Source organism: Pseudomonas proteolytica, from assembly GCF_007858275.1.
Classification (GTDB): Bacteria; Pseudomonadota; Gammaproteobacteria; order Pseudomonadales; family Pseudomonadaceae; genus Aquipseudomonas; species Aquipseudomonas proteolytica.
This window is the reverse complement of sequence record NZ_VFEV01000042.1, coordinates 1-57,671: the sequence shown is the minus strand read 5'-3', so window position 1 is coordinate 57,671 and position 57,671 is coordinate 1. Positions and strand designations below refer to the sequence as shown.

The 57,671-nt window shown below is 55.2% G+C and carries 49 protein-coding genes, 1 tRNA gene and 3 pseudogenes (1 of these 53 running past the window's edge); 26 read left to right on the top strand and 27 right to left on the bottom strand.

What is annotated here, in order from left to right:
• Window positions 1-3,651 carry the 5' portion of a DUF4365 domain-containing protein gene (locus FIV38_RS24815; protein ID WP_092234200.1) on the bottom strand. 315 nt of this gene lie to the left of the window's left edge, so the window shows 3,651 of its 3,966 coding nt (coding positions 1-3,651); it begins with the start codon at window positions 3,649-3,651; the stop codon falls past the left edge of the window.
• 277 nt (window positions 3,652-3,928) lie between these two features.
• On the opposite strand from FIV38_RS24815, the gene FIV38_RS24810 reads away from it, so the two are divergent.
• The 3 genes from FIV38_RS24810 to FIV38_RS24795 all read left to right on the top strand — a co-directional run bounded on the left by FIV38_RS24810 (window position 3,929) and on the right by FIV38_RS24795 (window position 11,123).
• Window positions 3,929-6,805: an AAA family ATPase gene (locus FIV38_RS24810; RefSeq protein ID WP_092234203.1), complete on the top strand. Its 2,877-nt coding sequence runs from the start codon at window positions 3,929-3,931 to the stop codon at window positions 6,803-6,805.
• A gap of 1,056 nt (window positions 6,806-7,861) precedes the next feature.
• Window positions 7,862-8,659 (top strand): Hachiman antiphage defense system protein HamA, encoded by a 798-nt coding sequence (locus tag FIV38_RS24800; RefSeq protein WP_092234206.1) that lies wholly within the window; start codon window positions 7,862-7,864, stop codon window positions 8,657-8,659.
• Window position 8,660: 1 nt separating this feature from the next.
• The gene (locus FIV38_RS24795) at window positions 8,661-11,123 is read left to right on the top strand and encodes a DEAD/DEAH box helicase (protein ID WP_092234209.1); all 2,463 of its coding nucleotides are present in this window, start codon (window positions 8,661-8,663) and stop codon (window positions 11,121-11,123) included.
• A 770-nt stretch (window positions 11,124-11,893) separates the two neighbouring features.
• Here FIV38_RS24795 and FIV38_RS24785 read toward each other — a convergent pair.
• Window positions 11,894-12,367 carry a helix-turn-helix domain-containing protein gene (locus FIV38_RS24785; protein ID WP_059764771.1) on the bottom strand — a complete coding sequence of 158 codons (474 nt, stop codon included), beginning with the start codon at window positions 12,365-12,367 and terminating at the stop codon, window positions 11,894-11,896.
• Window positions 12,368-12,575: 208 nt separating this feature from the next.
• On the opposite strand from FIV38_RS24785, the gene FIV38_RS24780 reads away from it, so the two are divergent.
• From FIV38_RS24780 to FIV38_RS24760, 4 genes are all read left to right on the top strand, one after another.
• Window positions 12,576-13,313: a metallophosphoesterase gene (locus FIV38_RS24780; protein ID WP_092234212.1), complete on the top strand. Its 738-nt coding sequence runs from the start codon at window positions 12,576-12,578 to the stop codon at window positions 13,311-13,313.
• Window positions 13,314-13,805: 492 nt separating this feature from the next.
• Window positions 13,806-14,195: a DUF6957 family protein gene (locus FIV38_RS24770; RefSeq protein WP_059764609.1), complete on the top strand. Its 390-nt coding sequence runs from the start codon at window positions 13,806-13,808 to the stop codon at window positions 14,193-14,195.
• A gap of 23 nt (window positions 14,196-14,218) precedes the next feature.
• Window positions 14,219-14,485 carry an antitoxin Xre/MbcA/ParS toxin-binding domain-containing protein gene (locus FIV38_RS24765; RefSeq protein WP_082706826.1) on the top strand — a complete coding sequence of 89 codons (267 nt, stop codon included), beginning with the start codon at window positions 14,219-14,221 and terminating at the stop codon, window positions 14,483-14,485.
• 192 nt (window positions 14,486-14,677) lie between these two features.
• The gene (locus tag FIV38_RS24760; RefSeq protein WP_016980395.1) at window positions 14,678-15,547 is read left to right on the top strand and encodes a restriction endonuclease; all 870 of its coding nucleotides are present in this window, start codon (window positions 14,678-14,680) and stop codon (window positions 15,545-15,547) included.
• Between the two features lie 307 nt (window positions 15,548-15,854).
• Here FIV38_RS24760 and FIV38_RS24755 read toward each other — a convergent pair whose 3' ends face one another.
• Both FIV38_RS24755 and FIV38_RS24750 read right to left on the bottom strand, forming a co-directional pair.
• Entirely contained in the window at window positions 15,855-17,273 is a 1,419-nt protein-coding gene (locus FIV38_RS24755) for a UvrD-helicase domain-containing protein (protein ID WP_092234215.1), read from the bottom strand.
• Window positions 17,263-18,993 carry an ATP-dependent nuclease gene (locus tag FIV38_RS24750; RefSeq protein WP_059764612.1) on the bottom strand — a complete coding sequence of 577 codons (1,731 nt, stop codon included), beginning with the start codon at window positions 18,991-18,993 and terminating at the stop codon, window positions 17,263-17,265. Before FIV38_RS24750 ends, FIV38_RS24755 begins: the two co-directional genes overlap by 11 nt.
• Window positions 18,994-19,387: 394 nt before the next feature.
• On the opposite strand from FIV38_RS24750, the gene FIV38_RS24745 reads away from it, so the two are divergent.
• Window positions 19,388-19,702, top strand: coding sequence for a hypothetical protein (locus FIV38_RS24745; RefSeq protein WP_059764775.1), 315 nt, complete (start codon window positions 19,388-19,390; stop codon window positions 19,700-19,702).
• Between the two features lie 91 nt (window positions 19,703-19,793).
• Here the strand turns inward: FIV38_RS24745 and FIV38_RS24740 are convergent, their stop codons facing one another.
• The 7 genes from FIV38_RS24740 to FIV38_RS24710 all read right to left on the bottom strand — a co-directional run bounded on the left by FIV38_RS24740 (window position 19,794) and on the right by FIV38_RS24710 (window position 29,487).
• Window positions 19,794-20,438 (bottom strand): HAD family hydrolase, encoded by a 645-nt coding sequence (locus FIV38_RS24740; RefSeq protein WP_059764614.1) that lies wholly within the window; start codon window positions 20,436-20,438, stop codon window positions 19,794-19,796.
• A 115-nt stretch (window positions 20,439-20,553) separates the two neighbouring features.
• On the bottom strand, window positions 20,554-21,570 hold the full coding sequence (locus tag FIV38_RS24735; RefSeq protein ID WP_059764615.1) for a hypothetical protein: 1,017 nt from the start codon (window positions 21,568-21,570) through the stop codon (window positions 20,554-20,556).
• A gap of 141 nt (window positions 21,571-21,711) precedes the next feature.
• Window positions 21,712-23,613, bottom strand: a complete 1,902-nt coding sequence (locus FIV38_RS24730; RefSeq protein WP_092234218.1) for a hypothetical protein — start codon at window positions 23,611-23,613, stop codon at window positions 21,712-21,714.
• A complete protein-coding gene (locus tag FIV38_RS24725) occupies window positions 23,610-23,915 on the bottom strand; it encodes a hypothetical protein (protein WP_249043021.1) in 306 nt (101 codons plus the stop codon). Before FIV38_RS24725 ends, FIV38_RS24730 begins: the two co-directional genes overlap by 4 nt.
• Before the next feature lie 19 nt (window positions 23,916-23,934).
• A complete protein-coding gene (locus FIV38_RS24720) occupies window positions 23,935-24,612 on the bottom strand; it encodes a hypothetical protein (RefSeq protein WP_235860992.1) in 678 nt (225 codons plus the stop codon).
• Entirely contained in the window at window positions 24,605-27,838 is a 3,234-nt protein-coding gene (locus tag FIV38_RS24715) for a site-specific integrase (RefSeq protein WP_235860993.1), read from the bottom strand. The genes FIV38_RS24720 and FIV38_RS24715 overlap by 8 nt, the downstream gene beginning before the upstream one ends.
• A 188-nt stretch (window positions 27,839-28,026) precedes the next feature.
• Entirely contained in the window at window positions 28,027-29,487 is a 1,461-nt protein-coding gene (locus tag FIV38_RS24710) for a tyrosine-type recombinase/integrase (RefSeq protein ID WP_059764622.1), read from the bottom strand.
• A 206-nt stretch (window positions 29,488-29,693) separates the two neighbouring features.
• Here FIV38_RS24710 and FIV38_RS24705 point away from each other — a divergent pair.
• The 3 genes and pseudogenes from FIV38_RS24705 (at window position 29,694) to FIV38_RS24695 (ending at window position 32,405) form a co-directional block, all read left to right on the top strand.
• Window positions 29,694-30,513 (top strand): annotated as a pseudogene (locus tag FIV38_RS24705) (IS5 family transposase).
• Window positions 30,514-30,607: 94 nt separating this feature from the next.
• Complete coding sequence (locus tag FIV38_RS24700) at window positions 30,608-31,102, top strand: hypothetical protein (RefSeq protein ID WP_059764624.1); 495 nt, start codon at window positions 30,608-30,610, stop codon at window positions 31,100-31,102.
• A gap of 34 nt (window positions 31,103-31,136) precedes the next feature.
• Complete coding sequence (locus tag FIV38_RS24695; protein ID WP_059764626.1) at window positions 31,137-32,405, top strand: hypothetical protein; 1,269 nt, start codon at window positions 31,137-31,139, stop codon at window positions 32,403-32,405.
• A 471-nt stretch (window positions 32,406-32,876) separates the two neighbouring features.
• On the opposite strand, the gene FIV38_RS24685 is transcribed toward FIV38_RS24695, so the two are convergent.
• Window positions 32,877-33,407, bottom strand: a complete 531-nt coding sequence (locus FIV38_RS24685; protein WP_092234229.1) for a hypothetical protein — start codon at window positions 33,405-33,407, stop codon at window positions 32,877-32,879.
• A gap of 618 nt (window positions 33,408-34,025) precedes the next feature.
• Complete coding sequence (locus FIV38_RS24675; protein WP_249043020.1) at window positions 34,026-35,108, bottom strand: ImmA/IrrE family metallo-endopeptidase; 1,083 nt, start codon at window positions 35,106-35,108, stop codon at window positions 34,026-34,028.
• A gap of 421 nt (window positions 35,109-35,529) precedes the next feature.
• Between FIV38_RS24675 and FIV38_RS30050 the strand changes: the two genes are divergently transcribed.
• A complete protein-coding gene (locus tag FIV38_RS30050; RefSeq protein WP_159439623.1) occupies window positions 35,530-35,667 on the top strand; it encodes a hypothetical protein in 138 nt (45 codons plus the stop codon).
• Window positions 35,655-35,876 (top strand): SDR family oxidoreductase, encoded by a 222-nt coding sequence (locus FIV38_RS31020; protein ID WP_080946570.1) that lies wholly within the window; start codon window positions 35,655-35,657, stop codon window positions 35,874-35,876. The genes FIV38_RS30050 and FIV38_RS31020 overlap by 13 nt, the downstream gene beginning before the upstream one ends.
• A gap of 482 nt (window positions 35,877-36,358) precedes the next feature.
• Here FIV38_RS31020 and FIV38_RS24665 read toward each other — a convergent pair.
• The 4 genes from FIV38_RS24665 to FIV38_RS24650 form a co-directional block, all read right to left on the bottom strand.
• A tRNA-Gly gene (locus FIV38_RS24665) sits at window positions 36,359-36,432 on the bottom strand.
• A gap of 240 nt (window positions 36,433-36,672) precedes the next feature.
• Window positions 36,673-37,557 (bottom strand): alpha/beta fold hydrolase, encoded by an 885-nt coding sequence (locus FIV38_RS24660; protein WP_029299099.1) that lies wholly within the window; start codon window positions 37,555-37,557, stop codon window positions 36,673-36,675.
• Between the two features lie 299 nt (window positions 37,558-37,856).
• Window positions 37,857-38,549 (bottom strand): pseudouridine synthase, encoded by a 693-nt coding sequence (locus FIV38_RS24655; protein ID WP_092234235.1) that lies wholly within the window; start codon window positions 38,547-38,549, stop codon window positions 37,857-37,859.
• Window positions 38,549-38,761, bottom strand: coding sequence for a cysteine-rich CWC family protein (locus tag FIV38_RS24650; protein ID WP_092234238.1), 213 nt, complete (start codon window positions 38,759-38,761; stop codon window positions 38,549-38,551). Before FIV38_RS24650 ends, FIV38_RS24655 begins: the two co-directional genes overlap by 1 nt.
• A gap of 218 nt (window positions 38,762-38,979) precedes the next feature.
• Here FIV38_RS24650 and FIV38_RS30540 point away from each other — a divergent pair, with 218 nt between their 5' ends.
• A complete protein-coding gene (locus FIV38_RS30540) occupies window positions 38,980-39,339 on the top strand; it encodes a hypothetical protein (protein WP_029299096.1) in 360 nt (119 codons plus the stop codon).
• Between the two features lie 143 nt (window positions 39,340-39,482).
• The gene (locus FIV38_RS24640; RefSeq protein ID WP_092234241.1) at window positions 39,483-39,911 is read left to right on the top strand and encodes a DUF3757 domain-containing protein; all 429 of its coding nucleotides are present in this window, start codon (window positions 39,483-39,485) and stop codon (window positions 39,909-39,911) included.
• A 22-nt stretch (window positions 39,912-39,933) separates the two neighbouring features.
• Here FIV38_RS24640 and FIV38_RS24635 read toward each other — a convergent pair whose 3' ends face one another.
• Window positions 39,934-41,046: an enoyl-CoA hydratase/isomerase family protein gene (locus FIV38_RS24635; RefSeq protein WP_092234244.1), complete on the bottom strand. Its 1,113-nt coding sequence runs from the start codon at window positions 41,044-41,046 to the stop codon at window positions 39,934-39,936.
• Between the two features lie 131 nt (window positions 41,047-41,177).
• Between FIV38_RS24635 and ung the strand changes: the two genes are divergently transcribed.
• A complete protein-coding gene (gene ung / locus FIV38_RS24630; RefSeq protein WP_166647838.1) occupies window positions 41,178-41,873 on the top strand; it encodes a uracil-DNA glycosylase in 696 nt (231 codons plus the stop codon).
• Window positions 41,874-42,013: 140 nt separating this feature from the next.
• Here the strand turns inward: ung and FIV38_RS24625 are convergent, their stop codons facing one another.
• From FIV38_RS24625 to FIV38_RS24605, 5 genes are all read right to left on the bottom strand, one after another.
• Window positions 42,014-43,051 (bottom strand): AbrB family transcriptional regulator, encoded by a 1,038-nt coding sequence (locus FIV38_RS24625; RefSeq protein ID WP_092234247.1) that lies wholly within the window; start codon window positions 43,049-43,051, stop codon window positions 42,014-42,016.
• The gene (locus FIV38_RS24620; RefSeq protein WP_029299091.1) at window positions 43,044-44,558 is read right to left on the bottom strand and encodes a tripartite tricarboxylate transporter permease; all 1,515 of its coding nucleotides are present in this window, start codon (window positions 44,556-44,558) and stop codon (window positions 43,044-43,046) included. Before FIV38_RS24620 ends, FIV38_RS24625 begins: the two co-directional genes overlap by 8 nt.
• Before the next feature lies 1 nt (window position 44,559).
• On the bottom strand, window positions 44,560-45,018 hold the full coding sequence (locus FIV38_RS24615; protein ID WP_092234250.1) for a tripartite tricarboxylate transporter TctB family protein: 459 nt from the start codon (window positions 45,016-45,018) through the stop codon (window positions 44,560-44,562).
• A gap of 144 nt (window positions 45,019-45,162) precedes the next feature.
• Window positions 45,163-46,146, bottom strand: a complete 984-nt coding sequence (locus FIV38_RS24610; protein WP_029299089.1) for a Bug family tripartite tricarboxylate transporter substrate binding protein — start codon at window positions 46,144-46,146, stop codon at window positions 45,163-45,165.
• A 44-nt stretch (window positions 46,147-46,190) separates the two neighbouring features.
• Window positions 46,191-47,483, bottom strand: a complete 1,293-nt coding sequence (locus tag FIV38_RS24605; protein ID WP_029299088.1) for an OprD family porin — start codon at window positions 47,481-47,483, stop codon at window positions 46,191-46,193.
• A gap of 246 nt (window positions 47,484-47,729) precedes the next feature.
• Between FIV38_RS24605 and FIV38_RS24600 the strand changes: the two genes are divergently transcribed.
• Window positions 47,730-48,401 (top strand): response regulator, encoded by a 672-nt coding sequence (locus FIV38_RS24600; protein ID WP_029299087.1) that lies wholly within the window; start codon window positions 47,730-47,732, stop codon window positions 48,399-48,401.
• Entirely contained in the window at window positions 48,394-49,779 is a 1,386-nt protein-coding gene (locus tag FIV38_RS24595; RefSeq protein ID WP_065943869.1) for a sensor histidine kinase, read from the top strand. Before FIV38_RS24600 ends, FIV38_RS24595 begins: the two co-directional genes overlap by 8 nt.
• 131 nt (window positions 49,780-49,910) lie before the next feature.
• Here the strand turns inward: FIV38_RS24595 and FIV38_RS24590 are convergent, their stop codons facing one another.
• Window positions 49,911-50,732, bottom strand: coding sequence for an HDOD domain-containing protein (locus FIV38_RS24590; RefSeq protein ID WP_029299085.1), 822 nt, complete (start codon window positions 50,730-50,732; stop codon window positions 49,911-49,913).
• Between the two features lie 36 nt (window positions 50,733-50,768).
• Window positions 50,769-51,710, bottom strand: a complete 942-nt coding sequence (gene ygfZ / locus FIV38_RS24585; RefSeq protein ID WP_092234253.1) for a CAF17-like 4Fe-4S cluster assembly/insertion protein YgfZ — start codon at window positions 51,708-51,710, stop codon at window positions 50,769-50,771.
• A gap of 137 nt (window positions 51,711-51,847) precedes the next feature.
• On the opposite strand from ygfZ, the gene FIV38_RS24580 reads away from it, so the two are divergent.
• The gene (locus FIV38_RS24580) at window positions 51,848-52,102 is read left to right on the top strand and encodes an FAD assembly factor SdhE (RefSeq protein WP_017736358.1); all 255 of its coding nucleotides are present in this window, start codon (window positions 51,848-51,850) and stop codon (window positions 52,100-52,102) included.
• Window positions 52,086-52,538, top strand: a complete 453-nt coding sequence (locus FIV38_RS24575; protein WP_092234256.1) for a hypothetical protein — start codon at window positions 52,086-52,088, stop codon at window positions 52,536-52,538. The genes FIV38_RS24580 and FIV38_RS24575 overlap by 17 nt, the downstream gene beginning before the upstream one ends.
• Here FIV38_RS24575 and FIV38_RS24570 read toward each other — a convergent pair.
• Window positions 52,507-52,698, bottom strand: a pseudogene (locus FIV38_RS24570) (L-aspartate oxidase); the annotation flags it as partial. The gene FIV38_RS24575 and the pseudogene FIV38_RS24570 sit on opposite strands and share 32 nt — an antisense overlap.
• 43 nt (window positions 52,699-52,741) lie before the next feature.
• Here FIV38_RS24570 and FIV38_RS24565 point away from each other — a divergent pair.
• Both FIV38_RS24565 and FIV38_RS24560 read left to right on the top strand, forming a co-directional pair.
• Window positions 52,742-54,190 (top strand): tyrosine-type recombinase/integrase, encoded by a 1,449-nt coding sequence (locus FIV38_RS24565; protein ID WP_092234258.1) that lies wholly within the window; start codon window positions 52,742-52,744, stop codon window positions 54,188-54,190.
• An 11-nt stretch (window positions 54,191-54,201) separates the two neighbouring features.
• Window positions 54,202-54,495, top strand: coding sequence for a hypothetical protein (locus FIV38_RS24560; protein WP_124525845.1), 294 nt, complete (start codon window positions 54,202-54,204; stop codon window positions 54,493-54,495).
• On the opposite strand, the gene FIV38_RS30045 is transcribed toward FIV38_RS24560, so the two are convergent.
• Window positions 54,479-54,622, bottom strand: coding sequence for a hypothetical protein (locus FIV38_RS30045; protein ID WP_159439624.1), 144 nt, complete (start codon window positions 54,620-54,622; stop codon window positions 54,479-54,481). The two genes, FIV38_RS24560 and FIV38_RS30045, sit on opposite strands and share 17 nt — an antisense overlap.
• 111 nt (window positions 54,623-54,733) lie before the next feature.
• Here FIV38_RS30045 and FIV38_RS31015 point away from each other — a divergent pair.
• From FIV38_RS31015 to FIV38_RS24540, 4 genes and pseudogenes are all read left to right on the top strand, one after another.
• Window positions 54,734-54,883 (top strand): annotated as a pseudogene (locus tag FIV38_RS31015) (BRO family protein); the annotation flags it as partial.
• 992 nt (window positions 54,884-55,875) lie between these two features.
• A complete protein-coding gene (locus FIV38_RS24550) occupies window positions 55,876-56,409 on the top strand; it encodes a KilA-N domain-containing protein (protein WP_092234267.1) in 534 nt (177 codons plus the stop codon).
• Window positions 56,406-56,723, top strand: coding sequence for a hypothetical protein (locus tag FIV38_RS24545; RefSeq protein WP_092234271.1), 318 nt, complete (start codon window positions 56,406-56,408; stop codon window positions 56,721-56,723). The genes FIV38_RS24550 and FIV38_RS24545 overlap by 4 nt, the downstream gene beginning before the upstream one ends.
• A 313-nt stretch (window positions 56,724-57,036) precedes the next feature.
• Window positions 57,037-57,429, top strand: a complete 393-nt coding sequence (locus tag FIV38_RS24540) for a hypothetical protein (RefSeq protein WP_092234274.1) — start codon at window positions 57,037-57,039, stop codon at window positions 57,427-57,429.
• Window positions 57,430-57,671 lie beyond the last annotated feature (242 nt).

Sequence of the window (57,671 nt, the reverse complement as noted above, 5' to 3'; positions counted from 1 at the left end):
GGTCTCAAGGGCCTGATCAGGGGCATCATTTTTCATAGCTGCTTTGACATGCCAGTGTCGCATCAGCGCAGCTAGTCCAGTCTCAGGAAGCTGAGCCTGCTCCACTAGTGCATGCAACGCCGATGCTGCATGCCCCAGCGATTTTTCAAAGGGTACTCGATAATCCCAGAGCGCCGAGATCACTGAAATGAGCCTAGGTTCAGCGTCGAGGATTTCTACGGCTTGACGTACGGTTCGTGCAGTATAGGCAGCCGGGGGGAGCAGCCGGACAATTTCGGATAGCTGTACGATTACCCCGACCCGCCATTCGCACAGCTGCGCAATTTTGCCGGCTTTTTCAATAGGGGAGAGCTGCCCAACCTCTGTCATTGCGGTCAGGACATCAAGCGTGCAGAAACCGTCGACCTCGGAACCTGCAGCACAAAATATCCGCAGCGATTCGTCATCAGAATAGAGCCGGTACCGTTCCGGCTCTTTGCCAAGTATCTCCACGATTTCACTGTTGCTGCGCCCAATGACTCTGGCGGGCGATGCCTCGCTTGCCACCTCTGGAGGGGAGGGCTGAAGGATCGAGGCGAGATGGGGTTTCAAAGCGTTCTGTAGCTCCAAGCATTTGCTTCGCTTTGGGCTTCCAAACACGGGGTTCGTGAACTCGGCAAGCTCCTCCATCGTGGCCTTGGCCACCGCAATTTGACCGAAGAAAGTAATGACGGCGTCGATCAGCCCCAAGTCGTTAAGGACTAACAGTGCTGTCCAATCCAGCAAAGGCACTCGCTTGCGCAGGTCATCGGCACCGGTCGGCTGCCAACCTGTATCGTTGACCATTGCCAAGTGATACTGGCGATCATCCCGGCTGGACACCTTGGCAATTTCCCACAGGTGCACGATATCGCAAACGTAAGACAGCACCAGTCGTGGGCGCCACGAGAAAGGAACGGTATTCAATCCCTGCTGTAGGGAGCGCTCTAGCCGCTTCTGGAAGGCCTCTCTGTCGGGCGTCATTCCAGTCAGTGCTTTCAGGCTTTCCACCAACTCCGTGCCAGAGGCGCCCTCTCGGATTTCGCCTCTCCAGAGCATCCGGGAATTCGGGAAATTCCTGAAGAATGCATCAGCGCGTGTGCGGAACTGCTCTCTATCCCTGGCAAGGTCGATGTCACTGCGTCCACCCAGAGTGCCGCTCAGGTGCATCATCAAGTAGGTGCCTTCCTGGCTCTCTACACTCTGATCCACCAGCTCGCCCGCTCGCAGGGCCAGCTCCAGTAGCCGTTCGCTCGTTGGGTCGGAAAACTGAATGAGAAAGAACAGTAACTTAACGAACTCCAATTGTTCCCCTTTGGATCTCGCAGTTTCGAGCGCTCTTTCCGCTGCCTCCACGGCGTCATCGACGTAGCCGCAACGCGTGGCAATCGTCGCATAGGTGTTCAGTGCCAGTGGATCGTCAGATCCTGTGGCTACAATTTTCAACAACCGATCGCGGGCCTTTTCCGTTTCGCCCAGGTGATCAAGTGCCAATGCCTCGAAGGCTCCCATTCGATCGCCAGGCTCAACGCGAACTCGATTGCTTTGACACAGCTCTACGATGCCTTGCCAATCTCTCAAGGTCACCAAGGCCAGCCCAAGCCGCACAGCCACCGCAGGCGAGAGGACATAGTGCTCAGTGATCCTTTCGGAGAGTCGAACACACGCCTGCGCGCTCTGCGGGTCGGTAGGGTCAAGCTCGTGGATGAGGGTGAGTGCAATACTGACGGGCCGATCCAGTTCTTCATACCTGGCCTGCAGCGTCCTCAACGCCTCATCCTTGGCCAACCTGCTCATCTCCAACTGGAGATAAAATTGTGCGAGGGCGGCTTCGGGGGCCAGAGCAGGATCTGCTTCGAGCAGCCCCATCCACTGGTTCACGAGGCCGGTCTGAACTGATTTGTGCGCCGAAATAGACGCTGCGGTGACAGCCGCCCCAAACAGGGGGTGGCTGCGATCCACGTCACCGACGTATGCGCCAAAGCCTTGATAGCACGCCCGAAATTTACGGGTTTCATAGAGCAGAAGCGTGCCCCAGAACTGCTTGTCAGGTGAGTCGGGCAACTGATCATTTGCCGACAATGCGAGGGTGAAGTCCGCCAATTGACCCGCAATGCCCCGCAAGACCTCATGGATATGGGGCAAGTCAGGGCGCTTCTGCGCTGCATCCTTCAGGTCTGCAAGTATCGACTCTGCCTTGCCAAGGGCCGACGCTGTGGCCCCCCAGATGTCGACGAGCTGCTCTATGTTGGAGCCCCAGCCAGATGCCTTTATGGACAGGACAGCATCGTTAATCGCAACCCAAGCTTCCTCAAGCTTTTGAAGGTCTACACCCGGAAGACCTGCGGGTGGGATAGATTCACGTCGCGGCGTAGTGGCGGTGGCCACTGCGAGGGAAAATTTGGCTCGGGCCCTAAGCAACAGCAACAGTTCACGAATGTCATCGGACGCGTCACAGGCTTCAAGGCCCGCCTCGCAGTCCGTCAGGGCATTTGCCGGTTCTTCAGACAGCCAATGTGCAAACGCTCTGGCGAAAGACCGTTGAGGTTCCGCAAGCAAATTCGCCTGCTCAACGGCCAACTCGTAATGCCCTTGCACGGCATGCAGCCGGGAGCGAATGGCAATGATGGCTGGATCTGCACCCTCCAGTAAATCATGTAGCTCTGCAAGTGAGTCGCTATCGTTCTCGAATCGGATGCGGATCTCCGCTTCCACCTGGGCTGCTCGGAACTTGGGGAGCGGCGTTACCTCATACGCGTTCTGGTAGGAAGAGACTGCCGCTCTGTTATCTCCCGTTTGAACCTGCCAGTTGCCACGTAGGCGCCAATATTCTGCGCGCTCAAGGGTGGCCGACCCTTCGAGTTTTGGCTCTGCCTCATCTAGCTGGATCTTCGCTCGATCCAGCGCGGTGACCTGTAGATCTGCCTTGGCCTGAGTCAAGTTCCAGGCAAGCGTGCCGCGAGCTGGGTTGACCCAGTAGTCTTCCGTTGGGCCTGCCAAGGCGTTCATCAGTGCGGAGCCTCGTGCAGCCACGCCTTTTACCACGCCCTGAACCAGGGTTAAGCGGTCATCTGCTTGCATCCCTGGGTGTGTTTGCTCTGCGCGCTCACTCAGGATATGCCCCATGCGAGACAGTTCGTTCTGGTGGCGAATGTCCTCCGAGAGATCCGTAGCTATTTTTAGTACGTTCTTTGTGGGCGCACGAAGGGTGACGGATTTGCGTTCAGCGGACAGATCGTCGACCGAGATGCGATTCAGCTCATCCCTGAGCCAAACATAGTAAAGGGGGCAGTCGACAGGATCTTCGTTCACCGATAGGTCGCAGATCACCAGAAGTACCGGTTCTACGGCTCGGGCGTAATAGCGGACAGTGGTGGCTTTCAGAGACACCGAAATGTATTCGCCATCCGCCGTCAGGTTCGGAGAGCGGGTGCCCTTAAGCTGGATACGGAAAATATCCGTCGCTTGTTGATTCGGCGTGGTCTGCACTTGGAAGTCATAGCCATAGTCGTCAGTCCCTTCCAGGCTTTGCACTCGCCAATTCTTGGGATGTCGAGCCATCAGGCAACGTGTTGCATCGGCATTGATGTCGTGCTGATCACCCGTCCCAGGTAGAGGCCCGTCAACTGGCATGGTGCTTCCTCGGTATTATCAAAAATGGGTGCTGGAGGCTTGAACGGCGTTTTGATGCAGCACTATTTGTCCTGAGTATACCGGGCGTCAAACCGGGTTTGGGATCAGACTATGGGATCAATATCTCTGTAACTGGGGCTGCGAGTCAGGTTGGGTGCATCCCCCATGTTGTATGAAACCGCCCAAGTTTTTCCGGACAGCGGCCCATCCACAACGCTCGGTAATGGCTTCCTGATGCCAGTCCGGTTACGCTGATGCGTACCAGGGAGGAGGCGCAATGAGTCAGTACCTTTTAAGTTTTGCCAGGCAGAACCTTGAGGGGCGTACTGATGCGTACCTGGTGCTTCTCTGGTGTATGTACCAGGCCAACCAAAGCAAGGGCCGCTACTCCGACCACATCAAGTCACACATCACCACTGCGTCGGATCAGTTGCTGGGTCGTAACTACCAGCGCGTCGCTGCTCGCTTCAAGAAAGTGCTCGATAAAAGGCCTGAACTGGATCGGATACCACCCTCGGGCTTGGGGGCGTTAGATCACCTGCGCGTCAGGAATTTCCGGGGCTTTGGCGAGTTTGGTGCCGACGACAAAGGCACGTTCATTCGATTCAGTAAGCTGAAAAACATTTTCTACGCGCCCAATGGCGGCGGCAAATCATCGCTCTGTGAAGCCATCGAAATTTGCACCACTGGGGACATCAAGGAAGCCGCCAGGCGCAAGACCAAGGTCAAGCAGTACATTGCACGAGGAGAAACCAAGCCCCAGCTCGCTCTCCTGGGAGCGAATAAGCTCAAAATTGCGCCCAGTATCAGTTGGTCGAGTTGCTTCATTGATCGCAATCGCCTTCAGGAGTTTTCGCTGCTGGGCTCGAAGGACACTGGTAGTGGCGAAAGTGATGTCTTGGCGACCTTGTTCGGCCTGGAAGAGCTTCAGGAAGTCATTTCCCGATTCGTGCGCCCTGACAGCTTTACGCTCAAGGCATTCATGCGTGCCGACCAGGCCGAGGCCCTGGCGAACCTTGAACGCGCACGAACAGAGCTTGGCCAAGTGCGGAGCAAGCACAGGGCAGACATCTACGCTGCGATTTCGCAAACCTGTCAGCTCTTGGGGCTGCGGGCCGATCAGGATTTCGAAATTCGTCCAAAGGTACAGCGGCTGCGCAAGACGATAGACATGCACATCCGTGGGGCCGAGCGACTGCGAGCGGCCAAAGCACCGGTGGTCATTCCCATCAAGCATGTTGCGCGTACGTCTGCCATCGCCAAGCGGTTGCTCAGCCGCAAAACGCAGATCGAGACACTGTTTCTGCAAAGGGCCAGTGACGTTAACTATCGCGCTGTTTTTGAAGCCTTGGAAGCTTTGGAAGCCACCGAACAGCCGTCTGAGCAGACCTGTCCCGCCTGTTTGACGCCCCTTGACCAAGTCACGGTGAACCCGTTTGAAAGGGCGCGTGATCAGATCAAGGCGCTCGGGGCTCTGGAGGCCCTGAAGCAATCCAAACAGAAAAATGATACTCAAGTTGTCCTCTGGGCTTCAAGGATCGCGACCGGGGTCAGTTCCGTGAAGGCCAATGCCTATGCCGATGTACCCTGCCCAGTGGCGATGGACGTATTGGAAGCGGTGCTCACAGAGTTCCATACGGCCACTGACCGCTCGACGGTGGCGGCGTCTGTCCTCAATGCTTTCATCGCGCTCTGTGCTGACAGTACAGCCCAGATCGAGGCCTATCTGCGTGCCTGCGAGCGCAGGCAACGGGAGGTTGATCAGGCGGAGGTTCAAGCGGCTCGTCTGGATGCGCTCATCGAACACCTCAAGCAGGTCGATGAGTCGCTGAAACGACAGTTTGACCTCAAAACCCAGGCGCTAACCGGGTTCACAGACGCCAATGACAGGATGTTTGCGCTGATAGGGCAGAGAACGGCTTTGCTCAACGACTCGGTGGATAACAGCCACTTCAACCAGTTGCTCAAGGATCTTGAGGCTGAATACCGAACGCTTTACGGCGACCTGTTGGACTACAAGCTGGAGCTTGAAAAAGCGCGCATTACAGGGATCGAAGCCAAGGCTGCCGAGTACTACCGAGCGATCAATAACCACGACGATGACCATGAGCAGATTGAGACGCTGGCCTTTGAAAAGCTTACGGAGAGCTACCGGATCAAGATCACCAACGTTGACGGCTCCCTGTTGGATGCGTTTGCTGTGCTCAGCGAAGGGCATCTGAGGGCACTGGGCTTGTCGATTCTCTTGGCGATGGCTGAGAAAAACAATTTTCCGCTCATCGTTTTTGATGACGTCGTCAACGCGATCGATACGGATCACCGATCCAACATCATCGACTTGTTTTTCAATGATGACTACCTGCGCCGGATCCAGATGGTGGTGACGACCCACGATCGCCTCTTCTGGGAGCGCTTCTGCATCATCGCTGATCGCCATCCTCAATCCGACCAGCACGCAAACCATGTGCTCAGCTATACGAACAAAGGCATCGTGGTCATTGATCACGCGGGTGGTTTTCAGAAAAAGGTGCACGTGGCGCTGTCGGTTTTCGACGTTCGACAGGCGTTGCTGTATTGCCGGATCTGGTTCGAGTCCATGGTGCTGGAGTTCTGCATTGAGAACGGCGTGCAGGTCACTGCGAACTTCAACAAGTCGCAGCTCAAGAAGAGCGTGTACCTGCAGGTTAGCCTGGAGCACACCTTCAAGCTGGTGGAGCCGTTCATTGACTACGACTTGTCGCACTTCAATTTCATCAAGAACGATCTGGTCAACTGGGGCGGCCAAAACCAGGAGCACCACGCCTTTGATGAAGGCAGCCTGAACTTCGTGCACTCCAAGACCAGTGGGGAGGTCTTGAAAATCTACGATGCCATCCGCTTCTTGGAATGCCAGCTTTTCACGGACAAAAAGAAGGAGTCCGGTGAGAGATACCTTGCTGAGGTCAATGAAAAGATCGAGAAGGCCCGCAGGAAGCTAGCAGGCCTCGCCAGAGCTCCTGAAGAGGTGCAAAAGGAACACCGGGCCGGGTTGAATGCGCTGGAAAAACGCGCCACTGAACTCACCCAAGAGCTTGAGTTTATTGAGCGCTGTATAGTGAGCGTGGCGGATCGTGAGCAAGCAGGGGAATTGTCAGCTCAGTTGCCGGCAACTTAGCGCCACATGTGGCAAGCCTCCGCTTGGATGAGCCCACCTAATCGACCTCAAGCCGATGTACCAGGGTAGGTGGATCACTATTCAGGGGTACTGCCTAGCTAATCGAAACAACAGCAGTGACCATCATCTATCCATAGAAGGTGCATCCGGGGCTCGGAACTGGGTTTGCAACTCAACTGAGTGCTATCGCCAGGGGGGGAACGGGTGGGGAGCGGTAACCTGATCGAATATCGCCTTGGCGACGTCGTACTTGATGAGGTGCTTGCCGTGTGGCGTTGAGCGGACAAACGCCCGAATCTCCGCAGGCCCAAAAGTAAAATGCCTAGGGAGTTTCAGGTGCCTTTTAGCTGAACCGTCAGCACTGTTGCACTGTTCACAAATTGTTATCGGTGCAAAGCTGCTGATTCGGCAGACCTCACCCGGCTGAGGCTTGATCCCGTATGGATCAGCGCCATGATCATGATGGGTATGAACCCCAACGGCCCAACCTTCCCGCTTGTCTGGTCTACTGGGAAAAAGCATTGTCCAGCGGAGTAACTCAAATTTCGTCCGGTCGCAGCACGGGCACTTCCATTGGTCACTCAAATTTGCGTACAAGTGTCTGCAGTGCGCCCCCTCAAAGGCGAGGTAGTCATTCCATCCAGGAATTCGCCTAGCATGGTTGCTCCTCAGCGTCTTTTCTCGGTTGAGGTTTCTGACCCGGGTATCGTCGCACGACAAGCATTGGCCATCGGCCAAGAACTCGGGTTTGCAGGCGCAAGTTCCAAGTGTCAAGGATAAGCCCTCGTAGTACCACATATGATCCAGATGGGACGGCGGGTGATAGCCGCCAAGCGATCATCGCTTGGCGCGGGTGCATCGGCAAGCCATGCATTGGAATAGTACGATCGTCTTGTCGCTCCCAAGCTCCTACGTAACGATATCTGGCAAATTTCACAGGGACGCAATTACCTGTTTACCTCTGCCTTAAAATCAGGATAGTTTGCATCGATGGGTGGCGTTTTGCCGCTATCGTCATGCAAAGGAATTACCAGAGATGACCCTCATGGATAGGTTATGGATGGTGTAAGTTTCAAGCAGGTTGATCAGTATGCGTTGTGCTGTGTCGAGCGTTTATCTGATGAGCTCAAGGATGCCCTTCGGGAAAATCTGACGCGGATATGCCATGGCGTTGACCAGGCGAGCCGTGACAGAGCTTTGTACAAGTACCCGGCAACCTTGCGTGCGTTTTGGGATCGATACTCCGGTAAAACACGCAAGACTCAGGTAGGGATGCTTGGAGAGCTCCTGTCCCACGTTGTGATCCTGAAGCTTTTCCCTGGCTTTGACGTTGTCTCTCCATTTTTCAACATGGAAGAGAAAAGCATACGCAAGGGCTTCGATCTGCTGCTCTATGAATCGTCAAGCAATGAGGTCTGGATCACTGAGGTGAAATCCGGTGGGATTAGGGTGGGCAAGACCCCATGTACTGCCACTCGTGATCTGCTCGCTAAGGCCCGCGATGATCTAAAGGGACGACTCGCGGAGCAGGAGATGAATCATTGGCAGAACGCGATCAACGCGGCCCGCAACTCCATCCACGCCAAGGCTGACTTCAGGGACTCCGTGCTGGAGATTCTAGAGCTTGAGGCTGACATGGCCGTGGGTCAATCGGCGACTGCAGCTGACAATAACGTCTTTCTGATATCGGCCCTGTTCAGTGACGTCTCCCAGCGCGTTGCAGAAAAAACCATCTCCAAGTTCACAACTGACCTAGCAAGCGAGTCTGCCTTCAAAACGCTGGTGGTGCTGTCGCTGCACAAGGGCACGCTGACGCGGTTGGAAGAATTTTTGAAAGCGGAATCGGGACACTGACATGAAAGAGCTGACAATCAGGAAGTTAGCCAACACGAAATTCAAAGACCTGTACTTCCGCCTCCTCAGCAAGGATGAGATGGAAGACTCGGAGGTCGTTAAGCTGCTGGCTATCGCAGTGCTGTTGCTTAACCATCAGACGCCGGAGATCAAGCGTCTGGGCTATCGGATCATCCTGTTTTACGGAAACCTCACTGGCCGATACGAAGCCCTCTACGATGTCGCGCTCCACCACGGCTTACATCCTGTATCTGCCGTGATCGGTAACGACTTTCCAGAGGACGACCACCGCAGCGACTCTTTCATCCGACAGATTGTAGGAAGCTACGTTGACACATTCCGCGATCAGGGCATTGTACTGACCGAGCAGCAGGAGGCACTGCGCACGTTCGTCCAGTCCGAATACGAGCACTCTTCCGTGGTAGTGGCCCCGACGTCGTATGGAAAGTCCGAGCTGATCATCAAGTCAGTGAACGATAACCCTCACAGTAAGATCCTGATCCTGGTGCCTTCCAAAGCGCTCCTAGCACAGACCAAGAAGCGCCTCATTTATGCCGATATTGAAGGTTTGGGGAAGGTGATCTCTCATCCTGAGATGTATGTTGAAGGCCGAAACGATCGAGCATTTGTGCTGACCCAGGAGCGCTTGAGCCGGCTGCTGAACGATCACCCCTTGCTAAGTTTCGACATGGTGTTTGTCGATGAGGCGCACAACCTTCTTCAGAATGACCGACGAAGCGAACTGCTGGCTACCATGCTGTGCATTCTGGGAGCGCGCAACCAAAAGACCTCGTTCAAGTTCCTCACTCCCTTTCTCTGTGACGAGCTCAACGTCAGGGTACGCTTTCTGGACATGATCCCTACGGGATTCAGGATTGATGAGTACATCAAGTCAGAGCGCTTTTACCTTCGAGATTTCAGGCCAAACAAGGGGGATGGAAAACTCAAACTGTACGACCATTTCCTCAATGTCTGGCTTGATATTGACGGCAAATACCAGAATTGCTTCGAGCTGATCCGACGCGAGTCGCTCAACAAGAACATCATCTATGGAAACAAGAAGAAGAGTATTGAGGCATTCGCTGTGGGGTTGGCTGCGACACTGAAGCCTGTTGATTGTCCCTTCATCGCGCGTGCATGCGACGAGCTGGAGGATGCTTTTGATAAGCGCTATCGCTTGATCTCGTGTCTCAGGAAAGGCGTCATGTATCACCATGGCTCTATCCCGGACACCATCCGCCTGTATCTTGAAAGTCTCTTCAGCGCTTCAAAGAAAATGAAATACCTGGTGTGTAATTCAACGTTACTGGAGGGCGTGAATCTACCCATCGAGCGGTTGTTTATCTTTGATTACACAAAAGGGCAAAGCAATCTCACGTCGTCCCAGTTCAAAAACCTGATTGGGCGGGTCAATCGTTTTAGCGAAGTATTTGCGCCTGAGGCGCAGGCTTCACTGAAGAAGCTGGAGTCCAGTATTTATCTGCTCGGAGTCGAGGGGTTCACCAGCAAGCGGGCAAATCTCCAAAGCTTTTACCAAAAGGCGGTGAACGTCTCGCAGGTTGACCAGGATAGCGTCGGTAATGTCATGCTTGAGGCCACGACCATCGTGGATGGCAAGATTTCGAAACTGTACAACGATGCGGTTGAACGCCTGGCAAATTTGCATCCGGGCTTGCTGGGGGATCGTCCTTGCCAATACGTGACGACCGAGCTTGGAAAGCTGATGATCGCCAATAGCATCAGTGAACTCGATGTTTTCAAGCATGAGGAACGTATTGATCGGCGGATCAAGAATTCGGTCAAGACGCTTGGGCAAATCAGCGACGTTGCACGACTGATGCGGGCTGTCCAGAAGCTCTTCATCGCAAACTTTGAAGATAGCCGAGAGCACCGTGATTTGCTACGTCTCAACGAGCTCCCTGCGCTTAAGTTCTACACCATGCTTCTGGATTGGAGGTTGAAGCGATACAGCCTCAAGAGAATGATCCGGCTCACCCTTCGGTACTGGAACAAGCTTGCCGAAGAAGGAGTCACCGACCACGTTTTTGTGGGCAAATGGGGCGACTCGACCTTCGGTGAGAGCGTGTACGAGAACTGGGTCAGGATCTCTCAGAAAGATGATGCCGAGCGCATCAACCTGGCTATCGTGCATTTGAAGGACGAAGAGGATTTCTTCGACAACCGGATCTTAAAGTTCGTGGAAGTGCTCAACGGTGTCGGTGCTTTGGAGGCTGGGTTCTACAAGCGGATCAAATATGGTACCGACGATGATCTCAGGATCAAGCTGATTCGGGACGGCTTCAGCCGTGGCCTGGCCGACCTCATGCTCGCAGATTATGCAGAAATGGTCAGGGTGGGATCGGATGGCGAAGTCCAAGTGGACTCGCGCATCGTCAGAAAAATGATGAGTGACGAGGTCAGCGATCTGATGATTTTTGAGGCGAAAATGAGCATTCGGGTTTGATCGTGACCGCTGGAATTAACAACGTGGCTTTGGCGGTGGCGAGCTCTCTAGGCTTTGCTCCAGCAGGCAATCGACCGCTTGGCCTGACTGTGGGTGAGTGACCCAGTACTCCCTACATGGTCAGACCATGAGCATAAGACCGGTGCCGGTTGCGCGAAGCCCCGTTGACCAACTCACGCCCTGGATCTGATGGCAGTGGTAGCCTACGACTTCAATTGAATTGGCGGTGGGTACCTCCGCCGATAGACGGGCCATCCGAAGAACGAGGGAGAAAGTTCGGAGATTTCGCTTGGCATATCGTTAAGAAATACGAGCTGGATGCCTGCTTCACTGAAAGTAGGCCGTGGGGGATTCAAGAAGGTAGCCACTACACCATGCGTCCCTGTGGCTTTGATCATGATCGGTCAGAGCCTGACCCCGAAGGTTTAAAGGCGATGCGCCGTGCATACAGAAAAATGACTGATTTACAGCGTGTGATGGTACTTACGCTGCTTCACCTCTACTCCCCTGGAAAGGACGACTTCTACTTGATAGGTGGCTGTCCTACCAAGATTTCTGCAGCTGAAGCGCTCGCAGTGTTGCGAGCAAATGGAACAGCGCTACGGGAGTGGGGACTGCTTGTAACTCATTACGCGGGCTGGTGATGCTGCCCACGTACCTGATTGGCGGCTTCTGGCATTCTCAAGCAGGAGGCTCTGCTATGCATGGGTGGAGTTAGATTGTGTCAAAGCCGCCCGCAAGACCACCTCAACTTTCCTTGAAGCCTCAGCTCACGACTCTGAGTGCCAGTACTGACTCACCGTCGATTTTGAAAGTCCAAGCAGCTGCCGGATTTCGGCTTGGGTCTTCCCCTCAGCCTTCAGCCGCCGCACCGCATTTTTGTTTTCGGAATTCGCCGGCTTGCCCTTGGATCGAGAAACAAGCTCCCCGTCTACGATCTGCTCTTGCAGCAGCGCCAGGCCACCAGCGGCCTTGAAACGATCCAATTCACTCTGGGCTGCGGCGATGGCGTCATCAGGTGTCTGACCGCGCTCAAGCGCTATGCACATCGCCATGAACGCAAGGAGGTCAAAATCCAAGGCCTTGGCCAAGGAGGAAAGCTTTTCGATGGTGAGCTTGGATTTGCCACGCTCGATTAGGCTTAGCGAGGTTCGGAAGGTCGACTCATTGAGCTCTTCGTAGCTCAAGCCGCGCTGCTGCCGTATGGCCCTAAGCGCTGCACCTATCTCGTTTTTCAGCGTCATGATCATCCGAAAAGTCAGGATAGAGCCATATCCTGGTGGTTCTGATAAATAGCGCAGGTTGTGCTTATAAGAACCTCTCGGCTATCATGGACTCTTTTGCAGCATGTTCCGGCGATGATCTTTGGTCGCACGTGATCCATCCCTGCGTCTGAGTTCGAGCAGAGTAGGGCTGTCAATTTACGATTAAATCGAATTAAGAGGCGGCGATATGCGGGTGTACATCCTCTCCGATTTGCACTTGGAATTCTCAGCGCTCCAGCTTCCACCATTTGCCCCAGGAAGCCTCGATCTTGTAGTGCTAGCTGGAGACATTCACAAATTGGATAAAGGTGTGCGGTGGGCTAATGAGACCTTCAGCTGCGACGTCCTCTATGTGATGGGCAATCACGAGTTTTACGCCGGCCATTTTGATAGGACGCTTCAGAAAGCCCGCGCCGCTGCGCAGAGTCATGTCCATGTGCTCGAAAACGAGTGCTACATAGCAGGCAGGATTCGGTTCTTGGGAACAAGCGGCTGGACAGATTTCAGCTCGACCGGCGATGTGATCGCTGCAACGAATATGGCGCGGTCGATGATGACTGACTACCGGGCGATACGCGCCGATCAAAACTATCGACGGCTGCGCCCGGACGACGTCGCCAGCAGGAATCACCAAGCGAAGCAATGGCTAACTGAAGAGCTGCAAAAGCCGTTCGCCGGCAAAACTGTCGTAATCACACATCATGCGCCCATTATCGAAGTCTGTGGTGGCGAGCACGAGGGCCACCTGAACGCTGCTTACTGCAATACATGGCACGCTCTAGTCCACCGAGCCGATGCATGGATTTTTGGCCATACCCACCATTCGACTGATGTTGAGCTATCAGGCTGCAGGCTGATCAGCAATCAACGAGGTTATCCGGAAGAAGAGTGTGGTTTCGATCTCGGGAAGATCGTGGAATTTTGAAGATACGGAGTGCGCTGTGTCGTACAGCTCGATAAATACAACACTGATATCTCATGTTCCCCCGGAAGTTGAGGCTGCAAAGGCCATCGCCTGGGGTGTGCTGATCGACGCGTTTCTGATGCACGCTGCTCAGGTGGGCTCTCGGTTCACAGGCTCTGTTTACTGCGATCGCTCAGGGGCAGCGCTGGACGGAATGACAGTGATAACACCACACGTAGTTCGGCTATCGCAGAAGCATGGCATGACGCTTCTTCGTAGCATTTCGGGTGCCGACCATTACGTGATTGTCACTCCATTCTCGATTACATCAACGGAAGCCCTGGACGCCTGAGGGAGAGGTATCAGCTAGATTCAATTCGACGAATATGGTGTCTATTTGATATCAATATCTCTTTGGGCGATTTGCCTGTTCGGGGTAAGGAACCCAGATCAGGACGAGCCTAGGCTGAAAGAGCCCAAGCTCCTAAAATCACGTCAAATCGGAGCTCCAGGATGAATGAAATAAAAGCGAGGTTGGCTGGGCCAGCGTTGCATATGCCAGGTGTTAAGCTGGACGTTGAGGATGCGATTGAGCAGGTGAAGGAGCGTTATCCAGGCCGTAGTCACTGCGTTGTCAGTGATTGGGTTTGGCTCGATCTTGCTGCACCTGAGGAGGTGCTGCAGGGGATTCGGGCGCAAGGACAGCAGCCGGTGATGATCCTGGCATTCAACGCGCTCTACGACAGCCTCGACTCAGATATCAGCGAGAGCTGGGTGCGCACCCAGCCCATGGTTGAATTCAGTGACTCGAAGTTTTTTGTGACGGCGCACACCGTCTACGTCCTCGTCGGGGACGGACAGCGTCGGCGGATGCAGCTGTCCACAGTGCTAAAGGTGTTTTGATACAGGCTCCATGAGGCTGAACCATGAGTGATTCGAGAACTATTGCGCCATGCACGTGCTCGCCAGTCGCGTGCTGGAGCGCTGAGCATCGTTGCTTCGTGGGCCGATACGAGCAAATTCTTTCGGTCGCGGAAGGAGTGTTCGGAGATCGTGACAAAGCTCAACGCTGGATTGGAAGGTCGGTGGTTGGACTGGGCCACCGGACACCTTGCACACTGCTATATACCCCCACGGGATACTCAGATGCTGCTGATATGCTCATGCGAATTGATCACGGCATCTGCTTTTAACTCCTGCAGGCTTCTCGGTCGCCCAGTACGAACCCATTTACACCCATTTTTTGCGTCCTTCGGTTGCCACGGCACCTAGAATTTTTGGATGAATTCTCCAGCCGCTTACCTAAGTCCTGAAGGCTTGCCCGTTGGGTCTTTCACTGCGATGTCGTATGCTCGGTTTGCTGTGCTTGATCAAGGACGGGTGGCATGCCGAAGATAAAACCGTTGGACATGAAGCTCTTGGATCTTCTCTTCGAAATGGAGGGGGGATACGTTTTGGACTTCTCAAATCCTACATTCAGCCGATTCTTCTTCGAGGAGCTGGAGATCGATATAGATGATCCTCTCTTCACTGCCGATGGTACGTCCAAGGCCCGACGTCTTCGTAGTTTCCTCAGGCTCGCAGATACTCAGACGAGTGTCCGAGCTCTGAAAGCGCTGTGGGCACATCGGCAGAGCCTTCTCATCCACCAGGCAAAGGATGAGCCAGTTGCGAATGCCGAAGGGCGTTTTTTAACGCTGATTCAGAATCTGGAATCTGGCACCGCAGGTAGTGTTGCTGGCGACCCATTTGCTGCAGTTCGCAAGGTCAGCATTGATCAAGCAGCTGCGCTCAAGCAGAAACTGCTGGCTATCCATAAGCTGCAGCCCCAAGCGCGCGGATATGCGTTCGAGACGTTCCTGCAGGAACTGTTTGAGATTTCGAACCTTCAGCCTCGGGCCCCGTTTCGGAACACTGGTGAGCAAATCGACGGCAGCTTTCTCTGTCGAGGTGAAATCTACCTAGTCGAAGCAAAATGGGTGAGTACGCCTGTGGGTGTCGGTGAGCTCCATATCCTGCAAGGTAAGGTCGTTGATAAGGCTGCCTGGACACGCGGCGTGTTCATAAGCTATTACGGATTTTCCGATGTTGGGCTAAAGGCCTTCGGTCGAGGAAAAAGCCTGGTGTGTATTTCCGGCAAAGATATTCATGATGCTCTAGAAAAGCAGATACCTTTCACAGACGTCATCGACCGTAAGGTAAGAGCTGCTGCCGAGACGGGATCAGTCTTCGTCGAAGTGAAGAACCTGTTCTAGACCTTGGGGCATGTAGGCTTAGGGATAGTAGGTGGCGCGGACAAAAGCCCTCACGACAGTGAATTCGCGCGAGCTCTGAGTGATGATGAGTTCGCGGCGATGCTGAAAGAGTTCGATTCTGTCGGCGAGTGGATGAGTGAACAGGTGGCGTTGAATCGTGCAGCTTCGACCCCTGACGTATTGAACCAGTCGAGGGTGGATGCGGCAGTCGGCGGCACAGAGTCGTGATGCCATCAATGACTATGACGGTCATGTCGAAGGTGATGGCATGAAGCATTTCTGACTCTCAGCCGGCGTCCACTTTGACCTATCTCCGGTGACCGATGAATTGGTTTTGACTGCAGATGACGAGCCGTCTAGCGCCTCTGGTCATTGCAACGTACAGATTCCTGGCATTCATTTCCTCTGGCTCCAAAATCACCGCAACATCTGCTTCCAGGCCCTTCAGCAGCAGAGTGCTGCCGACTGCCCTACGAGATAGAGGTCGGCCTTGGAGTCGATTGCGCTCTCGGATCTGGATGGCGGCTTCATGGAGTGTGTGAGTTCTGGACGCTGCGATCCGGAGCGCGGCGATACAGCAGCGAAGAATTTCAGGTCGATAGACGCGGCAATCCTGCTGCTCGGAAAGTATCTGCAAGAGGTCTATCACCCTTGGATAGGTTGGCTCTGCCAGGAAGCTTACGGCCACGGACTCTGCGACTGTTGGCGGGGTGCGGTTGCGAGCATTGCGAATCGTCTCGACTCGTGTGAGGAAGGGAGTAACGCCGACACCGGTCATCACGCTCCCGGCGAAGTTTGCTATGTGAGTCAGTGCCATTGGCCCCGCCAGTTGGAAATTCTGGGCAAAGGTAATGAGGTCGGGGAGATCCACAGCCTCAACTGTGGTCGCACCGGGTGTTTGGCTGGTCAGACGCTGTCGGCCAGTGACGTTTCTCGAATCGCCGATAATGAGCGCGGACTCTCCTTGGCCCAGGGGCGTCATGGCAGCGGCTCGCCGCTGCGCGTCGGCGGTTGCTGCCTGAATCTGCACGCATTGAACTTCAGGAGGCACTGCGGCGAGGTCAATGGGCTGGCCAGCTTCCAGTAGCCGTCTCGCGTGTAGCAACCACTGTCCCAGGTTTTCTGCGCCTGCCAGTCGCCATCGCCAAGGCGTACCCAGGGCTCCAATAGCGGGAAATTCCGGAAGAACCTCCGCGTTCCAGTCGACCAACCTGTTTTGGGCGATGTCGAAGATCGACTGCATTGGGTCGCCCATGACATACGTGGGCAACGTGGCGGCCAGGCAGGTGACGATGGCGTGCTGCACTCGATTGCAATCTTGATACTCGTCGACAAGGACGCGCGAATAGGTCGATTGCAGTACTTGATCAAGATGCCTGGCCCTCAACAGCGCGAGGGCAGCTGCACGGATGGCGGGGTAGTCATTGGCGCGGTTCGTCAGCAGCATGATTGCCGGGTCGTGGCCACTCCTGCCTGGGAACATGCTGATCAGCTTCATGGTGAACCCATCAAGCGTGGCAATTCGGAATGAGGTCGGTGCCACCCTGGCCCGAGCCATCCGGGCGCGAAGGGCTGTGACCCCGGCGTTGGTATGGGTGAGGATCAGAATGGGCCTGGGGCCGTTGTGCTGAGCCAACGTGTCGGCGATCAGCTGGGTCTTACCGCAGCCTGCAGGCGCAGTGATGGATCCCCTAGGAAAGTCGAACAGAGCGATCTCAGGCGGCATGTATCCAGCCCTCGATCCAGTTGATGGTCGCTTGGAGGCTTTGGTGAGAAGCGCTCAGTTCAGGGCCGATGATGGTCTTGGCAATGAACTCGTACGTTGTCACCGATTTGAACCAGCCATTGTTGCGGATGCGGGACGCCAGGCCCAATGCTGCTCGCGTAGGTGGGGCATAGGGGATACCTTGTTCCCGAAATCCTTGTATTGCGTCAAGATTCAAAGTGTTCTGAGATCGATCTCGTATGTGGCTAGCCACTAGGTCTCGTTCCCGGACTTCGATAGCTAGTGCAATCAGCCTGTCGACCGCCGCATCCGGCAGGCTTGCGAACAGCTCATCTTCCAGGGCTCTACCCTGACCCCAGGTAGCGGACTGCCCACCTGCCGCAAGGAACGCGTTTTGGATTTCTGCGTTGACGGGCTTGTCCGCATCGATAATGACGAGTACTTGGTAGCCAAGGCTGAGCAGTGCGGAGCCACGTTGGTAGGCCCTGTCGGGGCTGCCTCCGTTGACGTTGACATATGCTCCACCAAGGGCCAGGAAAGAGGGATGACCCAAGGTGCCCCAGTGCTGATCCAGGCCACGCATAAGTCCCACTTCGCTGGCTCCCTCGCATACCACCACGCGCTTGGCCAAAAAAGCCTCAGGGTCTGCTCGAAGTGTGCTTTGAACGTCATCGGTGATACCGGCCTGGCGTACCTCATGGCGATCAGCAAGTGAACGAACCACGAAGAGTTGATGACCTGAAAGTTCTCGCAGCGCTACTGGGGAATGGGTGGTCAAAAACACCTGAAGTGGCTCTGGAACGTTCTTGGCGCCAAGAGAATCCATGAATCTGATCAACCGGTGCGGCTCCAGGCCGAACTCCACCTCGTCCACCAAAGCGATTGAAGCTGCCTGGGCTGCTTGGCGCTGCAACCCAGCGATGAGTAAGCGGGATGAACCTGTGCCCAAGGATCGCAAAGGAATGCCCTGCTCGTTGTGCAAGGCGATAGCGCCATCACCAATCGAAACAGCATGTGCGTCGAGTAGAGCCTGCGCGAATGCGCCCACAGGAACTCCGAGATTCGTGGCAGTCTGAGTCACGATTTGAAGTGGTTCTCGGAGCTGTGCGCCGGCTTGAGCGCCGAAGCTCAGGCGGGCGTCTCGCGCTGCTGCCGCCAACGCTCCGCCCAGGTCGGGCCGGTCTTCAGTAAGTCGGTTGAGGATGGAGTTGCGACTCCACGACAAATTGATGTTGGCATAGCTGCCGATGCGAGCAGGAGAGATGCGAGCACGGTCTTTCCAGGCAAGGTTACGTTCAATCCCCTGCTGCTGCGCCCGCTCGGAGTAGAGCTGCCAGAGGGGTTCAAGGTCGCTCTCTACCCTCAGCGTTAAGGTCAGGACTGTCTCAATGCCAAAGCGCGGTTCGTCTTCCAGTGTTTGATTGGCGAGGTCGAAGCCTCGAAGGAAATCCCCGTAGCTGTCCAGGTTGATCAAGTCGTCGGGCAGATCGCCTAGGGTCGCCATGATCTGGATCGGGCGTGTGACATCCAGTCGATAGAAATCAGTGTCACCAAACGATGCGTTGCGCCGGGCACCCAGACAGAGGTCGATAGCATCGAGAATGCTGGACTTCCCGCTGTCGCCAGGGCCAACCAGGCAATTGAATCCTGGAGCAGGACTCCAGTCCAGGCTTTGAATTGAACGGAAATTTTCGATCTGAATCCGACGAATCCTTGCCATACACTGCTTTCCTGGATGCTGAGCAGCCCGATGCCGCTCCGCTCTGAATAATAGCCAGATTTTGAGTGGCTGCAGTGCGACAGCATGGCTCGCAGCATGCCGGTGAAGGTTAAGCCTGGGGATTAACATTTGGCTGTAAACCATTTTTTTGTACTGTTAACTACTAAGGTTTACAGTGCAAAAAAATGGTTTACAGTCGATGTTTGCTGGTGTTCATGATCCTAATCGTGCCCGTTATCTTCGGTCGCTGAAAGGCATGCAAAATGAGCTCTATGTCTGAAGATCACAGCGGCGCTCAGATCCTTGTTGAGTCATAATGCAGGGGCAATTCTCGATGCTGGCATTTCAAGATTATGCCGCCGCATGCCTCTAGCCCCCCCGCGAGACACCTGTGATGACCGTCGATTTGAGTGAAGAGGAAATGCGCCGGGCGCTGTTCGGCACCTCCAGCTCTGCCCCCACTGCATCTGAAAAACCTCTTTCATCTGAAGCTATCAAACCGATCGCCGCCAAACCGGCAGCTCGTAAATTCTCGTCACCCAAGCTTCGAGTAACGCTGAAGGTCAGCAAAGTCTTCGAAGGCGATGAGGAGCTCTTCAGTTACGACGCGAGTACCTTGAGCACCCTGCTAGCAGAACAAGAGGCTAGAAACGCAGCCAGGAAAAAACGGTTCAAGTACATCGAGCTGGTTTCTGTCGTCCCGGTCTGATGGGTTTGATGCCGGTGTGAAGCAGGGTATTTGCCAAGCAGCATGCCGCAATGGATGTTGCCTTCCCCGATCTCGCTATACCGTAGAGAGTTCAAGATACCAACCCGCTGTTGGTGGCTAACACGTAGTGAGCGAAGTCGGTCAGGCTCTTGAAGCCGTCACCACCTCTGCGATTTAAGAAGAAGCCTTGAATTCCCACCTCGCGAGGCGCGTAGCAATCACGCTGGATCGAGTCACCAATCATCATCACTTGGTTGCCGCTGAAGTACTCGCTGGTATCAGCACCGAGTAGCTCACAGCTCGCCCTGTACATGAATGGCTCAGGTTTCATCGCGCCGATTGCGTAGCTGAAACCGTAACCCTCAAGCGTGGGATAAAGCCGGCGTACGGGTTCTCCATACGGCTCAGCGAGATTGGAGGCAACCGCGATCTTGATGCCTTCGGCCTGCAACATTTCCACTGCTTGCAACCCATCATCAAACGGTTCAATGCTATCTAGATCAGCGTCAAGTGCACCTTGGATTTCGGCCATAAGATCGGGTCGGATGCTGATTCCGAAAAGCTCAGCCGCTTCCGCCAGGCTCAGACTGCGGGTCATGACCTGATGCAGGTCGTTCGGTTGCGGGCGACGACCCTGTCGGATGCCTTCTTTCAAAATCATGCGATAGGGGTGTCTGCCCTGTGGGATTCGAAGCAAGGTGCCGAAGGCATCGAAAAGTATGAATCTGACGGACATCTGGATTTGCCTTTAACAACTGCGGATTCGAGCCCGCTCCATCTGGTCTGGCAGGATACAGTGGATCTGAAGGGCAGACATTCGAAGCGACCAGCAGCATGTGGCTGGTCGGCCCTTAAGTGAGCTTGATGCTTTGCAGCATCCTCAAGAGCAGAAAGTCGTCCGGGGCATTCATGATGAGCTCCCCATCATCAGCGACCCTTACCTCGCATAGCCGGGGATGGCTGAGCAGGCCAGAAGGCAGGGGATGGCGAGCAAACGGATTGTGGAGCACATACAGTCCGTCCATGAGGTGCTCTGTGTAGTCTCGTTTCCGGGCAGTCCGCACCACTGGAGTCAGGCTCCCTGGATTAGGATGCAAGGTGGTGTACACGGAGGGTGCCTCAGGATTATCAGCCAGAGCTCTCAGCTTCCCCCAGGTGGCGAGGCAGCTATACACAACCGCTGATACTTCCGCGTGTGAGTCGTCACAAAACAGTCCGACCTCAATGTTGGTGTTGGCATTTTTAGGGGCTGCAGTGACGTTGTACGATGCGACGTGGGTATCCCCTGGTTTGGTCGCTGCCTCATCGTGGTACAGCCCATACAGCGCTGCAAGGATTGGGCGTCCAGATGCAAAATGTGAGTGCGGTCTGTCGAACGATGCAATGCCAAGTACGAAAGGCTTGCCTTCCACGTGTGCATGGTTGAGGTAGCTTTTCCGGTACTTCTTGACCTTGACATCGAAGCTGTTGCAGATCCGCAGAGTCGATTCGATGTTGAAGTCGGTGAAATCCTTAGGCGGCGCGGCCATAGGAAAGCCGTATGCAGGCTCCCCACCAGCCGGTGGTTTAGCAATCGTAGCCTCCAGGCAGAAGGGCACTTCCCCGTCCACCACGAAGTCGGGGGCATGGTGGCGAAGGTCGATTGGTAAACCCAATTCCTTGAGCGCGGCAAACAGGTAAAGCTCCCAGAATGACGACTCGAAGGTCGTTTGTAGCTCCCTTACAAACTTGCCATCACGGTCTTCGAAGCCTTCGGCCCATTTAGCCAATACCGCGCGCTCCGGCCCATAGGGCGCTTCGTTCATCATTTTGAAGAGCGCATGCTGGGTATCGACATCGACTTGATGGGTGAATAGATCAATGGGCATGAGGCGCGTCCTTGAGCAAGGTCGTTATTCGGGGGTGGCTATTACATCTATGTCTTGGCGGTGAGTGGAGTAAACGTTCCGGCAGCTAGCCGTGGATTGGTCGATGATCCACAGGACAAGCCGGGGAGGAGACTCAAGGCCCTACTCGACCAGTGGGGTCAGCCGCTGGTGAGAAATCGTTACTGTCTTCGCCGCCATGAGTTGATCATGCACATACACCTGCTTGACCTCAATGCGATAGGCCTTCAGGTATTCCACCCAGGCATACCTGGATGCCTTCGTCGCGATCAGCACGACCGATCGTGCGCCTGCCTGGACGGCAGCTTCTGGAGACATGGCGAAGCCCACTGACACCTTTGCCTCGTCAACGAGCTCAGGCGATAAAGTGCTGTACCGCCCTTCCGCTTGCACAAACAGCCCCTTCACACTGACGGAATGTATCCGGCAGATGAAGGGATCCCATTTGTTAGCATGGGCCGGGCGCACCCTGATTCGATCGTGCTTTCTGAAACTTGTTTCCTGGGTTTGAAGGACTACCGTTGCTCGCACTCGACTCAGACGCTGATTGATCGTTGCGATCAGCGAAGGAGAGTCACTGACAAAAATTTCACCCGTGGACGATTGATGCCATTGCTCGGCACAGTAGACATTGAACATCTGCTCGTCGCCGCTGGGCTTAGGTTCCGGTGCTGGGATCGCTGATACGGCGTGATTTGCAGCGTGCAGGGTGATGACGGGGTAGTAGGTTTTGAGATCATCCAGAAAATGTGCAGGGTGCTCAGGCATGGCTGGCCGTGCATCGAATAGCACCACCCGCGCGGAGGCAGGGATGCCCTTGAGGGCCACCAAGAAGTCACTGAGTGTCAGTAGATGGCAGTCGGTGATGATGACGGTGGCGTACTCAGCGAGGTCAGGCGGAAGTTCGTGGAAAGGCACTGCAACGTTCTCAGTACAGGCATCATAGATAGGCAGCATGGAAGTCGAATACACGACGAGCTGAGGAGCCGGCGCGTACAAGATCTGCAGGGTGCCGTACAGCTGGCTCGTGAACTCACAAACGCTTGGTAGAGCACGGGCAGTGATCACCGACAGCCTTGAGTTGATGGCTACGATGATTTCGTCCTGGTAATTATGATGGTCATAGGACGCGATGACTTGGCTGTACCTGGAGTAGCCGTACTGGACTTCCTGAGGCGTATAGGTGGGGAAAAAACTGCTCGATAGGCGTTCAAGCTGTCTGCGCACGGCGACCTGAAGCATGGCGTGGGATTTGAGTTGGCAGTACTCCCCGTCAACAATCGTCCAGTCCCGGTCGGTGCAGAGTTCGAGGGCCTTTGCGGGGGATTTTGGCAGCTCCGTCTTGTGAACGATCGTGCGTCCCCTCAAGCCTTGATCTCTGAACCAGGTCAGCAGCTCAAGCGCCCCACGTTGGCTGGCTTCCAGACTCGTTTGCGAGGATAAGGCTGATTGAATCAACTGCGATGAGCCGAACGACAAGAGGGCCTTGAGCCTGGCAAGCGGAAGTGCGCATGCATCGGAACCAAACGTGTCATAGCAGGCTTCTGCGCGCGTTTGAGGAAGCCCCCAGGCCATCAGTCGCTTAACGTGCTGGTACCGTTGCTGAGCCTCTTGGAACGCTACCCCTAGCAGGGTGCATTGCGGTTCTGGCAGTACCCCTTGCCAGGATTTCAGGTCATTCTGGACGAGGCTGGCTAAGAGCCTCTCGCGTTGAACCGCGTCCAGGGAGGTGAGCAGTCGTTTTGCAGTGGGTTTGAGCTGTATATCGGCGAGGAAAAAGTTGTGCTCAGTGAGCGTGGCCCAGGCCGAGATGTCGAGGCCACATTCCAGGGCGGCTACCAGGTTGACTCCATGGCTACGTGCAGCAGTTCTCAGCATGTACATACGCCCGGCAAGCAGCGGTAAATCGAATGCATCAGTGCGAAAGCGCAATGAGGCGATTCTACCGTTGCCTGAGTCGACGCAGGTGATTTGACTGATGCCATCTAGCCTATGGATGACCCGCTTGATGAGGTACTTCTTCACGAGCGATCGCTCAGTACGATGCCACCTGCGTGGATCATGTTTAGCTCATGACGTGCTGATCGCAGTTTTTGCTTCAGCGTCGAATTTTCCTGTTTGATCAGGGTTAATTCGGTTTGCAATCTAGAATTTTCAATGTTGGGAGGTGCTCCTCCTGGAAGAGTGCTGATCGATTTTTTCAGGTACTCGTTCAGTATCGCCAGGAGCATATGTACTTCAGGGTTGCCTCGGCCAGGATAAAATATTTGTCGAGTGGCCCCAATCTTGGCTGCCAACCAAGTAAGATTAATACTGCCTTTCCTCATGGGAATAAAGGCTTCTGCCTCAATCAGTTTCGCTAGTTCCCGTTTCAATAGAAGGGCGAAGCGATTCTTCAAGTTCAGCTGTGCTAAGCGATCCAGGATTAGTGTTTTTTGCATGGCGCCAGTCCAAGTAGGGTTTACAAATTTTCGCATCAGAGAGCGGGGCGGGAACTCCTGTCATCGTTGCGCGTGTCATCAGCCGACCTTTTTCGAAGTATAGGTACTGCTCCTCCTTCAATACGGTTTCAACTAGTTGGCAGGTTGCTTCAAACGCCTGCAGGAAACTGTCGGTTTTAATAAGGGTTGGTTTGGGTTTTGATTTGGTTGTTAGGTCGACCAATATTTTTTCTAGAACATTGATGCGATGCCTTGCTTCACTCAGCTGAATCTGCAGCGTTTCTTCTGGAATTAAGGCTTCTCCGACCGAACGGGGAATTTTCGTGCAAAGTTTCACTGCGTAGCTCTCAAAAAGTTTCCTTTGAGGTGTGCCTGCCTTTCTATAAAGTGACGGATCCACCCCGACAATCAGGGCGACATCTCTGGCAAGTTTTGAAAAATTTTCGTAGGGTGGCACATTTTTTTTAATCAGTGATTCTAGAGTAGTCTTGGTTTTTGCTAATGTTCTGTTAAGTTGTTCCTGCTTCCAGTCATGCTTATCTTTGCTTTGAGTCGCCAGTTTGCTCGGGCGGTAGTTATTCAATTTGTTCACGCTCCAGTGACAGGCTAGGAGTTGACAAAGATGCAATCACCTCGTCAAAAGTAAGACCTGAGCTTTTGAGGATGGTGGCTATCTGGCAGGCCATAAGCTGCTTGGTGGTAGGATCGCTAAGCTCTAACTTGAGTAGGTCTGGGTTTTTGGCCAGCCGCTCAACCATGTAGGGGTAGTTGGCTGAGGTCAGGTGCGGGTAGGCTTCAGAATCAAGAATTCCCGCAATAACCCGGTGGAGAGGGTTTGACATGTCCACAGCATGTCGTTTCGCACCGACTAGGTCACGGTAGCGGGAGATGTATCCCTGATTATGATTATCGGAATCCAGCACCTCATTAAGTTGGTCGGCTAAGTGCTTATATGATGCTAGTTCGTAGCGAGCGATTGTCAGTTCGTGATGGTATGGCTCCATCTCAGCTTGTGAAATGTCTGCTTCAGCTAACTGACTGATTTTATCCACGAGGTGAAGACTGTTGATTTGAGCCTGTCGCATCTTCACGTTCATGCCTGGCAAATGATCGATGCCCCATACTGCTGCATCGCAAAGGCTACAAACTCTCGACCGTCCTGTGAAGTCTACAAGTTGTTTAGGGCAGTCGCCATCACGCATGCAGATACAGTGAGTGTAAAATCCCGGCGGGGCTTTGCTTCTGGCTATTAAGTCTGTGCCTGATTCTTGGCTGTCTATGAGATAGAATTGTTGGCTTCTGAATTTTTGATCTTTGACGAGCTGCTTCTTATTTTCGTGCCACCCTTTCACAATGGCGCTGTTCGGTGAGCTCGGCTGAGGGATTTTTCCCATCAGCGCCTCATAGGCACTGTCTGTGACCAAGCTATTAGCACGACCGATGTTCTCCAACATGTCTTCGGGCGTAACCACGGTATAGTAGTCAGTAGATACAGCAATCTGATCTTTGATCCTGTGGCCCGCCTGTTGGGCGGTGTAGGTGACATCGAGGTGCCCATACAACCGCATGTGAGAGATCCACGTCACGCGAAGAGAGTGGGGGACATGCACCGCCAGTTCGTTTCCGGAAGCACTTATGGTAATGAAACTGTGATGGGAATCGGGGCTCACAATGGAGTTGTAAACTTGCTCCAGTCCACGGCAAAAATGTACCCATTCGACAGAGTATGTCCCATCCGAAAAAGGCAGATCGTTGTCTTTCCAAGGGCTTCTGAAGAGTGGGCAAATTTTGCCGTATTTATTGGGATCCCTTGGGTCGTTCTCGTAATGAACAAGGCCGGGGGCTTTGGTGTAAATCTGCGTCTGAAAATGCCGCTCATCAATAAGGCTCTTCATCACATCGCCATCAATCACAACATCCCCAGATTTCCCGGACTTATTTGTGTTGACATGCAGGTTGCAGAGGTTAAAGGCGTCTACATATTTTTCGTGATAAAGACTGTCGAACGTTCTAAGATCAAGCCACTGCCCGCTCTGAATTCTTTGGCCTGCGAATAGGCCAATAGCGAGCATCCTGAGTGTTGAAAGCCAGGGTACATAAGCAGTAACCACATTGGAGTTGTCTAGGTCGCGCGGACGGTAATCGCCATACCACCAATTGTAGATGTTGGGTATGGTTGTAATGGGTATATCATAGGTCTCCAGTGGACGCTTCGAGCTGCGTAAAGTTGCTGTAGTGTTGAGGTTGATTTTTGTGAGGTCAATCCAGTCGCTTGTTTTTATTTCTGTAATGGTTTCACGATCAAGGCGGCCATCTAGTATCGCGTTCCTGATGTTGATGCCAATGGTGTCAAGCGCGCTCATATAGGCTTTGGCGATTATTGAAATGTCCCGAGGGAACGGCTTCTTATCAGACTTAGATCGTCCGCCACTTCCAGTCGAATCCATAGAGCGGTTGACAGGGTTGGCATACCCACCATCTACGAAGCCATGAGGTGCGCCATAGGTTCTGACCAGTTCGAAGAAGAGATGCACTGAATTAACAAAAGGCTTGGTAGATTTCTCTGTGAACATCAATGTGCGAAGTTTTAATGCAGTCAACGGCATTTCAAAGTTACCACAAATGTCATGCTCTCGATAAATCGACTGTACAGTCTCGTGGTCAATGAGGTCGTCGCACCAAAATACTATTCGCTCGAAGTCGTTGACAGTTTCTGGCAATCGAAGTGTTGAGCCTGGATGCAGTTCTTTCCATACGGGGAGGTAAAAGAAAATGTAGTCAAATAAGAATTTGATGTGGTTGATCTGGTTGTCGATATAGTTTCTGGAATTATTAGATTTGTTGAGTTTGGTAACAAATATGTTTGCCATTGTCACCCACTGGCTATAAGTATTTTCGATCTCTATGTGCGCGCGCCCTGGGTAGAAATCATTCTTCACCCAATTGAAGTCAGGCTTTCGCGGAGGTAGAGATAGTAAAAGTAGGTAGTCCTCGGCGAATATTGAAGAGTGTAGTTCGTCATACAAGGCCATGCTTTCTTCTGCGACGCGCTGCGCCTTGTCTAATCGCGCCTTCTGTCTTTCCATGAGTGTGCGCTCTTTTCTTTTAAGCTTGGCTTTCGGAGAAGAGCGGGCATACTGTTTATTAATATTTCTGATTTTGAAGCGGCGAAGTTTTCGGTCGTGAGTGGGTATGCTTTGCGCTTCCTCAGGTGTCATGACATAATATTTGACATATTCATCATAGTTCTTAATATTTTTAGCGATATCCTCGTTGTGAGCGCGCTTGGATATCAGGTACATTTGATATCGCTCAAGGTAGAAACACTGCTCGGGTGAAATGATTTCGCTGAATGTAGCCGAAAATTTCTTAAGCCAAGGTATCAAAGAGAAATTTTTATTTCCCTTGTCCAGCTTTAGGCTAACTATCTCAGGTATGGCTGCCCAGATTTCGTCAAAATTAACATCGTCTTTAGATTGCCATGAGGTGCGGTACTGCCAGCCTCTGGAGGCTCTTTCAATGTTGTTTGAGCCCCTCGCTACCTCGAAAATAAATCCATAGGTGTACTTTTCAAGCTCTGGATTCTTTTTCCAAACGGAGCTCAACTCGAATGTGAATGGCAGAGTCACTATTTTCTCTGCCCAGAGCAGACAGAGCCAAGCTTTGAATGGTACTACCAGTCCCGTCACATCTTCGGGTCGGTCGGGAAGCTGGCCCGTCAGTTGGTGATACAGCGTTGATCCTGCAGGGCCAGCATCTCCGTCCAGTAGAGTGATTTTGAAAATAGTGTTCAGATCGCTCTGGTACATTCGACGAGTAGATCTCAAACGACTGAACTTTACGATGGCGTGACGCTTGTGATACTGCCTGTCGCTTGAGAATTCGTTTAGGTTCACCTGCCTGGACGTCAATGGCTCAGTCATTTTGCTGAGAATAATAGTTGACGCAGCGTGCAGTCTATCGGGCGCGATTAACTGAATTTCCGTCGATACATTTATCATGCTGCCAAGCGCTCACGCAGGTCTTGGGCGAGACTTTCATATGCATCCGCACGCAGACTATCGATGCTGCCGGTTTTATTCCAGATTGCCGCCATCTGCTGCGAGGCGTGGATTTCGGCCATGAGCACCTCTTGGTCGAGCTTGGCGTAAATAATGGTGGATGTGATTTTTGCGTGCCCCATCAGCACTTGAATTTCACCCAGGGTTAACCCAACTGTGCGGCGCCCAGGGATGTAAACAAAATTTCTGGCCCAATAGCCGTAGAAGTGACGAAGGCTATGGGAGGTGTAAACCTTGGTGCCTGTGCATTCAGTGAAGCCGGCCTCTTGTTGAGCTTTGGCGAGCGCTCGATTAAGCCTGCGGTTAAGCGAGTTCGGTTTGATAGCGTCAACCAATGCCTCGCCATAGCTGTCGGGATTGTCTGATACAAAAAGGAACTCGCTGTCCGAGGTGGGGCGTATTGCCTTATATTCAGCCAGTGCATCATAGAAGAGGGTTTCAAAGGGTTCGAACATGTAGATTCTGGCGGTCGTTCGTCCTTTGAATGGCAAGTCTTGAGCTGACGGGTCGCGCCAGTGGTTAGGGTCTTCTATGCGAAGGGAACGTTCCTTCACATTGATCTCATCGTTCTTCATGGCCCAGGCTTCGGACTGCCGAAGGCCACCGCCAGCTTGGAGCAGGGAAACTACCTTCTCTAGGGGCGGCAGATTCTCGATCAGCCTCAAAATTCGACGTGATGGAAACTCCTTTGGGGGCTTTCTTTTGGGAGCCTTTCCGCCCTCTAGGCCTCCCGGCGCGGTCTGATAGACCTCAGCAGGTTTTTCCTTGAACTCCATGAGCTTCGAACGCATCTGTTCGATCTCGGTTTTGCTCCGACGACGATCTGCCAGAGCATCGAGTTCGTTAGGCGCCTCGATCACGGTTCCAGGGTTGAGGAATCTGGCCATGGCCAAGGAGTCCCTCAGAAGAGCTGCGTGAAGCCGCAGAAAATCGTTGGCAGCTGCTTTATAGGCAAGGCCCGAGACGATACTGATTGGCTTCCGTCCCAGTCGTTTTGCCACCGTCCTGATCACGAAGTCGGTGCTGTTGACCCCCTGGGTCAAAAAGATGAAGTAGGAATTGATCGTTTCGTTGAGGGCTTCCGGATCGATCTGGCCCGCGCCGAGGGCTCTGGACTCGTACAGATAGTCTATGAAGCCTGCATTGCGGTAGGTGTATTGTTCATTGCCCGCACGTGATCGTTTCGTCCCCAGGTGTCGATGGATCCCTCGGGAGTAGGCGTTGAACGAGGGCACTGGTTCCCCGGTTGCCGATTCGTAGAGACGCGGCGGGTCGGCGTTCACCAGGAGCACATTTTTCAAATTGCTTTTTGGGGGAAGCTTTTGGCCGCTCCAGTCGGCTGAATCCTGTACGCCTGTTGTCAGTTGGACGCGATCAGGTAAAGTCGACTTATCCATATATTGACACCTGTTAGATTCTGTGCTATTTACTCTGGTATAAACCATTTCTGGTCTTTTTGCAAATGAATCAATAGATAATTACTATTGATAAGCATTTGTTGATTGTATTTCTGTAATTTTTCTGCCGGTAACGCGGCAGATGACGTTATCTGAGAGCGCTATGGGTGGTTAAGCGCTATGAACTGTCAGAAGAAGCATGAGACGTGATTGCGGATCTCCTTACCTCAACCCACTCCAGAAGCAGGCAGCGATCAAGTGATCCCCTGATGCTCGACGACGTGCTGTGGTTGCTTTGTCCGCTGTGCTCAGGCGCTGGGGGGGGGGGATTGCCGATCGTTACGGGCCTTGGCGAACGACCTACCATCGCCTCCGGGTATGGCGGAATCGGGGCGCGTTCGATCAGTTGCTCAAACGATTGCACCTCACGCTAAACGATCAAGGTCTCATAGACCTGCATACCTGGATGATCGCTTCAATCGCTGCCCGCGCAACCCGCCCCTAATCAGGTGCAAGTAAAAAAGCGAATTGAGCCTGCCGATCACACTCTAGGCCGCAGTCGTGGTGGCCTCACAACTAAAATTCATATGCATTGCGATGCCAGTGGCGTGCTGTTGCACTTCCTTCTATCTGGCGGTCAAGCCAGTGACATCAGCTCGCCCAGCCGCTACTGGGTGATGTAAGCACCCCGACGAACAAGCGCGATCGCCCTCGCAAGCGTTGCCCGTTGGCTGCGGGCTGACAAGGGCTACGATGCCTATGCTCTGCGGCGCTACTGCGACCGATATCGCATGCAGCCGGTCTTTACTTTGCGCTCGATGACGCGCAAGCCCAAACTTGCGCTGCCCCGGCTTTTTGATCGCCGAAGATACCGGTAACGCAATTATCGAGGGCATGATTGGCTGGTCGAAAGAGAGTCGAAGGGTCGTGACTCGTTTCGACAAGCTTGCGAAAAGCTATGCGGCAATGATCTCGCCGGCTTGCGTCATGCGGTGTTTGAAGCACCTTTTTTCAGGCAGAGCCTAGGCACTGATGTGATTTCGCCTATCCAAGCGGGGCGGATGGACGTGGAGCTGGCTATTTGATAGCGTTGGCCGATCAGCCACCAATGGAAATTCAAATGGACTTTGACTGCTATCCTGACAAGATTTCTATAGGGAATCAGGTTCTTGCGTGCGCTAGAAAGCCAAAAGAAGGCATTCTGTATGTACCATACACCACTGACTTGAATGTCAAACTGGGGGATATTGCAACCATCACCGTTGGTGCTCAAACTCTTGAGTTGAAGGTGGTAGATTTCGCAAGTTATCCATCTCAGAAGATTGGAACAACCCACGATCACATACTAGAACTGCATACCGAAAACATTTCGTCATCAGCGCACAAAGCGAAGGAAGCAACCAGCATGATCAGTATCGGCACGCTGAATGGTCAACAGGTTCAGGTGGGAAATGGAAATACTCAGAACGTAAATATATCGATTGAGCAACTCGCTAAAGAGATCGCCAAAACAGATGACCCCAAAGCAAAAAGTCTATTGAAGGGGTTGCTGGAGAACGCTACTGTGAGCAGCGTCATAGGGGCAGGAGTTTCTGGACTAATTGGCTTGCTATGAGAGTCATAATTAATATGGTTCAGGGATTATCTATATGACCGACTCCGGCCCAACAGTTCTTGACGTGTTTGGCACCTCAAGGGAGCTTCCGGCGAACTACGTAATCAGAGAACATGTAGATTTCAAATTTGTCGACTCTTTAACCAAGGATAGGCATGTTATTGTTCACGGAAGCTCTAAGCAAGGAAAGACCTCACTGAGAAAAAAGCATCTTCTGGCTTCTGATTACAAGACCATTACATGCCAGCGCTCATGGAAAATGATTGATCTCCATGACGCAATTCTTAAAGAGGCAGGCTATGATTTAACTTTGTCAAGTGAAGTGTCAACCAACGGTATTCAGAAAGTTCATTTGAATGCCGGTGTTGGCACAAAACAGATAGAGGATGGGAAAACAACGGCAGTGACTACAAAGCCGTTGGAAATTAACATAGGTAGTGTTACAGATGTAATTCGTGCCTTGCAGGAAATCAGATTCGATAAGTTCTTCGTAATTGAAGAGTTTCATTATCTTGAGGAGTCCACTCAAGTCGACTTCGCTCAAGCATTGAAGGCCTTTCATGAGCTAAGCAAGATATGCTTTATCATTGTCGGAGTCTGGCTTGAAGCGGACAAGCTGACATCTCTGAATAATGATCTTGATGGCCGCATAACATCCGTCAATGCTGATAGTTGGCATGATGAAGATATAGACAATCTCTTCAAGACCAGTGAGGAAATGCTCAACTTGGTTTTTGCACACCCCTTCAAGGAAGAGGTAAAGAAGTATTGTAGGGGCAACGTATTTCTGGTTCAGCAAATTTGCCTAGTCGCGTGCGAGCAACAAGGTATTCATCGCCGTCAAGAGTTGACTGTATTGGTAGCTAGCGAACTGGACGTGCGCGCAGAAATAAAGGATATATTAGAAAGCCAGACGGGACGCTATACAAAATTCCTAATGGATTTCTCTGTTGGTTTTGGCACGACAGAGTTTGAACTTTATAAGTGGATTCTCTGCCCTCTAATAACCTTTAGTAATGGGGTTTTAGCAAATGGACTAACCGCCCAAGCCCTGAGGCGCTTTTTAGAAAAATGGCACCCAAATGGCAATCAGATAAAAATTGGTAGGATATTAGCGGCGCTTGCAAAAGTTATTGACCTTCAACAAGAGAAAAAGATCTCACCGATAATTATCGAATATGATCAGACGCGATCTCGACTAAAAATTGTCGATAAAGGGTTTCTGGTGTGGAGGGAGTTCCAGGAAATTGATGATCTCCTTAGTCTAGCGGATTTAGCTGATGAGTATAAGCTATCCTCTTAGGTATAGAGGGCTAGCCATTTAAAGTACATCAATCACAACGAGGGTTCAGGATTTATTACATTCAGGGTAGCGTCCCCAAGTACAGGCGAACTCCCAGAGCAGTTTCCTTTCAAGATGTTTGATATAGGCGGTTGTGTAGGGAGACCCCATATCTACAGGGCAGGCAGATACCCATAAGTGATCAAGCGGGGTAGTGTCAAGCAGCATTAGTCTGAAAGTATTGCCACCCGAATGGCCCGGACGCTCACTGAATGCAGATGTATCAAACTGGCGGAGGCGATCTGCTAGCGTCTGCCCTGTGGTTTCTCCTATATAAATTATGAAATCATTGTTTACCCTAAAGTTGTCCGGCTTCTTTTTGCTCCTAGCGATGAAGTAGACCCCAGGCAGATTCCTCCCTGGAATTTCACTACGACCAGACCAGGGGTGCCATTCACAAAAACCTACCTCGCCCTGCATTTTCATTGGCTCCTATTCTGCACTATTGTTGATAGAGCCAGCCAGGCCTGAGCTACTCGATAAGCTTGCGGTTTGAACTACCGAAAAACAGCTACGATCCTTTTCCTTGGAAAGAAACCTTTGTGCGCTTTCAAAGGAATAGAATGCCCCGAACACTAATGAGAAATAAAATCCTAGTATCAGAAGCCCCGCTTCCGCCAAGGCAAATTTACCGTGCTTGGCTAAATAAATAATGGTTAGCCTATTTTTCTTTTTTAGGTTTTGAACTGGTAGGCTGTCGAGGTAGGGCTTCAGACCAGGAGTCGTACCGCGTTTAAATTCCACAAAGAAATTTTTAATGTTGGCGTGAGCGGCCAGCCAGAGCAACAACAGTATCACAATTGTTATAAACCCCATCGGAAAAGCATTTTTGTAGTCATGCTTTAAGATCAGAGCGTTAAATTTTCCACCTGAGACAGCGACTAAAATCATTAAAAAGAATTGGATGGAAGTGTTGCGAAGGAACTCTAAAAAATGTTTTCTGCCATCACCTAATACCCACATAATCACTCCCTGCAATATATTCTGATGAGATGACGCTAAGCCTGCGTAGATTCAGCAGAATGCGCGTTTCGAGCGCACTGTAAAGCTAAGCCGTAGGCGTCTGCCAGGTGAGGTGCAATACAGCCCTCCATGCTCATATGCTGTGTCATCACGTTGGAGTGATCAGCATCATCCAATTTACGATGAAAAATCAGCCAACTGTGCAGGTGCGGAGTCGTCTGCGTGGGATGGCTCCCCGCTGCCGCGGAAAGCTTTCTAGCACCCTGATCGTCGGTCATCACAGCTAAACCACGACTCATTGCAAATGCGATAGAGGACAACTCCCCCTTTCCAAGACGCCTAAGGTTTTCCAATCTGCTCATGGCTTGAAGATCATCAAGACTGCAAGCATGTACCGGGAACTGACCCTTTTCACGCGCGTCAATTAGTCGACGCTGTAGCTCTCGGCTAGCGTTGGTTGGTGACGTTCTGGGCTTCACTAGACACTCGTAGTTTACGAATTCGGTAACGCAGAAGTGGCATTGCGCTGCCAGCGCAGCGCGGTACAGGGTGCTAGACGAGAGAACATTCCACACCGAACAGGTGTCTGTCACATTGATCAAATGAAAGCGGGATGGGTCAATGGCCATTGCGCGATCTTCCATAAAGGCTGAGCAGCTCTTGAAGGCCTCCCAAGTCACTAAGCAAGGCTTCAGCCAATCGACCTTGAGTGATGATGCCACGGCTCTGAGCGTCTAGGCACAGCGCGACGTAGCTGTCAGATAACCCCTTTTCCAGTAACTTAGCCTTTCGCTCACGCTGTTGCGTCGTCAATTGGGCCGGCAATTCTGGGTCAATCTTCAGTTCACGAGGAACGCGGTACGACTTTATCCTCTGGAATGCTTGCTCGCTAATTAAGCCCTCGGACTTCAGACCTATGCCCAAGGCAACGCAGCTGACTCGCAACTCATGAGCCCAATACTGGGTATTTTCCTGTGTCCATTGCTCAGGGTTGGGCAGCTGTCGGAGGATTTCTGAAGGCATCAGATACCGGGAGGCAAAGGTGTTTGCTCTCACTTCGACTAGGTCAGCCTTAGTCGTACGGGAGTAGGTAATACTGGGGCCACCCTGCGCATCGAAAAGAGCGTGAGAAAATTCATGCGCAGCGCTAAACCGCTGCCGGTATACGTCTTCGCTGTAGTTGACCAGAATGCACTTCCCAGCCGTGGGGTGAGCCAGGAAAAGCCCCGAAATGTTAGAGTTACCAAGCTTTCTACGGAACACATGCACTCCGGTTTGGCGAATCTCCTGATACACATCCCGAGGCACGGCGTTTGTGGGGTGCTGATTGAAAAGGCGAAAGGCTTCAGCCGCTCGGATTCCATCATTCTTAAAATTCCCAGAAGCCTGCGGCAGCGGAAATTCGAGCTTCATAGCCTTCAACTCACTCATCAGGAAGTCCTCTGTTTCGCAGAGGTACAGGAATTCTTGGACGGCTCTACGATCCTCCTTGATGAACTCAGCTCCGTGCCTGCGGTACAGGATTTCGGTCTGCTCAAAGGGGGCGAGCGGCTCGTTCGAGATGAAGAATTTGAAGTTGCAGTGGTAGAGATCGGCCAGGATAAGCACTTCATCACCCGTAGGCGCCTGAGAGCCGGCTTCAACTGACTGCAGGCGCTCAAGGGGGATGTGGGTGACCGCACACACTTCTTCCTCGCTCATCGCAAGCTGCTTGCGATACCGAGACAGCTTTGAACCTAAAGCTGTTAGATTCATTGCTACACCCACTCTCCTGATCGGGAAGGCCTGATCCTAAATGCATCTGGCACAGTCTGGCTATAGCACCCAGCCGAAAACCATAGAGGAGTTAGGGAAGCTCCGAACAAGTCAGCACAGGTCAGATGGCCTGTGCTGACTTCATCGGAATTCCTAAAAGGGGAATACCATGAGCATCACAAAACAGCGCCTTGTCATTATCGGTGATTCGTCGAGGATGGGATTGGCCTTGGCGAGGTGGTTCAGGAAGGGGGAGGTCGTGCTTTGCGGTCGGAGCTCGTGCAAGCTGGAAACTGCGGTGTCCACCCTGGCCGAGTAGGGAAGCGCTGCGAGCTACTAGGCGTTCCACGCCGGTGTCAGCCAGGACGTGATCAATTCTTCCATCGCGATCGGCACCTACGATCATCTCGTCGTGACCGCTGCAGACCTGACCTTCGCACCGTTGGTCCAACTCAACACCAACGACATTCAACGCATGCTTAACTCGAAGTTCTGGGGCCTGTAAACGCCGCGAATTACTGCCTGAACTTCATCAACCGCAAAGGCTCGGTCACCTACTTCTCTGGCCTCGCGGCTTATCGTCCAGCCGTTGACACTACCACTGTCGCGGCGTTGCATGCGGGTCTTGAAGGCTTCTCGATGGCTCTGGCGTTGGAGGTCAAACCGCTGCGCGTCAATGTGATCTCCCTAGGTGTTGTTGATACTCCGACCTAGAACGTCTTGTCGGAGCAGGATCGTGCTGGTCTGTTCGCTCAGGTGGGGTCGGGGCTGCCGGGCTGACAGGTAGGGCGTGCTGATAATCTCGCTGATGCTGTCCTCTCGCTGGTCGAGAGCGAGTTCATCAATGCGACTGTGTTGCACGTGGATGGCGGCGGTCGTATCGCCTGACGGTATTGGTATGAAGTGTCTAGGGCTGGCCTGAAGCAATGTATGGCCGGCCCTTTTCGATTCAGCACGATCCAATTGTCTGGAAAATCGACTTTTCGTAGGGGAGGAGGCTGGGCTGATCGCAGGTTGAGCTTTTTCGAGGGTTCAGGCATCGGTATGCAGTGTTGTGCGGCACCCAATGGGCATGGGTGTACGAGTCATCACGTTTGTGAGTGAGGTCGTTTCAGAATTTCTAGGGAAGGAGAGGGAGTTTCGAGGGATTCAAAGTACTAGGCAGAAAGCCTGGAAGTGCTCTAGATCAAAGAATGTGGAGCGGGTAGAGGGAATCGAACCCTCACCGATTGCTTGGGAAGCAATAGTTGTACCATTCAACTATACCCGCACGTATTGCTAGTAAAGCTCGCTCACAAAAGCGGTTGTCCAGTAAGAACCCTCAACTAAAGCTTGGGAAGCTTTCGTTTTGCCACTAAACTATACCCGCTCAAAGCGGCTGACTTTGTACCAGATGTGCGCGGCGATTTGAAGTTTTTCTTTGAAAAATGTGCAAGTTGCGAGCGTCCGTCCAAACTTTCAGCCAACCCTGGGCAGCGACACAGCGTCATACCCGCCCAGGGTCCAGCCTTTAAATTGCCAGTGCATGCACAGCCTGCCCCTGGTGATACCGCAGTCGACTCACCGACTGTTGCGGTTTCAAAAAGCCCATCAATGCCTTCCGGCTGTCGTTGCACGCGGCCTTGTGCTCCATGTCCAGGAAGTGCCCGGTGGCCTGGATGGTGCCAAAGCTGCTGTTGGCCACATGTTGGCCAAACAGTCGGGCATCCTCGGCGCTGGTGTATTCGTCCCATTCGCCATTCAAGAACAACACCGGAATGTCGATCTGCCGCGCAGCCTTGAGGTAGCACTGGCGGTCGCTGTTGAGGACCTGGCTGATGTGGAAGTGCATCTGCCCATACTCGTGCTCGGCCAGGGTGCTGACGTGCCGATAGTTGAAGCGCTTGAACAGCGGCGGCAGGTGTTTGCCGATGGTGCTGTTGACCAGGTGCCCGACGCTGTGGCGGTCGAGGCTGCCGAGGTAGTCGACGCCGCGCTCCAGGTAGTCGCGCATCGGCGCGTTGATCACCGGAGAGAACGAGCTGATGACGGCCTTTTCCACTCGCCGAGGCCGCTGGGCAAGGGCGACGAGGGTGGCGACACCGCCCCAGGAGAAGGACAGCACATGTTCGGCGGCGAAGTGCTCGATGAGTTCCAGGAGGATCTGGCCTTCACTGTCCTTCGTCAGCATTTGCTCATGACGGTTGTGGGCTTTGGAGCGACCGGCGTAGGGCTGATCGTACAAAACCACGTTGAACTGCGGATACAGGCTTTTCACGGTCTGGGCAAAAGACGCGGTGGTGGCCATGGAGCCGTTGACCAGGATGATGGTCTTTTGAGCAGCCTCCGCGCGATAGAACTCCGTGTAAACCCGATACTGACCCTGTATATCCAGCACAGCGATTTCTGGCCTCATGTCGTAAGACTCCTGGCAAGCGGGTGGTGCGCGCAGATCACTCTGCACGAGCTTTGTGACAGGTAGGCATACGCCTGGAAGGGAGGCCCATGTCGGTCCGATGAAACTGGCCGACGGGTGTTGTTATGGCGGGCAGCTTGCCTGCAACGCCGGCAATCAAGGGAGTGCGGGCAGGCAATGTGTTTCTTGGAAGAGGCTGTGACTAGCCAGTCAGATTGCGGCTGGCGATTTGATTCAAGCAGGAGGCGGGCCAGGTCGCCAGTTTCCCCCTGGAGTTTTGCCGATCACCGGCCCAACGGTCATATCTGGCGGATTTCAGCCTCGGTCAGCGGCCGATACTGGCCGGGGGCGAGCTGTTCATCCAGCGCCAGCGGCCCCATGCGCTCGCGGTGCAGGCGCGTGACCTTGTTGTTGAAGTGCCCGAACATGCGCTTGACCTGGTGATAACGCCCTTCAATGATGCTTAGACGCGCACTTTTGGGGCCCAGCACCTGCAGATCGGCCGGTTGGGTGGTCAGGTCCTCGAAGGCGAAGTACAGGCCGGCGCTGAACGTTGCGGCATAGTCCGGGCCAATCTCCTGTTCGGTCTCGACGTAGTAGACCTTGGGCAGTTTGGTCTGGGGCTGGGTCAGGCGTCGCGACCACTGGCCGTCATTGGTGAGCAGCAGCAGGCCAGTGGTGTTGAAGTCCAGGCGGCCGGCGATATGCAGGTCGCCCTTGTCGGGTTCATCCAGCAGGTCGAGGACGGTGGCGTGTTGCGGGTCGACGGTGGCACTCACGCAGCCAGGCGGCTTGTGCAGCATGAAGTACCGTGCGGGTTTGCCGGCTTGCAGGAGTTGGCCATCACATTCCACCCGGCTGAATTCGCGAACGTCATGCCGTGGATCGTTTACCGGCTGTCCATCCACCTGGATCCGCCGCTCCGCCAGCAGCAGGCGCACCTGCTGGCGATTGAAGCGCGGCAGGTTGCTGAGAAATCGGTCGATACGCATTACTGGGGCTCGGCCCCGCGCAATTGGGCATCGACCTGGGCACAGCGCGGGCACAGGCAAGCCTTGTTGCGAAGCTCCATCGGCAGGGCTTCGAGCACCTTGGGGTCGATGGTGACGCTGTAGCACCAGCAGGCGCGGTCAGCGGTGCGTGGGTCGGCCAGGGTGCAGTCGTTGCGGGCGCCGCAGGCCGGGCAAAGTGTGGGAGTGGTCATTGGTCGGTTCAGGCGTGATTCAGTCGAGATTGCGGTGAAACCCGGTATACCTGGCACGATACAGCCCTGGGCGGTTTATTGCGCCACAGATGTTTCAATCTATGTCCATGTCGCACCAGATTCTGTTTTTGATGTCAGATATTTCGTCATTCAGCGAAGGCTGTGTGTCGCCCTCCAGCGTCGCTGGTGTGGGCTCTTCCGCGGTCCAGGAGGCCGCCATGTATCGTCGATTGCTCCTCACCGCTGTGCTCGGCTTGACCCTTTCTGCCTGTGTGCCCTATTACGATGGAGGCTCCAGCTACTACCGATCCGAAGTCTACACCGCGCCGGCGCCGGTCTATTACTACGGCGGCGGGCCGTCTTACCAGTATCGGCGTGGGTATTACGCACCGCCCCCGCGCTACTATTCCGCGCCTCGTTATTATCAGCCGGCACCCCGTTACTACCCAGCGGGGCCAAGAGCGGGCTACCGGCCCTACCCAAGCCAGGGTTGGGGCGATCACCGCGGCTACAGTGGTCATGGGCGAGGAGACGGCCGTGGCGGCGATCATGGCCGGGGCCGCGGCGGGCACCGGTAAACATCTATTCCTTTAAACGGCGCGCAAAGCGCCGTTTTTTGTGGGCGACCGTTTGTCTCCACTGTCATATTTCACAGCTATCTTGCGCGCCCTTCTCGGACTTAACTAAGTGGCAATACCTTAGCAGCGCACTGGGATGACACATGATCAGCCGGGTAGTCATTCTATGTTTACTAGGCGTTTTTCCGATCGCTGATGCCAGCGCAGAGTTCGGCTGCCCCTATCCCTCGTCGATCAAGCGCACGGGTGGTTATTTGCAAAGTGACAACGGCGCCTGGAAAAGCCCCAAGGTTGAGTTTCCGGGCTTTGTGGACACGTTTGTCGGCGCCGTTTTTACGCCGACCGAGGCCGGGGAGCGCAGGCGAGGGCATCTGGAATACTGCACCTACAAGGCGGCCAACAACCAGTGGGTCAACCTCAGGTTCCAGGCGCCCGAGCCGCGCCCCAGTATGTCACTGAGCGATTCCACCCACTGGGTGCCGGCCCGTGGGCCGTTTGACCAGCAAATCTACATATGTACGGACAGCCAGCCCGACAACTGTTCGTTCACCCTCGATAACCCCCAAAACTAGCCAATTGCCTGACGCCGCTCTGTCATAAGTCAGACAGGTCCGCCAGCGGATGGCGTCCTTCCCAGGCCTTGTGAAAGTGCGCCTCGACCACCGCCTCGGGAACGCGCTTGATATCCGGCCAATGCCAATGGGGCTGCTGATCCTTGTCGATCAGACGTGCCCGTACCCCTTCACTGAACTCCGGGTGCCGACAGCAATTGAGGCTCAAGGTGTACTCCATCTGGAAAACCTCTGACAGGGACAGGTGCCGTGCCCGTTGGATCTGCTCCCACACCAGATGGGCAGTCAGTGGGCAGCCCTCGCTCAATGTCTTGCCGGCCCGGCTGAACAGCGGGTCGGCATGCTCGCGCAACTGGTTCAACGCGCGCCAGGCGCCGCACACGTCGCCCACATCCAGCCATTCGTCGATTTGCTGGCGTCGTGGCAACCACTGCGGCGCGGGCTGCTGGCTGACGGCTTCCTGGGCCAGGGCCTTGAACAGGCTGTTGAGTTGCATCGCCGTCTGCTCCTGCCAATTCAACTGCAGCAGGCCTTCGAGCATCTCGTCCTGTTGTTCATCCAGCAGGAAACGGTCGGCCAGGCCCAGGTCCAGGGCGTCGCGACCATTCATATGGGCGCCGGTGAGGCCGAGAAACAGGCCGAGCTTGCCCGGCAGGCGTGAGAGGAACCAACTGGCGCCCACATCCGGGTACAGGCCGATGCTGATTTCCGGCATGGCCAGGCGGCTGCTCGGTGTGACCACGCGGATGGCTGCGCTTTGCAGCAAGCCCATGCCGCCGCCCAGCACATAGCCATGGCCCCAGCAGATCAGTGGCTTGGGGTAGGTATGCAAGCGATAGTCGAGACGATATTCCGCAGCAAAAAACTGTGCAGCCAACGCCGGCACTTCACCCGGCTGCTCACGACAGGCCTGGGCCAGGCTGCGCACTTCACCGCCGGCGCAGAACGCCTTGGCCCCATTGCCGCGCAGCAGCACGCAGACGATTTGCGGGTCCCTGGCCCACTGGTCCAGGCGTTCGCCCAGGGCCAGGATCATCGGGAGGGAGAGGGCATTGAGGGATTTTTCCGCGTCCAGGCTGGCGATGCCGATACGGGCCCCATCGGTGCCAGTGAGCTCTTCGAAGTGCAGATTCATCATGACCTCAATCGGTAAATTGAACGTTGAGTATGATCCCTTCGTGGGAATGTGCCGGTTATGCGTCAGATCAATTGACAAGTGGGGTGGGCTTTCCTAGGGTTCGCCCACTCTTTTTACATGATGTGTTTCTGATGACTTCCGACGACCGTATCAAACTCGAACCGAGCTGGAAACACGCCTTGCGCGAGGAGTTCGAGCAGCCGTACATGAACGAGTTGCGCGAGTTCCTGCGCCAGGAGCATGCGGCAGGCAAAGAGATCTACCCGCCGGGCCCGCTGATTTTCAATGCGCTCAACTCCACGCCGCTGGACAAGGTCAAGGTGGTGATCCTCGGCCAGGACCCCTACCACGGCCCGGGCCAGGCCCATGGCCTGTGCTTCTCGGTGCAGCCGGGCGTGCCGACGCCGCCGTCGCTGCTCAACATCTATAAAGAGCTCAAGCGCGACCTCAATATCGACATTCCCAACCATGGTTGCTTGCAAAGCTGGGCCGACCAGGGCGTGTTGCTGCTCAACACCACCATGACCGTGGAACGTGCGACAGCCAACGCCCATGCGGGCAAGGGCTGGCAGTTCTTCACTGACCGGGTGATTGAAGTGGTCAGCGAGCATCAGCCGCACCTGGTGTTCCTGCTGTGGGGCGCGCATGCCCAGGGCAAGCAGAAGCTGATTGATGCCACCAAGCATTTGGTGCTGACTTCGGTGCATCCGTCGCCATTGTCGGCGTATCGCGGGTTTTTGGGCTGCGGGCATTTCAGCCGGACGAACAAGTTTCTTGAGCAGAATGGCGAGACGCCGATCGAGTGGCGTTTGCCGCCCATCTAAGGCCCAACACCAAAGGATGTGAGAGCGCAATTGTGTGGGAGCGGGCTTGCTCGCGAAGGCGGTGGGTCAGTCAAGTATTTATCAACTGAGCCACCGCCTTCGCGAGCAAGCCCGCTCCCACATTAGGGTTGTGCCAGGTTTTAGACGGTGTCCGGCTGGCGATTCCAGTGGCGGAATAATGGTTCCGCGAGGAACAGCACAAACAACAACCGCATCACCTGCATCGCCGTCACCAACGGCACCGACAGTTGCAGGGTCTCCGCCGTCAAACTCATCTCTGCAATCCCTCCGGGCATCATGCCCAGCGTCAGCGAGCGCAGATCCAACTGCGTCAGCGCACTCAAACCTACCGCCGCCAGGGTGGCGATCAACATGGTCAGCACTGTGCCGATCAAGGTGCGGCCCATGAAGGCGGGCGCCCGACGAAAGAACTGCCGGTTGAAGTGGCAACCCAGGCCGCTGCCGATCAACCATTGGCCAATCTGACTGCCGCCATCGGGCAGGCCGATGTGCAGATCCCAGGTGATGCTGGCGATGGCGCTGACCAGCAATGGCCCGAACAACCACGGGTTGGGCTGGTGCAGACGCTGCCAGCCCCAGGCGACCAGGGCGCCGATGGGAAACAGCACGGCCAGCCAGGCCCAGTCCACGGGTGCCGGGTGAAATTGTGGCGCGCCGCCGCCGAGCAAATATTTGAAGATCGCCGGTACGCACAGCACCACCAACAACACCCGCAGACTCTGGCCTGCTGCCACGCGGCTGAGTACCGCGCCATTACGCGCACCGAGGTTGACCATCTCGCCGGAGCCGCCCGGCATACTCGAGAAAAACGCCGTGGCACGGTCTTCACCGCTGCGGCGCATCAACCACACACCGACAATGCTCGACAGGCTGGTGACCAGCGCGCCGAAGAAGATCAGGCCAAAGTGGCTCATCACCTGCTCGATCACCATCGGGGTGAAGTGCAGGCCGATACCGATGCCCACCACCCACTGGCCACATTTGCGCCCGCCGGGAATCTCGCCCAACTGCCAGGGCGTGAGGCAGCGCACCAGGATGATCGCCAGCAACGAACCGACCATATACGGCAAAGGCCAGCCGACCAGGCTGGCCAGGTAACCGCCGGCCAGACCGACCAGCGGTGTTGCCCACCATTGTTTAAAGGTGACTTCAGACATCGGCCACGGCGCGACGCTGCAGGGCCCGTTTGCGGTAGATGCGGATCAGCGGGAAGGCCAGCATCAATGCCGTCAGTACCCAGACGCCAAAGGTGATCGGGCTCGACCAGAGAATCTGCAAATCGCCGTTGGAGATCGACAGCGCCCGGCGCAGGTTCTGCTCCATCAGGCCGCCGAGGATAAAGCCCAGCAACACCGGTGACAGCGGGAAGTCCAGCTTGCGCAGGATGTAACCGAAGATACCGATACCCACCATCAGGAACAGGTCGAAGGTGGTGGCGTGGACCGCGTACACACCAATCGCGGTGATGATGGCGATCACCGGCACCAGTGCCCAGTTCGGCACGGCGAGGATGCGGGTGAAGATGCGGATCATCGGGATGTTGAGGATCACCAGCATGATGTTGGCGATAAACAACGAAGCGATCAGGCCCCAGACAATATCCGGCTGCTGTTGGAACAACAGCGGGCCAGGGGTGATGTTGTACAGCGACAACGCGCCGATCATCACCGCAGTGGTACCCGAGCCGGGTACGCCGAGGGTCAACATCGGTACCAGCGCACCGCAGGCGGAGGCGCCGATGGCGGTTTCTGGCGCGGCCAGGCCACGCATGTCGCCTTGCCCGAATTTACCACTGGCACCGGCCAGGCGTTTCTCGGTCATGTAGGCCACGGCTGATGCCAGGGTGGCACCCGCCCCGGGCAGTACGCCCATGATGAAGCCCAGCAGGCCACAGCGGATGTTGACTACAAATACCGCAGAAGCCTCCTTCAGGTTGAACATCATCCGCCCAGTGGCTTTTACCGCCTCCTGGCCACGATGGGTTTTTTCCAGCAGCAGCAGGATCTCGCTGATGGAGAACAGGCCCAATACCAGCACCACAAACTGGATGCCGTCGGTCAGGTGAATATTGTCGCCGGTAAAGCGGTAAACGCCGCTGTTGGCGTCAATACCCACCGCCGACAGGAACAGGCCGATCAGCGCCGCTACAAAGGTCTTCAGCGGTTTGTCACCGGCCATGCCACCGAGGCAGACGATGGCAAATACCATCAGCACGAAGTATTCCGCCGGGCCAAATGCAATCGCCCATTTGGCCAGCAGCGGGGCAAACAGCACCATGCCGCAGGTGGCGATAAACGCGCCGATAAACGAACTCCATGCCGACAACGACAGGGCTACGCCGGCCAGGCCTTTGCGGGCCATTGGGTAGCCGTCCAGGGTAGTCATCACGGTGGAAGCTTCGCCGGGGATGTTCAGCAGGATCGAGCTGATACGCCCGCCGTATTCGCAACCCAGGTATACGGCTGCCAGCAGGATCAAGGCCGATTCTGGCGGCAGGCCCAGGGCAAAGGCGATGGGGATCAACAGTGCCACGCCATTGATCGGGCCCAGGCCCGGCAGCAGGCCGACCACGGTGCCGATCAGGGTGCCGCACAGCGCGGTCACCAGGTTGTAGGGGCTCAGTGCGACGCCGAAGCCCTGGCCCAAATAGCCAAAAGTATCCATATCAGTTCTCCAGAACGTCGAGCAGACCGAGGGGCAGCGGCACGTCCATGGCTTTATCAAAGAGCAGATAAAGACCAATGGCCATCAGGCTGACGATTACCACGCTGGGCATCCAGCGGCCGCCATACAGGCGCGCCATGGGGATGCCGATCAGCATGCTGCTGAGGATAAAACCCAAGGGTTCGAAGGTGCCGGCGAACACGATCAGCAGCGCGACGCAGATAGCGATCTTGAACAGGGTCTGACGGTCGAGGGCGGGCTCTTCTTCGGTGTGCTTGGTCGGCTGCGGGCGAAACAGCATGTAGATCAGTGCCAGGCTCATCAGCCCGAGCATCAGCAGCGGGTAGGCCCGCGGCCCCACGGGTTCGTAGGAAAAGGACGCCTGGTACGGCCAGGCCATCAGCGCCAGGCCGGCGCAGGCCAGCAGCAGCACTGCGGCGAAAATGCGTTGTAAGAGCATAGGAAACTCCAAGGCCACCTTTGTAGGCGCGAGCTTGCTCGCGAAGAACGTGAAAGCGCCGCGTCAAACCAGTTGAACCGCGTTTTCGTTGACGTTTTTCGCGAGCAAGCTCGCTCCTACAGGGGCATTACATGACAGGGGCGATTACTGGATCAGGCCGAACTCTTTGGCCAGCACTTTGTAGTCAGCCACCTGTTTCTTCACGTAGGTGTCCAGCTCCTGGCCGGTCATGGCGAAGGGGAACAGCTCGCGCTGGTCACGCAGCTTGGCGAACTCTTCGGAGGCCAGCAGTTTGTCGAACGCATCCTTCCACCAGGCGTAGTCGGCATCGCTGACTTTTGGCCCGAGGTAGAAACCGCGTACCACCGGCCAGACGATGTCGTAGCCTTGCTCTTTGGCGGTCGGAATATTCTTCATTTCCGGCTCGTCCAGGCGCTCTTCGGAGAACACCGCGAGCAGGCGCATATCGCCGCTGAGGATGTGGGGCATGGAGTCGGAGATGTCGGTACTGCCCACCTGGATATGCCCGCCGAGCAGGGCAGTGGCGATTTCACCGCCGCCTTCGAGGGCCACATAACGCAGGTCACGGGGGTTGATGCCGGCAGCCTTGGCGATCAGGGCGGTCTGCATCCAGTCCTGGCTGCCGACGGTGCCGCCGGAACCAATCACTACTTTGCTCGGATCTTTCTTCAGCGCCTGTACCAGGTCATCGAGGCTCTTGTAGGGCGAATCGGCTTTCACCGCAATCGCGCCATAGCTGGTGCCAACCGCAGCCAGCCATTTCACTGCGCTTTCATCGAACCGCCCGAATTTGCCCTGGGCCAGGTTCAGCAGCGAACCACTGGACCAGGCTACCAGCGTGCCAGCATCGGCGGGGCGCTGGGCCACGACGGCGTTATAGGCCACCGCACCCACGCCGCCAGGCATGTAGGTCACGCGCATGGGCTTGCTCAGCAGCTTCTCGTTGACCAGTGCGCTTTGCACCAGTTTGCACGTCAGGTCAAAACCGCCGCCGGGGGAGGCCGGTGCGATGCACTCCGGGCGCTTGGGTTCATCGGCGGCCAGCAGTTGGCCGGCGAACAACATGCAGCCGGCGGCCAGGGCAAATTTACGCAGGGATGAGGACATGGGGAACTCCGTCATTGTTGTTATTGGGGGTATGACTTTCAGGGTTACCACAGTGCGACGCTGTAACTGACCAGCACGCGCACTTCGTCTGCGTCCCGGGCCGAGTAGTTGGAGCGGTAGGTGGCGTTACGCAGGCGTACGGCCACGTCCTTGAGCGCGCCGCTTTGCACCACATATTTGATTTCGGTGTTGCGTTCCCACTCTTTGCCGGTGTCGCCATTCTTGAGCTTGATGTTGTCACCGGACAAGTAGCGGCTCATGAAGCTCAGGCCGGGGATCCCCAGCTTGGCAAAATCGTAGTCGTAACGGGCCTGCCAGGAACGTTCTTCGGCGCCGGCAAAGTCGTTGATCTGCACAAAGTTGACCAGGTACGGGTCGCTGCCATCCACGTACGGGAATGCGCTATCACCGGACATGTGCTGGTAGCCGGCGCTCAGTTTATGGCCGTTGAGGGCGTAGCTGAAAATGCCGTTGAGGGATTTGTTGTCAATGCTGCCGCCGCGCGCGCTGCCGGTGTCATCGCTGATGGCCAGGCGCAGGTCGGTGCCGAAGGTGCCCGGGCCCATGGGCGTTGAGGCGACCACGCCGAGGAAGTGTTGGCGGTACACGTCGTCCAGTTGGGCGAAGTGGTAGCTGCCGGTGATCTTCTCGGCAAACTTGTAGTCCACGCCACCGAAGTTGAAGTGCTTGCCGGTGGCTCCGCTGAGGAAGCGGCTGTTCTTGTTGTTGAGGGCAATGTCCTCGTAGTTGGTGTCGTCGCGGTCCTTGGCCTTGTCCAGGCGCCCGCCAGTGAACGTCAGGTTCTTGAACTCCTTGGAGGTCAGCAGGCCACCGTTGAAGGTCTGCGGCAGGATGCGCCCGTCGTTGGCCTTGAGGATTGGCAACTCGGGGATCAGCGAACCGACCTTAAGCTCGGTGGCGGAGATTTTCACTTTGCCGGTCAGGCCCAGCTTGGAGTACTCGTCAGCGGCGCGGCCATCATCGTGGGTGGGCAGCAGGCCGCTGCCGGTGCGGTCGGGGCTGGAGTCGAGCTTGACCCCGAGCATGCCCAGCGCATCTACGCCAAAACCGACAGTGCCGTCGGTGTAGCCTGATTGCAGGTTGAGCATGAAGCCCTGGGCCCACTCGTCGCGCTTGGACTGCTGGGCGCTGGTACCGTCGCGAAAGTCGCGGTTGAAGTACATGTTGCGGGTTTCCAGGGTCGCGCTACTGTCTTCAAAGAAGGCAGCCTGGCTAAGCGGCGAAAAGCCGGCAAGGGCAGCGGCACTGGCGAGGGCGGTCTGGGTCAGGCGGGAAAAACGAACAGGCGGGCAAGCCTGGGGCTGTGTCGACAGCATCGTGATGCACTCCGTTATTGTTCTTATGAGGCGAAAACGCTTCGAGGCGTTTTTCGGGCGCTATGGGTGAAATAGCTCGGAAGGTGTAACCGTCCGTTTCCGGATGCTAATGGGCGAACCTTTCACTAACCTTTCAGCGTCCTTTCAATGTTTTCGGGCTTCACAGCACAGGCCGCGGCTGTAAACTGCGCCGCGAGTTGGTAAACAAAGGGTGGCACCGGCCACCCCTCAACGAGGTACAAACCCATGCGTGTCCTGCTCGTCGAAGACCATCTGCAACTGGCCGAAAGTGTGGCCCAGGCGCTCAAGAGCACGGGGTTGACGGTGGATGTGTTGCACGATGGCGTGGCGGCGGACCTGGCCTTGAGCAGCGAGGAATACGCCGTGGCGATTCTCGATGTGGGCTTGCCGCGCATGGATGGTTTCGAGGTGCTGGCGCGCTTGCGGGCCCGTGGGAAAAATCTTCCGGTGTTGATGCTGACTGCCCGCAGCGATGTAAAGGACCGGGTACACGGCCTTAACCTGGGCGCCGATGACTATCTGGCCAAACCCTTTGAACTGACTGAACTGGAAGCCAGGGTCAAGGCGCTGCTGCGCCGCAGCGTGCTGGGTGGCGAGCGGCAGCAGACCTGTGGCGTGCTGGTGTATGACGTGGAAACCCGGCGTTTCACCCTTGGTGGTGAGTTGCTGACGTTGACCTCCCGTGAGCAGGCGGTGCTCGAAGCGCTGATCGCCCGCCCTGGCCGGGTCATGAGCAAGGAGCAACTGGCGTCCCAGGTGTTTGGCCTGGATGAGGAAGCCAGCCCCGATGCCATCGAAATCTATGTGCACCGCTTGCGCAAGAAACTCGATGGGCAGCCGGTCGCCATCGTCACTTTCCGTGGTCTTGGATACTTGCTGGAAGCCCGTGATGCGTAAGCACAGCAGCCTGCGATGGCGCCTGCTGTGGAACCTGGCATTGCTGTTGGTGGTGTTGATGCTGGCCAGCGGCTTGAGCGCCTACTGGAACGGTCGCGAGGCGGCAGACACCGCCTACGACCGCACGTTGCTGGCCTCGGCGCGGACCATCGCCGCCGGCCTGTCCCAGCGCGACGGCACGCTCAGCGCCGATGTGCCCTACGTGGCACTGGACACATTCGCCTATGACAGTGCCGGGCGGATTTATTACCAGGTCAATGATATTCACCAGAAGCTGATTTCTGGCTACGAACACCTGCCAGGCCCGCCGCCGGGCACGCCGCGCACCGACGATTATCCGGCCTTGGCGCGTTTCTATAACGCCAAGTACCAGGGGCAGAATGTGCGGGTGGTGAGCCTGCTCAAGGCGGTGTCGGAACCGAACATGAATGGCATGGCCGAAATCCGCGTGGCAGAAACCGACGAAGCCCGCGTCAGCATGGCCCGCAGCCTGATGGCCGATACCTTGCTGCGCCTGGGCATGCTGGCCATTGGCGCCTTGCTGCTGGTGTGGTTTGCGGTAAGTGCGGCGCTGCGCCCGCTGGAGCGATTGCGCACGGCGGTGGAAGAACGCCAGCCGGATGATCTGCGGCCGCTGCCGCTGGTTGAAGTGCAGCACGAACTGGGGCCGCTGGTGCGGGCCTTGAACCACTTTACCGAACGCCTGCGCGGGCAGTTCGAGCGCCAGGCCCAATTTATTGCCGACGCTTCCCACGAGTTGCGCACCCCATTGGCCGCGCTCAAGGCCCGGCTGGAATTGGGCCTGCGCGCCGAGGAGCCGGCCATCTGGCGCAGCACCCTGGAGACGGCGGCGCAAGGTACGGATCGCTTGACCCACCTGGCCAATCAATTGCTGTCCCTGGCACGCATCGAAAACGGTGCGCGGGCGATTGCTGAAGGGGGGGCGCAGTTGCTCGACCTCAGTCAACTGGCCCGTGAATTGGGCATGGCCATGGCGCCCCTGGCCCATGCTCGCGGCGTGGCATTGGCATTGGAGGCGGATCAGCCGGTGTGGTTGCGCGGCGAGCCGACCTTGCTGAACGAGCTGTTGAGCAACCTGGTGGATAACGCCCTGGCGCACACGCCATCAGGTGGCAACGTGATCCTGCGGGTCACGGCGCCGGCGGTGCTGGAAGTGGAAGATGATGGCCCAGGCATTCCGCTGGATGAGCGCGACCGGGTGTTCGAGCGCTTCTATCGGCGCAACCAGCAGGGCGCGGGGTCAGGCCTGGGGTTGGCGATTGTCGGGGAAATCTGCCGCGCGCACCTGGCCCAGATCAGCCTGCATGATGGCGAGCTGAAAGGGCTCAAGGTGCGGGTAAGTTTTATCGCGGGCTGACAGCGAGGGCCGAGCTGCTTACCTGTGGGAGCTGGCTTGCCTGCGATAGCGGGCGACATACCGCCGCAGAGTGCCAGGCGCCCAGCGTCATCTTTGGCGAACATCGCGGGCAAGCCCGCTCCTACAGGGGGTCAGTAGAACATTGAGCGTGCTTCGTCCAGCTCGGTGCGCACCACTTCATTGAGCGGGTCGATGCGCAGCTTCTTGAATGCCGGCAAGTTCGACAGCGCAGTGTGGGCCAGCGGGTGGTTGGTATTCTTGTGGCAATACAGCACGGCCACTTGCACCAGGTCGACATAGTCCAGGCTGGCCGAGTCGCGCTCAAGGTCCTGGTAGTGCGCGGGCACATTCACCAGCATTTCCGGGAAGTCCCAGCCACGCAGCAGTTTGTCCCCCAGCAGCGGGTGGATGCTATCGATCACATGGTTGAGGCTGACCGGGTCAGAGAGCAGTTCGTAGTGATCTTCGGCGTAGGTCAGGATCGGCAATACGCCGATCTGGTGCACCAGCCCGCCGAGCGCCGCCTGGTCCGGCTTGAGCTGGCTGTGGTTGCGGCACAAGGCATAGCAGACGCCCGCCACTTCCAGGCTGCGGCGCCAGACCTCACGCATCTTCTGTTCGACGGCTTCTGAGCGGGCATGGAAGATTTGTTCCATCACCAGGCCGATCGCCAGGTTGCTGCTGTAGTTGGTGCCCAGGCGCGTGATGGCGGTGTGCAGGTCGGTGACTTCCTGGGAGGCACGTAACAGCGGGCTGTTGACCACCTTGATCAGCCGCGCCGTGAGGGCGGTATCGCGGCTGATGACTTTGCTTAAATGACTGATGCTGACTTCGGGGTCTTCGGCGGCCTGACGAATTTTCAGGGCCACTTCCGGTAACGTGGGCAGAACCAGGTCATCGTTATCGATGGCCATCACCAACGCCTGTTGGACTTTTTCCGCCAGTTTGTTCATTCATGCTCTCTAGGGTGCTGCAAAAGGGTGTGGCGATTAACGCTGGATCTCGCGATCACGGTCCAGTGGGTAGGGCAGGTCGAGCAACTTGAGACCCGGGCCTTCCAGCGTACCTAAATGCACATCGCCACTGTCGGCTGCTTCGGCTTGCAGCACCGCCAGAAGTTCAATCCCTTCGTCGGCCCGGGCGGCAATCACCACCTCGCCGATGGCACTGTTATGGCTGGGGGCAAACAGTGGTGTACCTGGTTCGGGCAATACGTCGCCATCCAGGCTCAGGCGGTACAGGCGCCGCTTGAGTTTGCCCAGGTATTGCATGCGGGCGACGATTTCCTGGCCGGTGTAGCAGCCTTTCTTGAAACTTACGCCACCAACCGCCTGCAGGTTGAGCATCTGCGGGATGAACAGCTCGCGGGTCTGGGCCATGACCTGGCCGATGCCGGCGCGGACCTGCCCCAGCAGCCAGGCATTGAGATCGCCTTCGGCAAGTGTTGCGGCCAGTTGGTTGCGCAGCGGCTCGGCTTGCGCGGCGGGCGCCCAGAGTTCGGCGCGGCCGGGGGAGACGCGAATGGCCAGCAGCTCTTCATGGCGCGCCACGCTGTCGGTCTCGGCTGGCAAATCCAGGCCCAGGCTGGCGATTGCCTGGTCAGCGTCGGCCAGGCCGAAGCGGACCCAGGCGGCGCTTTCGTCCGTGAGCTTGGACTTGGAAAACACGGCGTATTTTTTCAGGTCCGCCAGTTGTGGCTCCAGCAGTTCGCTGGCCATGGCCAGCAACACGCCGTCACCTTGCAGCACGATACGGAAGCTCGACTGCATACGGCCCTTTTGGGTGCAGCGCGCGCCGAGGCTGGCGTGGGTGTCGTTGAGGTAGTTGAGGTTGCAGGTCAGTTGTCCCTGGAGGAACTTGGCCGCGTCAGCGCCGCGAACGGCCAGGACGCCTTCGTGGGACAGGGGGCAGAAGAAAGCAGAGTCAGCCATGGGTCATCGCAGTTGGAAAGTCATGGGTGCATCATAGAGGGGCGCCCGGTAAATGGGTAGTTTCATAAGCCCGACCAAAGCCGACTGTTCCAAGGGGCGTGGGCCTGTATACTTGCGCCCTATTTGAGGAGCGCTCCATGGTCGAAGATGTAGAAATCAATCGCCTGTACTGGCACAGCCGTCGCGGCATGCTGGAGTTGGATGTGTTGCTGGTGCCTTTCACCAAAGAGGTTTACGCGACTCTCGATAAGGTGGATCGCGACCTCTACGTCAGGCTGCTGACCTGCGAAGATCAGGATATGTTCGGCTGGTTCATGGAACGTGCCGAATCGGAAGACCCGGAGCTGCAACGCATGGTCCGGATGATCCTGGATCGTGTCCAGCCCAAGTAATAGCTTTGAATGCCGCTGGCAGGCCTGCGGGCGGTTGCTGGCGGCGTATCTCCTTGCCCAGGTGCTGGCACTCGGTGCGCTGTACCTGCTGGCCGTACCTGTCTTAATTACTCTACTGGGTGTACTGGCGTGCCTGGCCCATGCCTTGTGGACCCTGCCGCGTCATATTCGCTTGACCCACCGTTCGTCGGTTCGTGGCCTGCGCCGCAATGCCGACGGCTGGCAATTGTGGAGCGCGGCGCGAGGTTGGCACGCCGTACAGTTGTGCCCTGACAGCCTGGCGTTGCCGCTGATCGTGGTGCTGCGCTACCGGTTGCCGGGGGAATGGCGGGTACGTTCGGTGTGTGTACCCCATGCTTCGCAGGCCGCCGATGTCCATCGGCGCCTGCGGGTACGCTTGAAGTTCAGTCGCCGTAGGTGGTTGGCACCAGGATAGTGTCGAGGGCCTCTGGCAGCATCTGCGGGTAGTCGAGCGTGTAATGCAGGCCTCGGCTTTCCTTGCGCTCCATGGCCGAGCGGATCATCAGCTCGGCGACCTGGGCCAGGTTGCGCAACTCGATCAGGTCACGGCTGACCTTGTAGTTGCTGTAGAACTCAATCCGATGAGGCTAAACCCAATGGATACAGGGGTTTCAGCCGATGACCGTCATCCACCGCTCCCAAAGTGGGACAAACCTGTTACAAACTGCGCTCGCCAAGCCGTACCACTATCGCCGGTCTGGTCGCTATTACCTTCGCCTTCGCCCTAAAGGAACCGCTAAGGGCTTCTACACGCTATCGCTCAGGACCACAGACAAGGCTACTGCTATGACCATCTCCAAGGACATCCTCAAGACGCTGGCTGCTTTCCACTTGGATAACCCAGCGGCAACATGGGATGAGCTCAGAGAACGGTTGGCAGACATCGCTGAGGAGTGCCTGACCATGGCTCATGGTGATGACTCATTGGTGGCCTACGAGATGATCTATGACGAACTGCGTCTGTCGCTTCGTGAGGCATCAGCTAAGGGGCCAATGACCGTTGATCAACAAAGGGCCGCGAGCAAAGCTGAGGACATCCTTGAGGCCGCTCAGGAGCGCTTGAAGGGGAGGCCGGGCAAGCTGGTTGGGATCGTTGAGGAACTCAGAGGTGTCCCTTGTGGCACGCCTGTAGCCCCTTGTCTGTCCCTATCTGTAAACGCTTCTGAGGCACTGACGTTCGAGCATCTCTCTGGGCTCTATATGGCGGAGCAAAAGGACAACGTACAGGCCAGCACTATGCGAGACGTTAAGTCGTCTTGTGCTGCTATTAGCGCTGCTCTGGGAGAGCTCGACCTTAAAGGGCACACTCGGGCTGACATGGTGGCACTCAAGGCAAAACTCCTTGAGGACCGCAAAGGTTCCACTGTGAACAAGCTACTCACCCGGCTATCAACTGTCATGGATTGGGCTGTTCATAATGGCTACATCGACAAGAGCTTCGATAAGGGGTTGAAGCTATCCAAGGATGCTGACAGCTCGCGTGAGGCGTTCTCTCAGGATCAGGTCCAGTTGCTTATGTCCTACGCTAACGGCCTATCTGCTGATGTATGGCAGCGCTGGGCGTTGTCCCTTGGGGTCATCACTGGGACCCGCATTGAAGAACTCAGGCAGTTGACCAAGGCGGACGTTGAGCAGGTTGGGGGCGTTTGGGTCATCGACATAAATAGGAACGATGGCAAGACAGCCAAGACCAGGAATGCTCTGCGTGTCATACCGTTGACCGATGCGGCCTATGGGTTTGACCTAAAAGCGTTCCTTGCGTTTGTCGATAGCTCTGACTCTCGGCTGTTCACGTTAGGCGCTGGTCAGTTCTCAAACGTGCTTAATGGGGCGTTGCGAGATGTCTTGAGCCTGAACACTGATCGGACCCAGACCTTCCACTCGTTACGTCACTCGCTGGCCGGTGCCTTGAAGGCCGCTGAGGTGCCTGTGGGGACCGCTGAGGCAATCTTGGGGCATTCGTCGGGGTCGATTAGTTATGATCTGTATGGATCTGGCAGCGCCGTTCAGGTAGAACGGATGGCTGAGGCGTTGAGCAAATCCTTTAAGCTGACAGACAACAATTGAGAGATACTTGTATGGAAACTAATCCCGTTAAGTCTAAGCCTACGCTTGAACTAATACTTGTCGATGACAAGTCGTTAATTGTTGAAGTGACCAGTTATCACCTTAAGTTAAATAGCAAGTTGCATGTCGGTGCAAAAGGGGGAGTGCACAAGCTCGGAACATTCAAAATAAATAGCTCGGCCTGTCAGGGGTGGGAGGCTGTCAAAGCAATAAAATATGTTGTTGGTGAATGTGTGGTGCTGATGGAACACATTCCTAAAACAACCCCGAGGACAATTACTTATAAAGTTAGGCAGGATTTTTAAGCGCAACTTTATGGGTGTCGAACTGGACGTTCTTGTCGGCCACCCTGAGCATGAACTGCTGTTTGTGGCTGTTCAGGTTGCCCGCGCCGCTGGCTTGAAGAACCCAAGTCAGCAGGTCAGCCGTCACGCCGGGTACTCAGGGACATCTGGAGCTATCACATTAGGGTCTATACCAAATGTAGATACCTTACCAAAGCTCCCTAACGTGCAGTCAAGGAGCTGAGTTTTTACTGAGGCTGCGGCCTATCAGATGCTCCTACGGGGACGCGCACCAGCCTCTGAGCCGTTCCGAAAGTGGGTCACAGAGGAAGTCCTACCGACCATTCGCAAGACTGGCCCCTACAGCGCAGGTGAGTCCACAAACCCAATCGCAATGGGGATTATTTGAACATCTTGAAAACGTCCCACACGACAGCTCCAATGAATGCAAACCCAGAGATTGCCCATAGAGCCTGCATGATTTTGCGCCGTGCCACATTGATTGACGGTCGCATGCCTGAGGTGATTAGCGTTGCTACGAAGTTGATTACCAATTGGGCACCCATCAGTTTGAGGATGAGGAGTGTGTAAGGCATTGAGTCTCCTTGGTTAGGTTGCCAAAAGATGTCATTGTGCCACATCTGATTTCATGCAAGTTGTCATATCTAAAATATTTCTTCTTGTCACTTGTCAAGAACTATTTAAAAACCCTCACTAAGGGTACAGGTAGGCAGACACACAGAAATAAATCCTGCCTGTACATTCAGATTCCTACCATTTGACCTGAGACTACAGAGTGCCAAGAGCGATCACCCACAGGGTGACACGCCAACGCTCAACCGTCCCCGGTAAGCAGACTAAGCGTCTGGCTCCAGTAGGGAGGAGCGAACATTGATATTGCTGATCGTAAGTCGGTGCCTTTTAGGGCATCGCTGAGAAGCCTTGCACGGGATTGGGGCCACCGTGTATTGCTCAATGTTCACGGGGACCTTAACTTAAAGATCTTAAAGATTACTCATTGAGAACTATCTAATAATTATCTTTATATAAATCTATTCTTTTGTCTTTAAGAAAGGACTTATAGGTTTCTCTTGGAGGGGATTTGTCTTGCGACAATAATTACCCCTGCTTGCCGAGAGTAAGATTAAGCAGGGCTGCAAGTGATCGTTTACACCAGTGGTGCTTGGTTTACTTTAAGAGGTTCTCTCGGGCCATGTGAAGCAAGTGGTCGTAAAAACCCTCACTAAGGCTACAGACACACCACGCCCATCGCTGGGCATCACACAGATAATCGCAGAGTCTTCCTGTTTGCTTCTTCATGCCACCGTCCAGAACCTTTGTCGGGTCTCTGCGCTGGGCTGTGGGAGCGAACCTGAGGAAGCAAACAAGAGGAATAGACAAATGATCACTGACATCAAACATAAGCACGCTGGGCACGTCATCATTATAGAAGGTCAAGCATTCAAGGCCAATAATGCAGGGCAGTGGGACCTAACTGATATCTGGCGAACCTTAAAGTTACCAGTAAAGAACGGACCTGCGCAGTGGCGGACCAAGCAGGCTAAACGAATGGAAGCTATGCAAAATTTGCACAGCTCCAATGGTGCAGGCTCATGGGCGACCAAACGCGCAACCCTTGAATATGCGGGCTGGGTCTCGGATGAATTCAAAGATCTTGTCTATGACGCCTTCGAGGCGATCCTTGAGCTACCAGAAGTAGCTTTGATCGTTGCTGACAAGATGGCCTCTTTGGGAAACGATCACAGTGCATCCATCCTCAAGCGCATGACATTCAATAACAAGTGCCAATGGAGCTCTCTGGGGCACCGTAACACCGTACAGGGCCTACGCTCAGCTATCGCTAAAGGCAACCTTACAGAGGCTCAAGCAGCCGCCCTTGCAGCCAGAGACGGCCTTAGAGGATTCGCTAAATGAGCAACTTTAAGAAAACCATTCCGACAACCGCTGAGCTCGCCTTGATTAACAGGGTGTTCACCAAGCCACGCCGGACATCGCTTATTACGATCCGCGCCTTGGTCTCTAAGGTGAATGCTCCAGGCCGTTCGCGCGATCCTGAATTGGGCACTGTTTACGACCTCGCGGTGACGCTTCCCTACATTGCCCTCATAACAAACCAGCGATGCATGGAAGCGCTCAAGGAAGCTCTTGAAGACGGTCTCAGTTTAAAGACGCTTGTTCGCTGTGACTTGTCCATTCCGATGAGCAGTCAGCCGATAATGCTGGCCTGAGAACTGTCGTAAAAAACCTCACTACGGCCACGGGAATCAATCACCCATGGTCTCCTCAAGGTCCCACGAGGCGCCCTAAGCGTCAGTAGTGGGCAATCTATGCACCACACCGGAACCTCCTCGCTGTCCGCCATTCAGCACAGAGGCGCTCCTACAGTCCCCGCCAAAGTAACCCCACAGGACTGTGAAACCACCTTCAATCCAATACCTTTAAGCAAACCTTGTTGATCCCGTGCGGGTCTCCTTTCCCCATTGGTCACGCGATCATGGCGGCAAGGTTTGGCTTAAGGGTCTCTCAAAGGAGAACCCCAATATGAAGCTCGACATCCAACTCAGTGACAACTCCTTGACCGTTCAAGGCCAACCCGTGACCAAGGCTTATGCCGAGGGCGTAATGCTCGCAGGTCTTATCGCTGCTGCTGGTAAGAATCAGAGTTCGATCACGGCCATCGTGCGCCAGTACATCGAAGCTGGTCTCAGTACCTCAGCATTCCCTGAGCAGACCTCGCTGGCCCGCCAAGAGATCAAAGCAGGTGAAGACCTTCGAGCAGCTCAGCTCCGTGACGCTCAGTTCCACGCAGACCGATGCGCTTCCTATCAGGCACCTACACGCCTTGAAGTGGCTCGGGCTCGTGAAGCCAAAGAGAAACGAGCAGCAGACATCCGGGCACACGGTGCGGCCATTCGCGCAGCTCGTCGTAATTGACAACAGCTAAGCGGTCCACAAAGAACATCACTTCGAACAACTCAAGGAGATCCCACATGAAAACTAACGAATACATCAAGCCCACCAACTGGTCTACCGCTCTCACTGAGCAAGGCTGTTGCCGCTGACCGAAAACTGACCCAGTAGAGGCTGTTCTGCCGACTGAAAACTGACCCAGGTGTTCAACTGCTTCTGCTCACTTTTTGAGCAGGAGAACACAGGGTGATCAGCATGGAAATGTT

Coding starts and splice junctions, on each gene's coding strand:
- FIV38_RS24740 (WP_059764614.1), bottom strand. CDS start 20,438: ATGTCCGTCAGATTCATACTTTTCGATGCCTTCGGCACCTTGCTTCGA.
- FIV38_RS24580 (WP_017736358.1), top strand. CDS start 51,848: ATGGTCGAAGATGTAGAAATCAATCGCCTGTACTGGCACAGCCGTCGC.
- FIV38_RS24625 (WP_092234247.1), bottom strand. CDS start 43,051: ATGTCTGAAGTCACCTTTAAACAATGGTGGGCAACACCGCTGGTCGGT.
- FIV38_RS24725 (WP_249043021.1), bottom strand. CDS start 23,915: ATGAGGAAAGGCAGTATTAATCTTACTTGGTTGGCAGCCAAGATTGGG.
- FIV38_RS24650 (WP_092234238.1), bottom strand. CDS start 38,761: ATGACCACTCCCACACTTTGCCCGGCCTGCGGCGCCCGCAACGACTGC.
- ygfZ (WP_092234253.1), bottom strand. CDS start 51,710: ATGGCTGACTCTGCTTTCTTCTGCCCCCTGTCCCACGAAGGCGTCCTG.
- FIV38_RS24565 (WP_092234258.1), top strand. CDS start 52,742: ATGACCGTCATCCACCGCTCCCAAAGTGGGACAAACCTGTTACAAACT.
- FIV38_RS24635 (WP_092234244.1), bottom strand. CDS start 41,046: ATGAATCTGCACTTCGAAGAGCTCACTGGCACCGATGGGGCCCGTATC.
- FIV38_RS24600 (WP_029299087.1), top strand. CDS start 47,730: ATGCGTGTCCTGCTCGTCGAAGACCATCTGCAACTGGCCGAAAGTGTG.
- FIV38_RS24550 (WP_092234267.1), top strand. CDS start 55,876: ATGATCACTGACATCAAACATAAGCACGCTGGGCACGTCATCATTATA.
- FIV38_RS24615 (WP_092234250.1), bottom strand. CDS start 45,018: ATGCTCTTACAACGCATTTTCGCCGCAGTGCTGCTGCTGGCCTGCGCC.
- FIV38_RS24800 (WP_092234206.1), top strand. CDS start 7,862: ATGGATGGTGTAAGTTTCAAGCAGGTTGATCAGTATGCGTTGTGCTGT.
- FIV38_RS24605 (WP_029299088.1), bottom strand. CDS start 47,483: ATGCTGTCGACACAGCCCCAGGCTTGCCCGCCTGTTCGTTTTTCCCGC.
- FIV38_RS24755 (WP_092234215.1), bottom strand. CDS start 17,273: ATGCCGCCTGAGATCGCTCTGTTCGACTTTCCTAGGGGATCCATCACT.
- FIV38_RS24675 (WP_249043020.1), bottom strand. CDS start 35,108: ATGAGCGAGGAAGAAGTGTGTGCGGTCACCCACATCCCCCTTGAGCGC.
- FIV38_RS24685 (WP_092234229.1), bottom strand. CDS start 33,407: ATGTGGGTATTAGGTGATGGCAGAAAACATTTTTTAGAGTTCCTTCGC.
- FIV38_RS24700 (WP_059764624.1), top strand. CDS start 30,608: ATGGACTTTGACTGCTATCCTGACAAGATTTCTATAGGGAATCAGGTT.
- FIV38_RS24710 (WP_059764622.1), bottom strand. CDS start 29,487: ATGGATAAGTCGACTTTACCTGATCGCGTCCAACTGACAACAGGCGTA.
- FIV38_RS24620 (WP_029299091.1), bottom strand. CDS start 44,558: ATGGATACTTTTGGCTATTTGGGCCAGGGCTTCGGCGTCGCACTGAGC.
- FIV38_RS24610 (WP_029299089.1), bottom strand. CDS start 46,146: ATGTCCTCATCCCTGCGTAAATTTGCCCTGGCCGCCGGCTGCATGTTG.
- FIV38_RS24745 (WP_059764775.1), top strand. CDS start 19,388: ATGACCGTCGATTTGAGTGAAGAGGAAATGCGCCGGGCGCTGTTCGGC.
- FIV38_RS24595 (WP_065943869.1), top strand. CDS start 48,394: ATGCGTAAGCACAGCAGCCTGCGATGGCGCCTGCTGTGGAACCTGGCA.
- FIV38_RS24770 (WP_059764609.1), top strand. CDS start 13,806: ATGAATGAAATAAAAGCGAGGTTGGCTGGGCCAGCGTTGCATATGCCA.
- FIV38_RS24545 (WP_092234271.1), top strand. CDS start 56,406: ATGAGCAACTTTAAGAAAACCATTCCGACAACCGCTGAGCTCGCCTTG.
- FIV38_RS24590 (WP_029299085.1), bottom strand. CDS start 50,732: ATGAACAAACTGGCGGAAAAAGTCCAACAGGCGTTGGTGATGGCCATC.
- FIV38_RS24795 (WP_092234209.1), top strand. CDS start 8,661: ATGAAAGAGCTGACAATCAGGAAGTTAGCCAACACGAAATTCAAAGAC.
- FIV38_RS24765 (WP_082706826.1), top strand. CDS start 14,219: ATGAGTGATTCGAGAACTATTGCGCCATGCACGTGCTCGCCAGTCGCG.
- FIV38_RS24735 (WP_059764615.1), bottom strand. CDS start 21,570: ATGCCCATTGATCTATTCACCCATCAAGTCGATGTCGATACCCAGCAT.
- FIV38_RS24640 (WP_092234241.1), top strand. CDS start 39,483: ATGATCAGCCGGGTAGTCATTCTATGTTTACTAGGCGTTTTTCCGATC.
- FIV38_RS24540 (WP_092234274.1), top strand. CDS start 57,037: ATGAAGCTCGACATCCAACTCAGTGACAACTCCTTGACCGTTCAAGGC.
- FIV38_RS24715 (WP_235860993.1), bottom strand. CDS start 27,838: ATGTACCAGAGCGATCTGAACACTATTTTCAAAATCACTCTACTGGAC.
- FIV38_RS24785 (WP_059764771.1), bottom strand. CDS start 12,367: ATGACGCTGAAAAACGAGATAGGTGCAGCGCTTAGGGCCATACGGCAG.
- FIV38_RS24560 (WP_124525845.1), top strand. CDS start 54,202: ATGGAAACTAATCCCGTTAAGTCTAAGCCTACGCTTGAACTAATACTT.
- FIV38_RS24660 (WP_029299099.1), bottom strand. CDS start 37,557: ATGAGGCCAGAAATCGCTGTGCTGGATATACAGGGTCAGTATCGGGTT.
- FIV38_RS24695 (WP_059764626.1), top strand. CDS start 31,137: ATGACCGACTCCGGCCCAACAGTTCTTGACGTGTTTGGCACCTCAAGG.
- FIV38_RS24750 (WP_059764612.1), bottom strand. CDS start 18,993: ATGGCAAGGATTCGTCGGATTCAGATCGAAAATTTCCGTTCAATTCAA.
- FIV38_RS24655 (WP_092234235.1), bottom strand. CDS start 38,549: ATGCGTATCGACCGATTTCTCAGCAACCTGCCGCGCTTCAATCGCCAG.
- FIV38_RS24810 (WP_092234203.1), top strand. CDS start 3,929: ATGAGTCAGTACCTTTTAAGTTTTGCCAGGCAGAACCTTGAGGGGCGT.
- FIV38_RS24760 (WP_016980395.1), top strand. CDS start 14,678: ATGCCGAAGATAAAACCGTTGGACATGAAGCTCTTGGATCTTCTCTTC.
- FIV38_RS24780 (WP_092234212.1), top strand. CDS start 12,576: ATGCGGGTGTACATCCTCTCCGATTTGCACTTGGAATTCTCAGCGCTC.
- FIV38_RS30540 (WP_029299096.1), top strand. CDS start 38,980: ATGTATCGTCGATTGCTCCTCACCGCTGTGCTCGGCTTGACCCTTTCT.